The 57,344-nt window shown below is 77.0% G+C and carries 53 protein-coding genes and 1 tRNA gene (2 of these 54 running past the window's edge); 18 read left to right on the forward strand and 36 right to left on the reverse strand.

Annotated elements, in window-relative coordinates:
- On the forward strand, positions 1-1,122 hold the 3' portion of the coding sequence (locus tag ACI79Z_RS06530) for an APC family permease (RefSeq protein WP_456902100.1). Its footprint begins 231 nt before the window's first position; the window shows 1,122 of its 1,353 coding nt (coding positions 232-1,353); the start codon falls outside the window, past its left edge; it ends in the stop codon at positions 1,120-1,122.
- Positions 1,123-1,165: 43 nt separating this feature from the next.
- A complete protein-coding gene (locus ACI79Z_RS06535; protein WP_387988706.1) occupies positions 1,166-2,125 on the forward strand; it encodes a nucleoside hydrolase in 960 nt (319 codons plus the stop codon).
- A 24-nt stretch (positions 2,126-2,149) separates the two neighbouring features.
- Here ACI79Z_RS06535 and ACI79Z_RS06540 read toward each other — a convergent pair whose 3' ends face one another.
- Positions 2,150-2,839 (reverse strand): GAF and ANTAR domain-containing protein, encoded by a 690-nt coding sequence (locus tag ACI79Z_RS06540; RefSeq protein WP_456902101.1) that lies wholly within the window; start codon positions 2,837-2,839, stop codon positions 2,150-2,152.
- Between the two features lie 182 nt (positions 2,840-3,021).
- Here ACI79Z_RS06540 and ACI79Z_RS06545 point away from each other — a divergent pair, with 182 nt between their 5' ends.
- Complete coding sequence (locus ACI79Z_RS06545) at positions 3,022-3,480, forward strand: ATP-binding protein (protein WP_387988704.1); 459 nt, start codon at positions 3,022-3,024, stop codon at positions 3,478-3,480.
- Between the two features lie 10 nt (positions 3,481-3,490).
- On the opposite strand, the gene ACI79Z_RS06550 is transcribed toward ACI79Z_RS06545, so the two are convergent.
- The 7 genes from ACI79Z_RS06550 to ACI79Z_RS06580 form a co-directional block, all read right to left on the reverse strand.
- Positions 3,491-3,727: a hypothetical protein gene (locus ACI79Z_RS06550; RefSeq protein ID WP_387988703.1), complete on the reverse strand. Its 237-nt coding sequence runs from the start codon at positions 3,725-3,727 to the stop codon at positions 3,491-3,493.
- 44 nt (positions 3,728-3,771) lie between these two features.
- Positions 3,772-4,662 carry an NYN domain-containing protein gene (locus tag ACI79Z_RS06555; RefSeq protein ID WP_456902102.1) on the reverse strand — a complete coding sequence of 297 codons (891 nt, stop codon included), beginning with the start codon at positions 4,660-4,662 and terminating at the stop codon, positions 3,772-3,774.
- Between the two features lie 39 nt (positions 4,663-4,701).
- Positions 4,702-6,801, reverse strand: coding sequence for a putative bifunctional diguanylate cyclase/phosphodiesterase (locus tag ACI79Z_RS06560; protein ID WP_456902103.1), 2,100 nt, complete (start codon positions 6,799-6,801; stop codon positions 4,702-4,704).
- A 123-nt stretch (positions 6,802-6,924) separates the two neighbouring features.
- Entirely contained in the window at positions 6,925-8,553 is a 1,629-nt protein-coding gene (locus ACI79Z_RS06565) for an acyl-CoA dehydrogenase family protein (protein ID WP_456902104.1), read from the reverse strand.
- A gap of 87 nt (positions 8,554-8,640) precedes the next feature.
- Positions 8,641-10,143, reverse strand: a complete 1,503-nt coding sequence (locus ACI79Z_RS06570) for a DUF222 domain-containing protein (protein ID WP_456902105.1) — start codon at positions 10,141-10,143, stop codon at positions 8,641-8,643.
- Between the two features lie 40 nt (positions 10,144-10,183).
- A complete protein-coding gene (locus ACI79Z_RS06575; RefSeq protein ID WP_456902106.1) occupies positions 10,184-10,603 on the reverse strand; it encodes an SRPBCC family protein in 420 nt (139 codons plus the stop codon).
- 55 nt (positions 10,604-10,658) lie between these two features.
- Positions 10,659-11,942: a competence/damage-inducible protein A gene (locus ACI79Z_RS06580; RefSeq protein WP_387988698.1), complete on the reverse strand. Its 1,284-nt coding sequence runs from the start codon at positions 11,940-11,942 to the stop codon at positions 10,659-10,661.
- A 168-nt stretch (positions 11,943-12,110) separates the two neighbouring features.
- Here ACI79Z_RS06580 and ACI79Z_RS06585 point away from each other — a divergent pair, with 168 nt between their 5' ends.
- On the forward strand, positions 12,111-12,920 hold the full coding sequence (locus ACI79Z_RS06585; RefSeq protein ID WP_456902107.1) for a hypothetical protein: 810 nt from the start codon (positions 12,111-12,113) through the stop codon (positions 12,918-12,920).
- 15 nt (positions 12,921-12,935) lie between these two features.
- On the opposite strand, the gene ACI79Z_RS06590 is transcribed toward ACI79Z_RS06585, so the two are convergent.
- The 5 genes from ACI79Z_RS06590 to efeU form a co-directional block, all read right to left on the reverse strand.
- Complete coding sequence (locus tag ACI79Z_RS06590) at positions 12,936-14,543, reverse strand: serine/threonine protein kinase (RefSeq protein ID WP_456902108.1); 1,608 nt, start codon at positions 14,541-14,543, stop codon at positions 12,936-12,938.
- Between the two features lie 20 nt (positions 14,544-14,563).
- Positions 14,564-16,312 carry a serine/threonine protein kinase gene (locus ACI79Z_RS06595; protein ID WP_456902109.1) on the reverse strand — a complete coding sequence of 583 codons (1,749 nt, stop codon included), beginning with the start codon at positions 16,310-16,312 and terminating at the stop codon, positions 14,564-14,566.
- 205 nt (positions 16,313-16,517) lie between these two features.
- Positions 16,518-17,852: an iron uptake transporter deferrochelatase/peroxidase subunit gene (gene efeB, locus ACI79Z_RS06600; protein WP_456902110.1), complete on the reverse strand. Its 1,335-nt coding sequence runs from the start codon at positions 17,850-17,852 to the stop codon at positions 16,518-16,520.
- A gap of 82 nt (positions 17,853-17,934) precedes the next feature.
- Complete coding sequence (gene efeO, locus ACI79Z_RS06605) at positions 17,935-19,089, reverse strand: iron uptake system protein EfeO (RefSeq protein ID WP_456902111.1); 1,155 nt, start codon at positions 19,087-19,089, stop codon at positions 17,935-17,937.
- Positions 19,076-19,975: an iron uptake transporter permease EfeU gene (gene efeU, locus ACI79Z_RS06610; protein ID WP_456902112.1), complete on the reverse strand. Its 900-nt coding sequence runs from the start codon at positions 19,973-19,975 to the stop codon at positions 19,076-19,078. Before efeU ends, efeO begins: the two co-directional genes overlap by 14 nt.
- 141 nt (positions 19,976-20,116) lie before the next feature.
- Here efeU and ACI79Z_RS06615 point away from each other — a divergent pair, with 141 nt between their 5' ends.
- Complete coding sequence (locus ACI79Z_RS06615) at positions 20,117-20,908, forward strand: enoyl-CoA hydratase-related protein (protein WP_387988691.1); 792 nt, start codon at positions 20,117-20,119, stop codon at positions 20,906-20,908.
- A 619-nt stretch (positions 20,909-21,527) separates the two neighbouring features.
- Here ACI79Z_RS06615 and ACI79Z_RS06620 read toward each other — a convergent pair.
- From ACI79Z_RS06620 to ACI79Z_RS06630, 3 genes are all read right to left on the reverse strand, one after another.
- Positions 21,528-23,162 (reverse strand): dynamin family protein, encoded by a 1,635-nt coding sequence (locus tag ACI79Z_RS06620; RefSeq protein ID WP_456902113.1) that lies wholly within the window; start codon positions 23,160-23,162, stop codon positions 21,528-21,530.
- Positions 23,159-24,976, reverse strand: a complete 1,818-nt coding sequence (locus ACI79Z_RS06625; protein WP_456902114.1) for a dynamin family protein — start codon at positions 24,974-24,976, stop codon at positions 23,159-23,161. The genes ACI79Z_RS06620 and ACI79Z_RS06625 overlap by 4 nt, the downstream gene beginning before the upstream one ends.
- A gap of 103 nt (positions 24,977-25,079) precedes the next feature.
- Entirely contained in the window at positions 25,080-26,306 is a 1,227-nt protein-coding gene (locus tag ACI79Z_RS06630) for an IniB N-terminal domain-containing protein (RefSeq protein ID WP_456902115.1), read from the reverse strand.
- Between the two features lie 271 nt (positions 26,307-26,577).
- Between ACI79Z_RS06630 and ACI79Z_RS06635 the strand changes: the two genes are divergently transcribed.
- Entirely contained in the window at positions 26,578-28,599 is a 2,022-nt protein-coding gene (locus ACI79Z_RS06635) for an Hsp70 family protein (protein WP_456902116.1), read from the forward strand.
- The gene (locus ACI79Z_RS06640) at positions 28,596-31,187 is read left to right on the forward strand and encodes a LuxR C-terminal-related transcriptional regulator (protein ID WP_456902117.1); all 2,592 of its coding nucleotides are present in this window, start codon (positions 28,596-28,598) and stop codon (positions 31,185-31,187) included. Before ACI79Z_RS06635 ends, ACI79Z_RS06640 begins: the two co-directional genes overlap by 4 nt.
- Here the strand turns inward: ACI79Z_RS06640 and ACI79Z_RS06645 are convergent.
- Positions 31,184-31,441, reverse strand: coding sequence for a hypothetical protein (locus tag ACI79Z_RS06645; protein ID WP_456902118.1), 258 nt, complete (start codon positions 31,439-31,441; stop codon positions 31,184-31,186). The genes ACI79Z_RS06640 and ACI79Z_RS06645 overlap by 4 nt on opposite strands.
- A gap of 105 nt (positions 31,442-31,546) precedes the next feature.
- On the opposite strand from ACI79Z_RS06645, the gene ACI79Z_RS06650 reads away from it, so the two are divergent.
- Positions 31,547-32,185: an MBL fold metallo-hydrolase gene (locus ACI79Z_RS06650; protein WP_387988684.1), complete on the forward strand. Its 639-nt coding sequence runs from the start codon at positions 31,547-31,549 to the stop codon at positions 32,183-32,185.
- Positions 32,186-32,212: 27 nt separating this feature from the next.
- Here the strand turns inward: ACI79Z_RS06650 and ACI79Z_RS06655 are convergent, their stop codons facing one another.
- The 3 genes from ACI79Z_RS06655 to ACI79Z_RS06665 form a co-directional block, all read right to left on the reverse strand.
- Positions 32,213-32,479 carry a GlsB/YeaQ/YmgE family stress response membrane protein gene (locus ACI79Z_RS06655; protein ID WP_387988683.1) on the reverse strand — a complete coding sequence of 89 codons (267 nt, stop codon included), beginning with the start codon at positions 32,477-32,479 and terminating at the stop codon, positions 32,213-32,215.
- A 98-nt stretch (positions 32,480-32,577) separates the two neighbouring features.
- On the reverse strand, positions 32,578-33,042 hold the full coding sequence (locus tag ACI79Z_RS06660; RefSeq protein ID WP_387988682.1) for an SRPBCC family protein: 465 nt from the start codon (positions 33,040-33,042) through the stop codon (positions 32,578-32,580).
- The gene (locus ACI79Z_RS06665) at positions 33,039-33,503 is read right to left on the reverse strand and encodes a MarR family winged helix-turn-helix transcriptional regulator (RefSeq protein WP_387988681.1); all 465 of its coding nucleotides are present in this window, start codon (positions 33,501-33,503) and stop codon (positions 33,039-33,041) included. Before ACI79Z_RS06665 ends, ACI79Z_RS06660 begins: the two co-directional genes overlap by 4 nt.
- Before the next feature lie 173 nt (positions 33,504-33,676).
- Here ACI79Z_RS06665 and ACI79Z_RS06670 point away from each other — a divergent pair, with 173 nt between their 5' ends.
- Positions 33,677-34,810 carry a hypothetical protein gene (locus ACI79Z_RS06670; protein ID WP_456902119.1) on the forward strand — a complete coding sequence of 378 codons (1,134 nt, stop codon included), beginning with the start codon at positions 33,677-33,679 and terminating at the stop codon, positions 34,808-34,810.
- Between the two features lie 8 nt (positions 34,811-34,818).
- Here ACI79Z_RS06670 and ACI79Z_RS06675 read toward each other — a convergent pair whose 3' ends face one another.
- The 4 genes from ACI79Z_RS06675 to ACI79Z_RS06690 form a co-directional block, all read right to left on the reverse strand.
- Complete coding sequence (locus ACI79Z_RS06675) at positions 34,819-35,151, reverse strand: hypothetical protein (protein ID WP_456902120.1); 333 nt, start codon at positions 35,149-35,151, stop codon at positions 34,819-34,821.
- A gap of 65 nt (positions 35,152-35,216) precedes the next feature.
- Positions 35,217-35,957 (reverse strand): GntR family transcriptional regulator, encoded by a 741-nt coding sequence (locus ACI79Z_RS06680; protein ID WP_456902121.1) that lies wholly within the window; start codon positions 35,955-35,957, stop codon positions 35,217-35,219.
- A 79-nt stretch (positions 35,958-36,036) separates the two neighbouring features.
- On the reverse strand, positions 36,037-37,197 hold the full coding sequence (locus tag ACI79Z_RS06685; RefSeq protein ID WP_456902122.1) for a metallophosphoesterase: 1,161 nt from the start codon (positions 37,195-37,197) through the stop codon (positions 36,037-36,039).
- 231 nt (positions 37,198-37,428) lie between these two features.
- A complete protein-coding gene (locus tag ACI79Z_RS06690) occupies positions 37,429-39,072 on the reverse strand; it encodes a CYTH and CHAD domain-containing protein (RefSeq protein ID WP_456902123.1) in 1,644 nt (547 codons plus the stop codon).
- Positions 39,073-39,198: 126 nt separating this feature from the next.
- On the opposite strand from ACI79Z_RS06690, the gene ACI79Z_RS06695 reads away from it, so the two are divergent.
- A complete protein-coding gene (locus ACI79Z_RS06695) occupies positions 39,199-40,230 on the forward strand; it encodes a PRC and DUF2382 domain-containing protein (protein ID WP_456902124.1) in 1,032 nt (343 codons plus the stop codon).
- On the opposite strand, the gene ACI79Z_RS06700 is transcribed toward ACI79Z_RS06695, so the two are convergent.
- The 6 genes from ACI79Z_RS06700 to ACI79Z_RS06725 are packed head-to-tail and all read right to left on the reverse strand — an operon-like array spanning position 40,227 to position 45,573.
- Entirely contained in the window at positions 40,227-41,012 is a 786-nt protein-coding gene (locus ACI79Z_RS06700; RefSeq protein ID WP_387988674.1) for a nitrilase-related carbon-nitrogen hydrolase, read from the reverse strand. The two genes, ACI79Z_RS06695 and ACI79Z_RS06700, sit on opposite strands and share 4 nt — an antisense overlap.
- A 22-nt stretch (positions 41,013-41,034) precedes the next feature.
- Entirely contained in the window at positions 41,035-42,231 is a 1,197-nt protein-coding gene (locus ACI79Z_RS06705) for a pyridoxal phosphate-dependent aminotransferase (RefSeq protein ID WP_387988673.1), read from the reverse strand.
- Positions 42,228-43,724: an RNB domain-containing ribonuclease gene (locus tag ACI79Z_RS06710; RefSeq protein WP_456902125.1), complete on the reverse strand. Its 1,497-nt coding sequence runs from the start codon at positions 43,722-43,724 to the stop codon at positions 42,228-42,230. The genes ACI79Z_RS06705 and ACI79Z_RS06710 overlap by 4 nt, the downstream gene beginning before the upstream one ends.
- Positions 43,721-43,936, reverse strand: a complete 216-nt coding sequence (locus ACI79Z_RS06715) for an RNA-binding S4 domain-containing protein (RefSeq protein ID WP_387988671.1) — start codon at positions 43,934-43,936, stop codon at positions 43,721-43,723. The genes ACI79Z_RS06710 and ACI79Z_RS06715 overlap by 4 nt, the downstream gene beginning before the upstream one ends.
- A 16-nt stretch (positions 43,937-43,952) precedes the next feature.
- Complete coding sequence (locus tag ACI79Z_RS06720; protein WP_387988670.1) at positions 43,953-44,663, reverse strand: MOSC domain-containing protein; 711 nt, start codon at positions 44,661-44,663, stop codon at positions 43,953-43,955.
- Position 44,664: 1 nt separating this feature from the next.
- Positions 44,665-45,573 (reverse strand): aldose epimerase family protein, encoded by a 909-nt coding sequence (locus tag ACI79Z_RS06725; protein WP_456902126.1) that lies wholly within the window; start codon positions 45,571-45,573, stop codon positions 44,665-44,667.
- Positions 45,574-45,821: 248 nt separating this feature from the next.
- On the opposite strand from ACI79Z_RS06725, the gene ACI79Z_RS06730 reads away from it, so the two are divergent.
- The gene (locus ACI79Z_RS06730; protein ID WP_456902127.1) at positions 45,822-46,997 is read left to right on the forward strand and encodes a DUF222 domain-containing protein; all 1,176 of its coding nucleotides are present in this window, start codon (positions 45,822-45,824) and stop codon (positions 46,995-46,997) included.
- 65 nt (positions 46,998-47,062) lie between these two features.
- On the opposite strand, the gene ACI79Z_RS06735 is transcribed toward ACI79Z_RS06730, so the two are convergent.
- The 4 genes from ACI79Z_RS06735 to ACI79Z_RS06750 form a co-directional block, all read right to left on the reverse strand.
- On the reverse strand, positions 47,063-48,160 hold the full coding sequence (locus ACI79Z_RS06735; protein ID WP_456902128.1) for a hypothetical protein: 1,098 nt from the start codon (positions 48,158-48,160) through the stop codon (positions 47,063-47,065).
- Positions 48,157-48,798: an RNA polymerase sigma factor gene (locus ACI79Z_RS06740; protein WP_456902129.1), complete on the reverse strand. Its 642-nt coding sequence runs from the start codon at positions 48,796-48,798 to the stop codon at positions 48,157-48,159. The genes ACI79Z_RS06735 and ACI79Z_RS06740 overlap by 4 nt, the downstream gene beginning before the upstream one ends.
- Positions 48,799-49,034: 236 nt before the next feature.
- Positions 49,035-49,505 carry a GNAT family N-acetyltransferase gene (locus ACI79Z_RS06745; protein WP_456902130.1) on the reverse strand — a complete coding sequence of 157 codons (471 nt, stop codon included), beginning with the start codon at positions 49,503-49,505 and terminating at the stop codon, positions 49,035-49,037.
- Positions 49,502-50,089, reverse strand: a complete 588-nt coding sequence (locus ACI79Z_RS06750) for a TetR/AcrR family transcriptional regulator (RefSeq protein ID WP_387988664.1) — start codon at positions 50,087-50,089, stop codon at positions 49,502-49,504. The genes ACI79Z_RS06745 and ACI79Z_RS06750 overlap by 4 nt, the downstream gene beginning before the upstream one ends.
- Before the next feature lie 96 nt (positions 50,090-50,185).
- On the opposite strand from ACI79Z_RS06750, the gene ACI79Z_RS06755 reads away from it, so the two are divergent.
- From ACI79Z_RS06755 to ACI79Z_RS06765, 3 genes are all read left to right on the forward strand, one after another.
- The gene (locus ACI79Z_RS06755) at positions 50,186-51,349 is read left to right on the forward strand and encodes an acyl-CoA dehydrogenase family protein (RefSeq protein ID WP_456902131.1); all 1,164 of its coding nucleotides are present in this window, start codon (positions 50,186-50,188) and stop codon (positions 51,347-51,349) included.
- A 96-nt stretch (positions 51,350-51,445) separates the two neighbouring features.
- Positions 51,446-51,883: a DUF1707 SHOCT-like domain-containing protein gene (locus ACI79Z_RS06760; RefSeq protein ID WP_387988662.1), complete on the forward strand. Its 438-nt coding sequence runs from the start codon at positions 51,446-51,448 to the stop codon at positions 51,881-51,883.
- Between the two features lie 74 nt (positions 51,884-51,957).
- Entirely contained in the window at positions 51,958-52,353 is a 396-nt protein-coding gene (locus ACI79Z_RS06765; protein ID WP_387988661.1) for a nuclear transport factor 2 family protein, read from the forward strand.
- Positions 52,354-52,360: 7 nt separating this feature from the next.
- Here ACI79Z_RS06765 and ACI79Z_RS06770 read toward each other — a convergent pair whose 3' ends face one another.
- The gene (locus tag ACI79Z_RS06770; RefSeq protein ID WP_387988660.1) at positions 52,361-53,602 is read right to left on the reverse strand and encodes an EAL domain-containing protein; all 1,242 of its coding nucleotides are present in this window, start codon (positions 53,600-53,602) and stop codon (positions 52,361-52,363) included.
- Positions 53,603-53,842: 240 nt separating this feature from the next.
- Positions 53,843-53,925, reverse strand: a tRNA-Leu gene (locus tag ACI79Z_RS06775).
- Positions 53,926-54,101: 176 nt separating this feature from the next.
- Here ACI79Z_RS06775 and ACI79Z_RS06780 point away from each other — a divergent pair.
- From ACI79Z_RS06780 to ACI79Z_RS06795, 4 genes are all read left to right on the forward strand, one after another.
- Positions 54,102-54,923, forward strand: a complete 822-nt coding sequence (locus ACI79Z_RS06780; RefSeq protein WP_387988659.1) for an FhaA domain-containing protein — start codon at positions 54,102-54,104, stop codon at positions 54,921-54,923.
- 13 nt (positions 54,924-54,936) lie between these two features.
- On the forward strand, positions 54,937-55,398 hold the full coding sequence (locus tag ACI79Z_RS06785) for an FHA domain-containing protein FhaB/FipA (RefSeq protein ID WP_387988658.1): 462 nt from the start codon (positions 54,937-54,939) through the stop codon (positions 55,396-55,398).
- 67 nt (positions 55,399-55,465) lie between these two features.
- Positions 55,466-56,887 (forward strand): PP2C family protein-serine/threonine phosphatase, encoded by a 1,422-nt coding sequence (locus ACI79Z_RS06790; RefSeq protein WP_456902132.1) that lies wholly within the window; start codon positions 55,466-55,468, stop codon positions 56,885-56,887.
- Positions 56,887-57,344, forward strand: the 5' portion of a protein-coding gene (locus ACI79Z_RS06795; protein ID WP_387988656.1) for an FtsW/RodA/SpoVE family cell cycle protein. It continues 955 nt past the right edge of the window; 458 of the gene's 1,413 nt are visible here — the first part of the coding sequence; it begins with the start codon at positions 56,887-56,889; its stop codon lies beyond the right edge, outside the window. Before ACI79Z_RS06790 ends, ACI79Z_RS06795 begins: the two co-directional genes overlap by 1 nt.

The raw sequence follows: 57,344 nt of genomic DNA on the forward strand, positions 1-57,344 counted from the left end.
TCCTACGCCGAGCTGGTCACGAAGTACCCGCGGGCCGGCGGCTCGGCGGTGTTCGCGGAGCGGGCGTTCCGCTCCCCGGTGGTCGCCTTCCTCGTCGGCTTCTGCATGCTCGCCGCCGGCGTCACCAGCGCCGCGGGCCTGGCGGTGGCCTTCGCCGGTGACTACCTGACCGTCTTCCTCGACGTGCCCGCCGCCCCGGCCGCCCTGGTGTTCCTGCTGGTGGTGGCGCTGCTCAACGCCCGCGGCATCCGGGAGTCCCTGCGCGCCAACCTGGTCATGACGCTGGTGGAGACCTCGGGCCTGGTCCTCGTCGTCGTCCTCGGGGCGGTGGTCCTCGGGCGCGGCGACGGCGACCCGGGCCGGGTCGTGGAGTTCCCGCCCGGGGTGTCGGCGGCGACGGCGGTGCTGTCGGCGGCGCTGCTCGCCTACTACTCGTTCGTCGGGTTCGAGACGTCGGCCAACGTCGCCGAGGAGGTCCGCGACGTGCGGCGGGTCTACCCGCGGGCGCTGTTCGGGGCGCTGCTCACCGCGGGCGTCGTCTACGTGCTGGTCGGGCTGGCCGCCGCGGTCGTCCTCCCGCCCGCGGAGCTCGCCGGCTCCACCGGGCCGCTGCTCGAGGTGGTCCGCGCCGCCGACGCCGGCATCCCCGACGAGCTGTTCAGCGTCGTCGCCCTGGTCGCCGTCGCCAACGGCGCCCTGCTCACGATGATCATGGCCAGCCGGATGGCCTACGGGCTGGCCGAGCAGCGCCTGCTGCCGGCGGTCCTCGGCCGGGTGCTGCCGCGCCGCCGGACGCCGTGGGTGGCCATCGCCGTCACCACGCTGGTGGCCATGGGCTTGAGCCTGGCCGGGGACCTGGCCACGCTGGCCAACACGGTGGTGCTCCTGCTGCTGTTCGTCTTCGTCAGCACCAACGCCGCGGTGCTCGTGCTGCGCCGCGACCGGGTCGACGCCCCGCACTTCCGGGTGCCGCTGGTGGTGCCGGTGCTCGGCATCGCCTCGTGCCTGGTGCTGCTGTGGCGCCAGGAGGCCCGGACCTGGGCGTTCGCCGGCGTCCTGCTCGCCGTCGGGGTGGTGCTGTACCTGGTGACCGCGCTGCCGCGGCGCCGGGCCGGGAGCTGACCGCGGCGCAGGCGCACCCGGGCCCGGTTGCGAGGATGGCCGGGTGGCTCCTCCCGCACCGCGGCCCCTGGTGATCGACACCGACCCCGGCATCGACGACGCGCTGGCGATCCTGCTGGCGCTGGCCAGCCCCGAGGTCGACCTCCGCCTGGTCACCACCACGCACGGCAACGTGTCCCTCGCGCAGACCACCGAGAACGCGCTGCGGGTGCTGCACCTGGCCGGCCGCTCCGACGTCCCCGTGGCCGCGGGCGCCACCGACTCGCTGGTGTTCCCCCAGCCCGAGCGCGCCGGGCACGTCCACGGCGCCACGGGCCTCGGCGGCGTCGACCTCCCGCCCTCCCCGGCCGCCGTCGACCCCCGCCCGGCCGTCGTCGCGCTCGCCGAGCTGCTCCTGGCGTCGGAGGAGCCGGTGACGGTGGCCGCGATCGGGCCGTGGACCAACGTCGCGCTGCTGCTGGCCACCTACCCCGAGGCGGCGGAGCGGATCGACCGGCTGGTGCTCATGGGCGGCTCGGCCGCCCGCGGCGGCAACGTCACCGCCGCCGCGGAGTTCAACGTGTGGTCCGACCCGGAGGCCGCGGCGCGGGTGCTCGGCTCGACGGTGCCCACCGTGCTCGTCGGCCTCGACGTCACGCTGCCCACGGTCCTCGACGAGGACGGCGTCGCCCGGTTCGCTTCGGCCGGGCCGGTCGGGAAGACGGCGGCGGCGATCCTGCAGCAGTACCTGGACCACGCCCGCACCTCCTACGGCACGACCGGCGTGGTGGTGCACGACGCGCTGGCGCTCACCGAGGCGATCGTGCCGGGCACGCTGGGCACCGTCCGCCGCGACGTCGTCGTCGACACCACCCTGGGGCCGGCCCGCGGGCAGACGCTGGTCGACCGCAGGACGGTGTCGGACTCCCCCACCGCGGTCGACGTCGCCGAGACCGTGGACAGCCCGGCCGCCGTGGAGTTCCTGGTCAGCCGGCTGGCCGACCTGGCGACGCGGGTGGGCTGAGCCGCGCCGGCGGGCCGGTCCGCCTCAGCGCCGGTCCTGCGTGGAGGCCACGATCCCGGTGGCTATGTCGCGCAGCTTGCGGTTGTAGCGCTGGGACGCCTCGCGCAGCAGCTCGAAGGCGGCGTCGGCGTCGACGTGCCGCTGCGCCATGAGCACGCCCTTGGCCTGCTCGATGACCGCGCGGGACTGCATCGCCAGCTCCATGTTGCGGGCGTGCTCGCCGAGCTGGGCGTGCGCGTCGGCGTTGGCGACGGCGACGGCGACCGCCTCCGCGACCTGGCGGGCCGCCTCGACGGACCCGTCGGAGGCGAACGCGGCGGGCTGCGTCGAGTAGATGTTCAGCGCCCCGATCGTGGTGGCCTGGTAGGGCAGCGGCATCGACAGCGAGCTGCGGACCCCGACCTCCACCACCCGGGCCACGTACTCCGGCCAGCGCGTCTCGGTGCGGGTGTCGTCGATCCGCAGGACGACCCCGGCGCGCCCGGCGTCCATGCACGGGCCGTAGCCCCGCTCGTACTGCAGCTCGTCGGCAGCCAGCGCCATGTCGCCGTGGTGGGCGGCGGTGGTGGCCACGTCCCCGCGGATCAGCGTGATCGACGTCGACTCGGCGCCGGGGACGTTCTCGGCGGCGATCCGGGTGACCTCGTCGAGCGCGTCGTCCAGGGCCCGGTCGGCGAGCCGCAGTCGGCTCAGCGCGCGCCAGAGGTCCTCCACGGGGCCCATCCTGCCCGCAACGGCCGCTGCCGGGGACCCGGCCGATCACCGTGGGCGGGGACCGTACGGGTCCGCCGCTGCGGGCCAGGGCGCTTTCGGTCAGGATGGACGCCGGTCGGCGGAGCAGACGCGAGGGGTGGGACATGGGCCAGGAGGCGTGGCCGTGCACTCCGGTGCCCTCCGTGGCCGGCGACGTCTGGCACTGGCAGCTGGAGGCCATGCACGTCGTCTCCCGGGTGCGCGCGGACCTGCGGGCCCGGATCGCCCACCCGTCGGTGAGCACGTCGTCGACCGAGGACGCCCGCGACGGGCTGCTGCTGGTGTTCGAGGAGCTGGCCTCCAACGCCCTGCGGCACGGCGGCGGCGACGTCCGCGCGCTGGTGGTGGCCAGCCCCGCCGGCTGGCTGCTCGACCTCAGCGACGAGGCGCCCGAGCGCCCGCCGGTGCCCGCCGTCGACCGCGACCCGTCCCTGGGCGGGATGGGCCTGCACCTGGTGGCGCAGCTGTCGGTCGACTACGGCTGGGAGAGGCGCCCCGGCCGCAAGCACGTGTGGGCGCGGCTGCCCTCCGGGCTGGAGCCGGTCGAGGGGTTCGGCAGCCAGGTGCCCGAGCCGCGCGCGCCGGAGATCCCGCGGGACTGAGCCCGGGGGTTCAGGCCGAGTCGGCCACCGCCGCGCCGTCGTGCTCGGCGCGGGCGCAGTGCGCGCAGCAGTAGAACTGCCCCTCCACGACGACGCCGTGGCCCACCACCTTGACGCCGCAGTGCTCGCAGATGGGCGCCATGCGGTGGATGGCGCACTCGAAGCTGTCGAAGGTGTGCCGGGCCCCCTGGGCCACCACCTCGAAGCTCATGTCGTAGTCGTTGCCGCAGACCTCGCAGACCGCCATGGCCCCTCCCTTCCCCGGACGGGGCCGGGGGACACGAGGGTGGCTCAGCTGCTGCGGCGGGCGGTCCAGTTCGAGACGAAGTCCCGCAGGCTGCGGGTGGGCCGCAGCCACGCGCCGTCCGGCGGCAGGGCGTCGAGCCGGACGCGGTCCAGCGGCGCGGCGAAGGCGCCGGGGACGTCCTCGATGTCGATGAACTCCAGCAGGTCCGAACCGATGGCGTAGCCCGCGACCTCGCTGAACGCCACGACGACGACCTGGGTGCCGGTCCGCGCGAGCTCCTCGAGCGGCTCGGCGAAGTTGCGCCCGTCGCCGGAGAACACGACCAGCCGCCGCAGCCGGTGGCTGTGCGCGCGGACCTCGATGTGGTCGAGCATCGCCTGGTCGATGTCGTCGTCGGGCTGGCTCTTGGGCCGGGCGAAGACGGCGTAGCCGAAGCCGCGCAGCGCCTCCACCCAGCGCTGCAGCGAGCCGACGACCGGCGGGATGTTGGCGAAGACGCAGGCCTCGACCTCGGGCGCGTCCGGCGCGGCGGGGTCGCCGGCGCCGTCGACGAACCAGGCGGCGATCGCGTCGAAGCGCGGCCGGGAGGCGGCGGTGGGGCGGGCGCCGATGACCGTCGACAGGGTCATGTCGATGTTCGGCGCGTCCCAGATGAGCAGGTCCAGCGCGGGCCGCCCCCGGCCGCCGTCGGCCCGGGGCTCGGCGAGGGGCGTCTCTTCGCTGGTCGCGGTCACGGGGGCAGTCTGCCCGGTCGCCGCCGCGTCCGTGCCGGTGCCGTCCGGGGTGTCCGGGGTGTCCGGGGTGTCCGGGGTGTCCGGGGTGTCCGGCACCGGCGGGACGACGACGGGCGGGACGGCGGGCGGTGCGACGACCGGCGGCGGGCCGGCCGGGGCGGTCGCCCGGCGGACGGCGCGCCGGCGGACGGGACCGGTCACCGCCGGTCCCCTCCCCCCTGTCCGCTCAGGGCAGCCCCCTCAGCGCAGCCGGCCGGCGAGGGCCAGCGCGCAGGAGTCGCCGCCGCCGGCCCGCACCCGGTCCGCCCAGCGCTCGACGTCCTCGGCGCTCATGGGGTGGGCGAGCAGGTAGCCCTGGGCGGAGTCGCAGCCGGCCTCGCGGACCATCCGCAGGTGCTCGGCGGTCTCCACGCCCTCGGCCACCGACCGGATGCCCAGGGTGTGCGCGAGCTCGACGATCGCCCCGAGGACCGCGCCGGTGCCGCCGGAGGCCAGCCGCTCGGCGGCGGTGATCAGCGACCGGTCGATCTTGAGCGTCCCGATGGGCAGCGCCATGAGCTGGGCCAGCGAGGACCAGCCGGTCCCGAAGTCGTCGATGGCCACCCGCACGCCGAAGCCGCGCAGGACGGCGAGCTGGTCCTCGGCGCGGGTGGGGTCCTCGGCGACGCTGGTCTCGGTCAGCTCGAGCATCAGCTGCTCGGGCGCCAGGCCCGACTCGTGCAGCGCCGTCCGGACGTCGCGGACCAGCGTCTCGGCGGAGAAGTGGCGGGCGCTGATGTTGACCGCCATCCGCAGCGACAGGCCCTGCGCGGCCCACTCGGCGGCCTGGCGGGTGGTCTCGTGCAGCAGCCACCGGGTGATCGGGATCAGCTGCCCGGTCTCCTCGGCCACGGAGAGGAAGGCGTCGGGCGAGAGCAGGCCGCGCTCGGGGTGCTGCCAGCGCAGCAGCGCCTCGACGCCCTCGACCTCGCCGGTGTCCAGGCGCACCACCGGTTGGTAGTGGACGACGAACTGGTCGAGCGCGCCGTCGCGCAGCCGGGTGGCGACGTCCATGCGCCAGCGGGCGGCGTCGCGCAGCCCCGGGGAGAACAGGTGGACGCGGTCGCGGCCGGCCGCCTTCGCGGCGTAGCTCGCGGCGTCGGCGTCGCTGAGCAGCTGGTGGGCGTGCCGCAGCCCGGGCTGGGCGACGGCGACCCCGATGCTGGCCGACACCGGCACCGAGACCCCCAGCGCGATGAACGGGCGGGCGAAGGAGCGCTGCAGCCGGAAGGCCAGCGACGCCGCCTCCGGGGTGTCGCAGGAGCGGGCCAGGACGACGAACTGGTCCCCACCCAGGCGGCCGACGGCGTCGCCGGGACGGATCTGGGCGGCCAGCCGGGCGCCCACCTGGCGCAGCAGCTCGTCGCCGACCTCGGAGCCGAGCGAGTCGTTGATGGTCTTGAAGCCGTCGATGTCGAGGAACAGCAGGGCGGTGCGGGTGCGCTCGTCGGCCAGCGCCTCGCCCACGAGCTCGAGCAGCCGGGCGCGGTTGGCCAGGCCGGTGAGGTCGTCGTGGTGGGCCTGCCAGGCCAGCCGCTCCTGGTCGCGGACCCGCTCGGTGATGTCGATGTGGGTGGCGACGAGCTGGCCGTCCTCCTCCACCCGCGCCGCCTGCATGCGCCACCAGGTGCGACCGCTGGAGGACTCGATGGAGTACTCGCAGGAGAAGGTGCGCGTCGGTCCCCCGGGCGGCGCCGCCCGCAGCTCGGCGAGCCCGCCGGCGATGCGGGCCAGGTCGTCCGGGGTCAGGCCCTGACCTATCCGCGCGAGGTAGTCGTCGCCCACCTCGGCGGGCTCCCAGCCCCCTGCGCGCACGACGTCCGCGGTGTCGGCCCAGCTGCGGTTGACGCTGCGGACCCGGCCGCCGCGGTCGACGAGCACGGTCGGGGTGGGGTACGCGTCGAGGACGGCGGTGGTCTGCCGGAGGGCGTGCGCCTGGGCGGCGTGCGCGCGGTGGCGCGAGTCGACGTCGCGGATGAACACGACCAGGCCGGTGCTGTCGGCGGAGGCGCGGACCTCGAACCAGCGGTCCCGCGGCCTGTGCAGGTACTCGAACACGCGGGGGTGGCCGTCGTCGAGGGCGCCCCTGAGCTCCGCCACGAACTCGGTGTCGCGCAGGTCCGGGATGCAGTCGAGGACCTTCTGGCCCAGCAGGGTGTCGGCCGGCCGCCCGAGCAGGTCCTCCAGGGCGGCGTTGAGCCAGGTGAAGCGCCACTCCCGGTCGATGTGGCAGACCGCGTCGGGGACGCTGGCCAGCAGGTTCGGCGGTGCCGCCGCGCCCGCACGGTCGGATGGGTGCACGCGTTCTCTCTCCCCCTGCCGCACGCCGGACCCCGTCGAGCGGGTCACCGGTACCGGACCGGGACAGGATGGGAAGTCGGTCCGTGCGCGACGCGTACCCGAGGGTAGTGGAGCCGCGGGCTCTCAGGCAGGGGCAACGGTCGACCGCTCCACGATGCGCGCGGCGGGCACGGCGGACGGCAGCGTGCCCAGCACCGACCCCCAGTCCCCGCCGAGGCGGGTGGCGCAGAACGCGTCGGCGACCTCGGGCGGGGCGTACCGCAGCAGCAGCGAGCCCTGCAGGCACTGGGCGAGCAGGCCGGCGATCCGGCGGGCGCGCAGCGGCAGCGCGTCCGGGTCGCCGAGCTCGGCGGCCAGCCGCTTCACGGCGTCGTCGAAGCGGGCGTCGGCGCCGCGGGCGAGCTCGATCTCGTCGGTGACGGCGGCCAGCGACTCGCTGCTGCGGCCCAGGGCCCGCAGCACGTCGAGCGCGATGACGTTGCCGGAGCCCTCCCAGATGCTGTTGAGCGGCGCCTGCCGGTAGAGCCGGGGCATGCCCGACTCCTCGACGTAGCCGTTGCCGCCGAGCACCTCGAGCGCCTCGCCGACGACGCCCGGCGTCCGCTTGCAGACGAGGAACTTGGCGGCGGCACCGGCCAGCCGCAGGAACGCCTTCTCGCCGGCGTCGACCGCGGCGGCCAGCCGGATCGCCAGCGCGGTGGCTGCCTCGCTCTCGACGGCGAGGTCGGCCAGCACGTTCTGCATGAGCGGCTGGTCGACCAGGAGCGCGCCGAAGGCGGAGCGGTGCCGGGCGTGGTGGACCGCCTGGGTGAGCGCCGCCCGCACCGTCGCGGCCGACCCGATGACGCAGTCCAGCCGGGTCGTGTTGACCATCTCGATGATCGTCGGGACGCCGCGGCCGGGGGCGCCGACCAGCCAGCCGGTGGTGCCGTCGAACTCGACCTCGCTGGAGGCGTTGGCGCGGTCGCCGAGCTTGTCCTTGAGGCGCTGCAGGCGGAAGACGTTGCGGCTGCCGTCCGGGAGCACCCGCGGGACGAGGAAGCAGGACACGCCCTCGTCGAGCTGGGCCAGCACGAGGAACAGGTCGCTCATCGGGGCGCTCGTGAACCACTTGTGCCCGGTGAGCGCGTAGCTGCCGTCGGCGTTCGCGACCGCACGCGTGGTGTTGGCCCGGACGTCGGAGCCGCCCTGCTTCTCGGTCATGCCCATGCCCGCGACCAGGCCCGGCTTGGCGACGGGGTCGGTCAGGCCGAACCGGTAGCCGGTCGCGGTCAGGCCGGGCTCGTAGCGGGCGGCGAGGTCGGGCGCCGCCCGCAGCGCCGGCACGGCCGCGTAGGTCATGGTGACGGGGCAGCCGTGGCCGGCCTCGACCTGCGTCCAGCCGAGGTAGCCGACGGCGCGGCGCACGTGGGCGTGCCGGTAACCGGCGTCGGCCGCGGCCCACGGCGCGCCGGCCAGACCGTGCTCGAACGCCGTCCGCATGAGCTCGTGCCAGGCCGGGTGGAACTCCACCTCGTCGACGCGGTGGCCGTACCGGTCGTGGGTGCGCAGCACCGGGCGGTTCTCGTCGGCCAGCCGGCCCCACTCGCGGGCCTGCTCGCTGCCGGCCAGCGCGCCGAGCTCGGCCAGCGAGGCGAGCGTCGCCTCGTCGGCGTGCCGGAGACAGGCCTCCCGCAGGGCCGCGTCCCCGGCGATCGGGTCGTACCCGACCAGCGGCGGGGCCTGGTTCAGGACCTCGTGCGTCGCAGCCACGCCGCGCACCGTACGACCTCGCTGTCACCGCGGTCACACCCCTGGTCCGCCGGCCGGGTTCCACGTGGAACGACGGGACGGCGGCACTCAGAAGGGCGGCGGGTCGTCGGCCGGGTCGGCCGGTGACGGTGGTCCGGGATGGTCCGGCGGCGGGTCTGGTTCGGCCGGTGGTGGCCGCACCCCCGGTGGCCGGGTCGTGCGGGTGATCCCGGACGGCGTGGTGACGGTGAGGGTCCCGTCGGCGCTCATGTGGAAGCGCCAGCCACGGGCGAAGGTCTTGAGGCGGTGGTGGCTGCGGCACAGGCAGCACAGGTTGGCGCAGTCGGTGGCGCCGCCGGTGGCGTGGGGGACGACGTGGTCGGTGTCGGCCCAGCCGACGCGCTGGCCGCAGGTGGGGAAGCGGCAGGTGCGGTCGCGGGTGTGCACGAACCGCTGCAGCGGCGCGGAGGGTGCGTAGGCGTCCGTCGCGGCCGGTCGCTCGAGCAGCGCACAGTCGCAGTCAGTGTCCGGGTGGTCGGCGCAGCCGCGGCGGGCGAGGCGACGCAACTGGTCGAGGGTGGTGGTGGCGCGCAGCGTGCCGTCGTCGTCGACCAGCGCCAGGGTCACCGAGCCGCCCTCCGGGGTGCGCAGTCCCAGGGCGTCCAGTTGCTGCAGGAGTTCCCGGAGGTGGGCGGCGGTGATCGGCAGGCCGTTCACCGCACCCGCCTCGTCGCTGCGGCCGGTCAGCGCATTGAGGGTGGCGATGACCTGCAGGTGGGCGCTCACCGGCGGGCGGCCGGTCTCCCTCGGGCGCTGCAGCAGATCGGCGAGGACCAGCGTGCGCAGCTGCCCGATCGGCCGCTCGTCCCCGTCGGCCTTCAGCATCCGGGCGAGTGCGTCCACCAGCGCATGACTGGCGGCGGCGAGGTCGGCGGGGAGGTCGGCGGCGAGGGTGGCCATGCCGTCGAAGGGGCAGTCGTACAGCCGCACGTCGGCGTGCCGCTGCGCAGTCGCCCTTCGGTGGTCGATCGCCTGGGCGTCGGCGTCGAGCAGCAGCGCCAGCGCCCGGTCCTTGAGCTTGCGCACCGTCAGGGACATGGCCTCCGGCAGCAGCCGGGCCTCGATCGTCCGGGCGGTCGCCGCGCTCGTGTGCTCCAGCACGTCGACCAGCGCCTTGGCACGGGCCTCGTCCAGCGCGCCGGCGGCCAGCGCCGCCCAGGTGCCGGGCAGGTGCGAGCGGTACGTCCACGCCCGGTGGGCCAGGTGGGAGGCGGTGCCCCGGCCGACGTTGAGCACCAGTGCCAGCTCGGCGGGGAAGAACTCCGACACCCCGGGCAGCTCCGCATCCGGCGCCCACGACCCCCGGCGGGCGCCCGGGGTGCCCGGCGCGGGATCGGTGTCGGCGGGGCGGGCCTCGGCCAGGCGGAGCACCAGCTCGGCCTCGTAGGCGGCCTCCATCGCCTTGCGCGCCTGCACCCGCTGCAACTCGGCGGCCGCCTGCTCGTCCGACAGCAGCGCCACCGGCAACCGGGGGATCGACACCGGCTGCTCCAGCAGCCAGCCGGCGAGCGCGCGCTCCAGCGGCGACACGTGGCCGGCGACCTCCTGCACACCCCGCACGCTACGGCCGGGGTACGACAGTTCCCGCAGGTCAGACCGGTTGTCCGGCACTCCGCTGGTCGAGCAGACGGACCAACCGGCCGATCGCCAGCTGCGCCAGCGGGGCGTAGCCGACCACGACCGGCGCCGGGCCGGAGATGCGCAGGCCGGTGGTGCTGCCGCCGTCGGGACCGTCGGCGACCCAGTGCAGCAGGTGCAGCCGGACCGGGCCGGCGCTCACCGTCCACGCCCACTGCCGTGCCGCCTCGTCCACCGACTCGACGACGAACGGGAGCGTCACCCCCACCGGCCCGCGCACCCGCCCGCTCACCCCGGCGGCGAGCCGGGGCCCCGGCACCTCGACGCCGGTGATCTGCGGCGCCCACTGCGGCCACCGGGCGGGCCGGGCGTAGCGCTCCCACGCCTCCGCGGGTGACACCGGGCCGGTGGCGTGCAGGGTCACGGTCGTCATGCCGCCCTCCCTGCCCGCGACGGACCCGCCGCACGCACCGCGGACGGCGGCACGGTCAGGCCGGCGGGCCGCCGAGCAGCAGCTGGCGCAGCATGTGCATCGCGAGGACGACGGAGCGCTCGCGCACCGCCGTCCGCGAGCCGCGCAGCCGCACCGACCGCGCCTGCTGGCCCACCGGGCCGACGGCGCACAGGTGCACGGTGCCCACGGGCTTGTCCGGCGTCCCGCCGCCGGGCCCGGCGATGCCGGTGACCCCGACGCCGACGTCGGCCCCGAACCGTGCCCGCGCCCCCTCGGCCAGCGCCAGCGCCACCTGCGGGCTCACCGCGCCGTACTCGGCGAGCACCTCCCCCGGCACCCCGACCAGCTGCTCCTTCGCCGAGTTCGCGTACGAGGTGATCCCGCCGAGCACGTAGGCCGAGGACCCGGCCCGCTCGATGAGCCGGGCGACCAGCAGCCCGCCGGTGCAGGACTCGGCGGTGGCGATCGTCAGGCCCTGGTCGGCGAGCGCACCGGCCACCAGCTCGTCGAGGGTGGGCCCGGTCGAGAACAGCGTCGCGGCGAACGTCTCGGTCAGCACGGCGGCCAGCCGGTCGTACGCGGGCTGCGCCTCGGGCGCGAAGCGCGTGACGATCTCCAGCTCGCCCTCGCGCAGGCAGGTGGTGACCTCCAGCCCGCCGAGCTCGTGCTCGTGCTCCCGGAGGGTGGCGGCCAGCTGCGCCTCCAGCGTCCCCCAGAGCCGGATCGTCTCCTGGCGGAGCTCCCTCGCCCCGGCCAGCACCTCCTGCACCGGCCCGGCCGCCAGCGCCGCCGGCCACATCCCCTGCAGCTCCGACGGCGGCCCGGGCAGGACGACGACGACCGGCCCGGTGCGGCCGTCGGCGGGCGGGACGACGAGGCCCGGCGCCGTCCCCACCGGCTCCAGCACGGTGGCGCCGGCGGGCACCATCGCCTGCTTGCGGACGCCGGCCGCGGTCGCCTCGGGGTCCGACCGCCAGCCGCGGCGGGCCATCAGCCGCTCGACGACGGCGGCGACGCGCTGCTCCAGCTCCGGGTCGACGTCCAGCGGCCTGCCCTGCACCTCGCCCACGACCGCGGCGGTGAGGTCGTCGGCGGTGGGCCCGAGGCCGCCCGTCGTGATCACCAGCTCGACGCCGGAGGAGGCGAACCAGGCCAGCGCGCCGCGCACGTCGTCGGGCCGGTCGCCCACGACGAGGACCGAGCCCACGTCGACGCCGGCCTGCCGCAGCTGCTCGGCGAGCCACGGCCCGTTGCGGTCGGCGACCCGGCCGGTCAGGACCTCGGTGCCGGTGACGACGATGCCCGCGCGCGTGCCCACCCGCCCGACCCTAGGAGGACGACGTCCTCCCCGCCGGGTGCGAGGCGGACCGCCGGACCCGCCGTCGCACCTCCCCGGGCCGGGCGCGGACCGCCGCTAGCGTGCGGGGAGGACCGGTCCCACCCCGTGCGGGACCGGTCGCCCGCGTCCCAGGAGGAGAGAGCACCCGTGACCACCTCGCCCCCGCCGGCCGGCCCGCGCACGCAGCAGATCCCCACCACCGGGGAGGGTGCGACGGCCGCGGGTCTCGCCGGACACCCGGGCGCGCCCGCCGTGCCGCCGTCGGTCCTGCCGGCGCCCGCGTACCCGGTGACCACGCCCCAGCCGGCAGCGACGCCGGAGCCCGCCCACCACCAGCCGTCCCACCACGCGCCGCTCCACCACGAGCCGGTGCACCACACACCGGCCCACCACGAGCCCGTCCACCACGAGCCCATCCACCACGAGCCCGTCCACCACGCGCCCGCCGGCTACCAGCCGACCGGGCCGCAGCCCACGGGCCCCCTGGACTCGCTGCTCGGCGCCCCGCCGGTGCCCCCGCCGGCGGCCGCCGGCCCGCAGGGGGCCCCGGCCGCCCGGCCCGGGAAGCCGGCGCGCCCCCGGGCGCCGCGCCGGTCCCGCGACCGCGCCGCGCTGGTCGGCGCCGGCCTGGCGGGGCTCGGCCTCGCGCTGCTCGAGCTCGGGCTCGCGCTCCGCCTGGACGGCCCGCCGCTGTGGGGTCAGGTCCCGGCGTGGGCGGCGTTCGCCACCGTCTGCGCGCTGCTCGGCGGCGCGGCCGCGCTGTCGCGGCTGGTGCCGGCGCTGCGGCTGGGCCCCCTCGCCGCGGAGCGGCTGGCGCTCGGCGGGGCCGCCGGCCTGGCGGTGTTCTGGGTGCTCGTCGTCCTCCCCCACGCCGACACCGACCGCGGCTTCCTGCTCACCGCCGCACTGGGGGCCGTGGCCCTCGCCGCCTGGCTGGTGCCCGGCCGCCGTCGCTGACCGGACGCCGGCGGCTCAGCGGACGCGGCCCCGTCCGTTGCCCCGTCCGTTGCCGCCGGCGTTCCCGTTCCCCCCGCCGTCGCCGTCCACCTCGCCGTCGCCGTCCCCCTCGCCGGGGTCCTGGGCGTCCGCCTCGTCCCCGGCCGCCGGCGGCGGGACGGGGTCCGGCTCCGGCGCGGCGGGCGTCACCGGCTCGGCCACCTCCGTGACCGGGGCGGAGTCCACCGCCCAGGACGGCACGGAGGGCCACGGCGACGAGGGCGGCGGCGACGGCGGCGACGACGACGGTGGCGACGACGACGGTGGCGGGGACCACGGCCCGGACTCGGGCCGGGACACCGCCGCGGCCACCGTCAGCGTGACCGTCTCCCCCGGCGTCAGCCGCCCGACCGGGGTCGCCCCGGTGACGACGCCCGGGGCCGCGTCGGCGGTCTCCACCACCACCCGGCGCACCCTCAGCCCGGCCGCGACCAGCTGCTCCTCCACCTCGTCGGCGGACCGGCCGACCAGGTCCACCCGCCGCACGTCGGTGCCCGCGTCCGCCGGGGACCCCGCCTCGGCCGCCGGCACCGGCGAGGACCCCGGCGCGGTCACCTCCAGCACGCCGACCCCGAGGGCGGCGCCGACCGCGAGGGTCGCCATGCCGGTGAGGACCCGCCCGGCCCTGCGGCGCGGTGCGGGAGCGGCGGCCACGGCCGGCGGGGACACGGCCGGCGGGGACACGGCCCGCGGGGACACCACGGGCGGCAGCGGCGCGGTGACCGGTGGCGGCGCCGGCGGCAGCGGGCGGCCGGCGCGGACGGTCTCCACCGCCCGGCACACCGCCGCGCCGTCGGCGAGCCGGCCGGCGGGGTCCTTGGCCAGCATCCGCGCCACCAGCTCCCGCACCGGCTCCGGCACGTCACGGGGCAGCGGGTCCGGCTCGTCGCGGATCTGCCGCAGCGCGATCTGCACCGGGTGCTCGCCGTCGAAGGCCCGCCGCCCGGCCAGGCACTCGTAGGCGACCATCCCGAGCGCGTAGACGTCGCTGGTGGGCCCCGCCTTGCCGCCGGCCGCCTGCTCGGGCGAGAGGTAGTGGGCGGTGCCGACCACCTGGCCGGTGCGCGTCAGCGGGGCGCTGCCCGCCGACCAGGCGATGCCGAAGTCGGTGATCCGGACCACGCCGTCGTAGCCGACCAGCACGTTGCCCGGCTTGACGTCGCGGTGCACCACGCCGGCGGCGTGCGCGGCGGCCAGGGCGGCGGCGGTCTGCCCCACCAGGTCCAGCACCCGCTCCGCCGGCAGCCGCCCCTCGCGGGCGAGCAGCGCCGACAGCGGCTCGCCGTCGACGAGCTCCATCACCAGGTGGGCGCAGACCTCGCCGTCCTCGGTCACCACCTCGCCGTAGTCGTGCAGCGCGGCGATGTTGCGGTGCAGCAGCCGGCCGGCCAGGCGCGCCTCGGTGCGGAACCGGGTGCGGACGGTCTCGTCCTCGACGTACTCGCTGCGCAGCAGCTTGACCGCGACCGGCCGGTCCAGCAGGGCGTCCCGGGCGCGCCAGACCTGGCCCATGCCGCCGGTGGCGAGGAGGCCCAGCAGCTCGTAGCGGCCGGCGACGACGCGACGTGCAGGCCTGCCGTGCATCGCACCTCCTCGGTTCCGGATCAGCGGCTGGTGGAGTCTCCCGCGGCGGAGGTGGTCCCGCTCGTCGTCCCGGCGGTGCCGGTCACCGGCGACGACGACGTCGGGGTGCTCGAGCTCGTGGCGGTGGTGCCGGTGGGCGTCGCCGGCGTGGTGGTCGTCGTGTCCGACGGGGAGCCGGTCGCGGACGAGCCGGGCGCGGTGGTCGTGGTCGGGGTCGCGGCCTCGGTCGGCTCCGGGACCGCCGTCCCCGGAGCCGGGTCCGTCGCGGGCGGGACCGGCTCGACCACCGTGCCGGGCGTGCTGTCGCCGGTCACGGCCGAGACGCCGCCGTCGCCACCCTGCCCCGTGGGCGCCGGCCGGGAGCCGCGGCCACCGGCCGGCGCGACGGCGAAGGTGACGACGACGTCGTCGCCGGGCTCGAGGCGCACGCCCTCGGGCGAGACGCCGAGCACCCGGCCCGGGACCGCGGACCCGGTCACCTGCTCGCGCCGCTCCACGCCCAGGCCCAGCGCGGACAGCTGGGTGGCGACGTCGTCGATCGGCCGGCCGACGTAGTCACCGGCCTCGAGCACCACGCCGTCCTCGCTGTCGCGGGTCTGCGCGGCGACGACGGTCGGGGAGCCGGGGTCGTCGCCCAGGGCGGTGAAGACGACGCCGGCCAGCCCGGCGCCCAGCAGCAGCGCCAGCAGCGGGACCAGGACCGCCGCGACGCGGTGGCGGGGCGGTGGCGGGGGGCTGCTGCGCCGCGGCCCGCCCGGGCCGGGGAGCACGCCGGACGGGCCGGGGGCGGCCTGGGTGGGCGGGCCGGCGTCGACGGCGACCGGGACGGCGGCGACCGGGACGGCGGCGACCGCCACTCCGGCCGGCGCGGCGGCCGGGACGGGCGCGAGCGCCGGTGCCGGTGGCTCGAGGTCCGGCAGCCGCCCGGCGCGGGCGTCCTCGACCGCGGCGACGAACGCGGCGCCGTCGGGCATGCGGGCGGCCGGGTCCTTGGCCAGCGCGCGGCGGATGAGGGTGCGGACGTCGCGGGGCAGCGTGTCCGGCAGCGGCTCGGGGTCCGAGCGCAGCTGCTTGAGCGCGATGGTGACCGCGTTGTCGCCGTCGAAGGCGGGGTGCCCGGTGAGGCACTCGTAACCGACCAGGCCGAGGGCGTAGACGTCGCTGGCCGGGGTGGCCAGGTGCCCCTCGGCCTGCTCCGGCGAGAGGTACTGCGGCGTGCCGATGACCTGGCCGGTCTGGGTGAGCGGGACGCTGCCGGCCGACCAGGCGATGCCGAAGTCGGTGATCTTCACGCTGCCGTCGGCGCGGACGAGGATGTTGCCGGGCTTGACGTCGCGGTGCACCAGCCCGGCGCGGTGCGCCTCGGACAGCGCGGCGGCGGTCTGGCCGAGCACCGACAGGGTGGTGGAGGTGTCCAGCCGGCCCTCGCGGCGCAGCAGCGCCGACAGCGGCTGACCCTCGACCAGCTCCATGACCAGGTAGGCGAGTGTCTCGCCGGTGTCCCCGGCCGTGTCCCGTGCCGTGGTCTCGCCGTAGTCGTAGACCGCCGCGATGTTCGGGTGGTTCAGCGCCGCGGCGTGCTGGGCCTCGGCGCGGAAGCGGGCGAGGAACGTCGGGTCGCCGGTGTACTCGCTGCGCAGGACCTTGACCGCGACCGGGCGGTGCAGCAGCACGTCGGTGCCGCGCCAGACCTGGCCCATGCCACCGGCGGCGATGAGCCGGGAGAGTTCGTAGCGGTCACCGAGCATCCGGCGACCCGGTTCCACCACGGGACCTCTCCCATCCCTGCCGGCCCTGCTGCCGACGCCGTCCGTCCCGGCGTACCGGTCCTCGTCCGCGGAGGTGCCCGGTCCTTCCGAGACCACACATCCTCCCAGCAGTCCCACCCGTCCGGGGAGTCCCGTGCGTCACGGCTCGGCATCGACACGGCGACGCGCCGACGACGCCCCGGTGACACGCCGGTGGCCGGCCGGCTCAGGCGGACTCGAAGAGGGCGCGGCCCCACCAGTCGGCGTCGTCGCGGACGCCGGGCGGGCAGGCGAACACCGCCGACGACGTGTGCCGGACGTACTCGTTCATCGCGTCCGTCCGCAGGTTGCGCTGCACCTGCACGAAGCCGGTCTCCGGGTTCCGCTGGAAGGCGATGAAGAACAGCCCGGCGTCGAGCCGGCCCAGGCCGTCGGAGCCGTCGACGAAGCTGTAGCCGCGCCGCAGGATCGCCGTCCCGGAGTTGGTCGGGTGGGCGAGGAAGACGTGGCTGGTCTCGGGGATCGCGAACTCGCCGTCGACCTGCTCGGTGAAGTCGACCGGGTCGAACTCCGCGCGCTGGCCGAGCGGTGCCCCGCTGCCCTTGGTGCGGCCGATGGTGCGCTGCTGCTCGTCCAGCGAGGAGCTGTCCCACGGCTCGACCAGCATCCGGATCCGCCGCGTGACCAGGTAGGAGCCGCCGCGCAGCCAGTCCGCCCGGCCCCCCTCGCCGTCGTCGTCGCCGACCCACACGAACCGGTCCAGCGCGCTGCCGTTCTCGGCCTTGAGGTTGGCGGTGCCGTCCTTGAAGCCGAACAGGTTGCGCGGGGTGGCCTGGCCGGTGCTGGTCGACGACGTCCGGCCGAAGCCCAGCTGCGACCAGCGCACGCTGACCACCCCGGCGCCGATGCGCACCAGGTTGCGGACGGCGTGGACGGCGACCTGCGGGTCGTTGGCGCAGGCCTGGAGGCACAGGTCACCGCCGCTGATCGCGGGGTCGACCTGGTCGCCGGTGAACGACGGCAGCTCGACCAGCGGCGCGGGCCGGCGGGCGGCGAGGCCGAAGCGGTCGCGGCCGTCGGCGGTGGTGAACAGCGTGGGCCCGAAGCCGACGGTGATCGTCAGCCCGGACGGCGGCAGGCCGATCGCCTCGCCGGTGTCGTCCGGCGGGGCGTACCGCTCGCCGTCGACGGCGCCGACCGGTCCGGCGTCCCGGCCCGCGGTCATGCGCCGCGCGGCCTCGGTCCAGTCCCGCAGCAGCGCGACGAGGTCGTCGCGGCTGTCGGTGGTGACGTCGAGGGCGACGAAGTGCAGCCGGTCCTGGGCGGGCGTGACGATCCCCGCCTGGTGCTCGCCGTGGAAGGGCACCGCGTCGGTCGGGGCCGGTCCGGCCGCCTGGGCTCCGCCCGCCGGGCCCTCGGCGGTCGCCCGGCCGACGACGCCGCCGGCCGCGCCCGCGGCGAGGACACCGGCGGTGCCGACGCCGAGGGTGCCCAGCAGGCGGCGGCGGGACAGACCCGGCCGCTGCGGCGCGGCCGGCTGGTCGGCGGTGGGCTCCGTCATGGCTTCCTCGGGACGGGGACGGTCTCGCAGGGCGCAACGTCCCGCGCACACCGGCGCGTCCCCGGCGCCGGTGTGCCGCGGGTCACTGGTCCGCGACGACCGCCGCGACCTGGCTGACCGACTCCGACAGCGCGGTGATGCTGTCGGACAGGCCGCGGAGCTGCTCCTCGGTGAGCTGGTCGTGCAGCGTCCAGCCGCCCTCGGTGCGGTACTGCCCGAGCTCGGCCTCGGTGGCGGCGAACCGCTCGTCGATCTCCGCGACCAGGTCGGGGTCGGCCTCCTCGAGGTAGGGGCGCAGCGCCTGGACGGCGGCCTCGGAGCCCTCGAGGTTGGCGGCGAAGTCCCACAGGTCGGTGTGCGAGTAGCGGTCCTCCTCGCCGGTGATCTTGCCGGTGGCGATCTCGTCGAGGAGGGCCTTGGCGCCGTTGGCCAGCTGCAGCGGCTCCAGCGTCGTGTCGTCGGCGAGCTCGACGACCTCCTGCACGTTCGCGAGCAGCTGGTCGGCGTAGGGGGTCATGCCCTCGGTCGTGCCGCCGACCCACAGCGCCTGCTCGATGCGGTGGAAGCCGGTGAAGTCCTCGCCCTCGGCCTGGTCGCCCTCGCGGCCGTCGATGAGCGGGTCGAGGTCGCCGAAGACCTCGGCCACCGGCTCGATCCGCTCCCAGTAGGTGCGCGCGACCGGGTACAGCGCCTTGGCGCCCTCGACGTCGCCCGCCTCCACCGCGTCCACGAAGGCGGTGGTCTGCTCGAGCAGCGCGCCGGTCTGGCTCTGCACGTAGCGCTGGTAGTCCGCGCTCGCCTGGGCGAGGGTCTCGTCCTCCGACAGCGACCGGGCCTCGCCGGTGACGGTGAGGTCGCCGCGGATGCCGTCGCCGACCATGCCCGGCTTGCAGGCGGTCTCGTAGCTGCCGGCGGGCAGCTCGACGAGCAGCTCGCGGGTCAGGCCCGGCGCGATGTTCTCCACCTCGCCCATGACCCGGTCGCCCTCGGCGTAGACGTAGAACTCGGTCACCTGGTCGCCGGAGTTGGTCACCGCGAAGCTGTGCGTCCCGGCCGGCAGCTCGCTGCTGGCGACGTCGCAGGCGTCGTCGGTGGCGGCGACGGCGACGGTGTCGGCCGCCTGCCCGCCGGCGGACGCGGCGCCGGAGCCGCCGTCGGCCGACGAGCAGGCGGCGGTGGTCAGCGCGGCCAGCAGGCCGGCGGTGAGCAGGGGGAGGCGGCGGTCACGCACGGACATGCTGGGTGGTCTCCGACGGCTGGGTGGGGGTCCGGGCCGGGTCGGCGCCGGAGGGCTTCGGGGCGGCCGGCGTGCGGGCCGGCCAGAGGAAGGCGACGAGCACCGGCACCAGGTAGGCGACGTACGCGACCGTCTCGAGCACCGTGGGGGCCGCGGTGACGTTGAAGATCCCGGCGATCGCCGCGCCGTACCAGCTGTTCGGGTCCAGGACGCCCGAGATGTCGAAGGCGAGCACGTCCAGGCCCGGGAGCACCCCGGCCTCCTGGAAGTCGTGGACCCCGTACTTGAGGATCCCGGCCGCGACGAGGACCAGCAGCACCCCGCTGACGGTGAAGAACCGCGACAGGTCGATCCGGATGGCGCCCGCGTACAGGCCGATCCCGACGACGACGGCGGTGAGCACGCCCGCGGAGATGGCCACCAGCGGGGTCGCCGACGTCGTCGCGCCCTGGGCGGCCGCGTAGAACAGCAGCGTCGTCTCCAGGCCCTCGCGGACGACGGACAGGAAGGCGACGCCGGCGACGGCGAGCGTGCCCGTGCCCAGCGCGTGCTCGAGCTGCCCGGTGAGCTCCCCCTTGAGCTTCCGGGCGGTCCGGCGCATCCAGAAGACCATCCAGGTGACCAGCGCGACCGCCAGCACCGAGGTGATCGCCTCGAACAGCTCGCGGGAGCGGTAGTCGGCCAGCAGCGTCGTCCGCGTGTAGGTGAGCAGCGCGCCGAACAGGACCGACAGGGCGACGGCCGCGGCCACGCCCGCCCACAGCGGCAGCAGCTGGCGGCGGCGGCCGCTCTTGACCAGGTACGCGACGAGGATGCTGACCACCAGGGTGGCCTCGAGGCCCTCGCGGAGGCCGATGAGGTAGCTGGCGACGAACGCCTGGCCCATGGCTGACCCATCTGTCGGGGGTGGGGTGTCCCCCGTCACCGGACTGAGGGCAGGCACACCTTACTCGTCGTGCACGATCGTTCCGGCCCCCGTCCGCGGGAGGCCCCCTCGGCCGGGGGCGGGCGTGGCAGGGTGACCGGCATGTCGGAGACCACCGCCACCACGACCGTGACCCGCGAGGACGCCGGCGGCGTCGCGACCGTCACGCTGCAGCGGCCGGGGATCTCCCGGGCGATGCGGCGGGAGCTGCTCGAGGTGGTGCAGGGGATCGCCGGCGACGGGTCGGTGCGGGCGGTGCTGGTCACCGGCACCGGCCGGGCGTTCTGCGTGGGCCAGGACCTCGCCGAGCACGTCGAGTCGCTGCGCGGGGACGCCGGGAGCTCGCTGTCGGTCGTCGAGGACGAGTACAACCCGCTGGTCCTGGCGCTGGCCGGGCTGCGGGTGCCGGTCGTCGTCGGGATCAACGGCGCCTGCGCCGGCGCGGGGCTGGGGCTCGCGATGGCCGGCGACCTGCGGGTGGCCGCCGCGGGCGCGAAGTTCACGACCGCGTTCACCGGCATCGGGCTGTCCAGCGACTCGGCCCTGGCCGCGCGGCTGGTGCACAGCGTGGGCGTCGCCCGCGCCACCGAGCTGCTGCTGCTCCCCGACGCCTTCCCCGCCGAGACGGCGCTGCAGTGGGGTCTGGTGCACCGGGTCGTCGAGGCCGACCGCGTGGCGGACGAGGCCAGGGCGCTGGCCGAGCGGCTGGCCACGGGGCCGACGGCGGCCTACCGGGCGGTCAAGACGGTGCTGGCGAGCGCGCCCACCGACTCGCTGGAGGAGACGCTGGCGCTGGAGGCGCGGCTGCAGACCGAGCTCGGCGGCACTGCCGACCACGCCGAGGCGGTCGAGGCGTTCCTGGCCAAGCGCCCGCCGCGGTTCACCGGGCGCTGAGCCCCGCGGGCGGGCCGACGGCATCGCGGGGCCCGTCCCCGTTCACGGAGGGCTGCAGTGGGATCGCTGCGGGTACAGACACGGTGGGTCCCGTCCCGCCCGGCCGTTGCGGGACCCGGCGGTACCGCTGTGCGGTGACACCCTCCCCCCACGCGACGGGGAGGGGCAGCTCGTGGACGGGGCACGGACGGCGGGGACGACGGAGGCGGCTCCGGGGGAACGACCGCTCCCCCGCAGGCACGCCGGGGTCCCGCAGGGACGTCCGCTCCCCCCACGCCCTCCGCTCACGAGCTCGGTCGCGCTCCCGCTGACCCCGACCGTGCCGCCGCGCCCGCGCGCCGTCCGGGTCTCCGGCCTGCTGTGCTGGGCCGCGGCGCTGGCCGCCGTCGCCGGCGTGCTGGCGATGCTCCTCGACCGCGCGGCGCTCGACGCGCGGCTGACCGGGACCGCGGCCGCCGGTGACCCGGCCGCGTCGGCCGGGGAGGTCGCCGACGCCGTCGCGGCGACGATTGCGACGGTGGTCGGCGCCACCGGGCTGGTCACCGCCGTCATGGCGGCCGGGACGGCGCTCGCGCTGCGGCGCCGGGCGTGGGCCCGCTGGCTGCTGCTGGCGGCCCTGCTACCGACCCTGCTGGTCCTCGACGTGGCGCAGAGCACCGCGGCGGGGGACGCCGACCTCGACCGGGTCGCGCTGATCGCGGCGGCCGGGCTGTTCCTGCTGGTCCCGGTCCCGCTGTTCACCCGCTCCGCCCGGGCCTGGTCCCGCGCCCGCTGAGCCGGGCGCCGCGTCGAGGGCGGCCAGCACCCCCTCGACGGACCGGACGACGACGTCGGCGGCGTCCGCGGCCGCCCGGTCGGCCAGCGGGTCGGCCGCCGCCTCCCGCCAGCGCCGCAGCGCCTGCAGGGCCGCGGTGCGCAGCGCCGCCGGGGGCGTGTCCGCGGGCAGCCCGAGCCGCGCGGCCGGTGTGGTGTCCGTGGCGCCGAGCAGCCGCTCGCCCTCGGCGGCCAGCGCGGCCGGCAGGGGACCGCCGGGTGCGCGGGTGCGGGCCAGCAACGCCAGCTCCGCGAGGTCGTCCCCGGCCAGGCGGATCCGCTCGACCTCCGCGCGCACGGCCTCCGCCCCGTCCACCGGGTGCTCCTCGAGCAGCGACTCGACCAGCCGCAGCGCGGCGGCGGCCCGCACCGGCCCACCGCGGGCGGTGAAGTGCACGTGCAGCAGCCGCTGCAGCTCGACCAGGCCGCTGCGGCGCAGCAGCTCGGCGGCCAGCGCGTCGGCGTCGCCGATGCCGGCGCGGACCAGGGCGACCGACAGGCGGACCCCGAACAGCCCCAGCCGGTCGAGCAGGCCGGCCCGGACCTCCGCCGACAGCGGCACGGGCGTCTCCGGCCGCGAGAACCGGTCGGCGGTGAGCAGCATGCCGGTGACCGCGGCCGGGTCGGCGGCGGCCAGCGACCGCAGGGCGACCAGGTCACCGTGCCGCAGGGTCCGCCCGGCCAGCGCGAGCCGGCCGGCGACCGGCACGACCGCCGAGCTGACCACCCGCAGCGCCGGGTCCGCGGACATCCGGCGGGCCGCCGCCTCGGCCGCGTGCAGCGCGTCGATGCGCCCCGCCCCGAGCTCGTCGGCCCGGGACAGCACGGTGATCGTCGTCGTCAGGGTCCCGGTGGCACCCGTGGCGGCCTGGAAGGCGCTGAGGACGGCCAGGTCGTCGGGCTGCGGCCGGCGGGTCAGGTGGACGATCGCGTCGGCGCCGGCGAGGCCCGCGTCGGTGCCGAGGAAGGCGTGCGTGCGGTCGCTGGTGCCCGTCGACAGCGACCCGGTGCCGGGGGTGTCGACGAGCGTGGCGGCCAGCAGGTCCGGCGACGGCCAGTCGACGACGAGCGTCGCGACGTCCTCGGGCGCGGTACCGGCCAGGTCCAGCCGCAGCCCCCCACCGTCCCGGCGCACCGGCAGGTCGCGGGCCGCGCCGTCCCGGCCGCGCAGCACGACGCGGGGCGTGGCGCCGTGCCGGTACTCGGTGACCACCCGGGTGCACTCGCCGGCGTCGGTCGGGGCCACCCGGGCACCCACGAGGGCGTTGAGCAGGGTCGACTTGCCGGCCTTGACCCGGCCGACGATCGCCACCCGCAGGGGCTCGTCGAGGCGCCGGCGGGCGGCGGCCAGGCGGCCGGCGGCGTCGGGCACGCCGCCCCAGCGGGTCAGCGCGTCGTCCAGGAGCGCCCGGACGTCGTCGAGGGCGGCGGGCCCCGTCACGGGGTGGGCACCGGGGTGCGGTCCAGCCGGGCGACCTCGCCGGCCAGCCGGTCCAGCCGGTCGAGGCGGGCGCGCAGGAGGCGGACGCGGGTGTCGTGGTCCGCGGTGGCCTCCTTGGCCGACCGCTGGGCGGCCCTGACCGCGTCGGCGAGGGTCCGGGCGGTCTCGTCGGTGGTGTCGGTGACTAGGTCCCGCAGCGTCCGCTGCACGGTGCGCAGCCGGTCCTTGAGGTGCTTGCCGACCTGGAAGACCACCTCGTCGAGGTGCCGCCGCACCACGGTCCGCGCCTCGGTCTCGCGCCGCTGCCGCCGCTGCCTGGCGTCGTCGTTGTACGCCTTGCGGCCCAGCACGACGCCGGCGGCCAGGGAGATCGGGTTGATGATGGCGAGCCCGGCCAGGCTGGTGACCAGGCCGGTCATGAGCACCCCGGTGTAGGAGCCGCGCAGCCCGATCAGCGTCCGCTCGCGCAGGGTCATGGAGCCGTCGTCGATGCCCGGGACGGCGACGAGGGCGTCCAGCGCGTCGCCCGCGGCGCCGACCTCCAGGGCCGGGACGGCACCGCCGCCGTCACGGGTCACCTGGTCCACCACCTGCTCGGCGAGCCACCGGGAGCGCTGCTCGGCCCAGACGTAGCTGTCGGCCACCGCCGCGGCGATCCGCTCGTCGAGCCACGCGGTGATCTCCGGCCAGGCCGGACCCGGGTCGCGGGCGGCGATGACCTCCTCCGCCTCGCGGACGACGACCCGGGAGCGGTCCCGCAGGTCGTGGTCGATGTCCGCCATGAGGTCGGTGACGCCGTCGTTGAGCACCTGCTGCCAGCGCGACGAGCGGCGCCGCTGCTCGTCGACCGCGGTGCGGGCCTCCTCCAGCTCGGCCAGCAGCGCCTCCCGCGACGCCGGGTCCTCCAGGCTGCGCAGCTCGCTCCGCAGGGCCAGGGACAGGTGGCCGGTCACCGCGGTGAGGTCGTGCACGAGGGAGCGGCGGGCCAGCGTCGCGGCCCGACCGGCCACCTCGTCCTGCAGGTGGCCGACCAGGGCGGCGATGCCGGACTCCTCGTGCAGCTCGCGGTCCCGGTGCTGCACCGCGAGCTGGGCCAGCGACGAGGAGACGGCGAACAGCGGCGCGTCGCACCCCCGGGCGGCGAGGTGCCCGCGGTCGATCTCGGCGATCCGCCGCCAGTCGGGGCAGGCGTCGGTCTTGGTCAGGATGCAGACGACCGTCGGGCACAGCGCGGAGGCCTGCTCGAGCAGGGCCATCTCCGGCGCGGTGAACTCCTGGCTGGCGTCGGAGACGAACAGGACGGCGTCGGCGGTGGGCAGCAGGTCGAGGGTGGTCAGCGCGTGCGCCACCACCCCGAGGCCGCCGACGCCGGCGGTGTCGACCAGCTCGAGACCGCCGGCGAGCAGTCGCCGGGGCAGCTCGACCTCGGCCTGGAGGATCCGCTCGGCACCGGGCCCGGTGACCCGCGCGGCGACGGTCTCGACCGGGACGGGCACCCGCTCGGTGACGACCTCGGCGCCCGGGGCGGGAGCCGGCCCCACCGCCCGCACCAGCGTGGCCCGCGGGGCGGCCCCGTTGCGCACGACCGTGGGGACGACGGTGGCGACGTCGTCGGCGACGGGACAGACCGGCACCCCGGTCAGCGCGTTCACCAGCGAGCTCTTGCCCTGCTTGGGCTCCCCCAGGACCAGGACGCGCACGCCTGGCGAGGCGTGCCTCCCCCGCGCCTGGGTGAGCCGCCGCTGCAGGTCGGGCCGCCCGCACTCCTCGGCGAGCGCCAGCACCCGGTCGACGAGCTGCTCTGGTGTGACCACTGCCACCTCCTCCGGAGCCCCGGTGATACCACTGCGGGCCCGACTGCGGACGGAAGGCAGCCCGGCCCCGGCGCGCTGGACGCCGGGGCCGGGCGCGTCCGGGTCAGTGACCGCCGGCGTCGACCTCGGCGACGACCACGACGTCGTCGTTGTCCTCGACGGTGTCGTTCAGCGAGCCGTTGAACGACCCGTTCCCGTCGTTGTCCTCGGAGAAGACGTCGTTGTCCTCGGAGTAGTCGTTGCCGACGTCGTCCAGGTCGACCGAGTTGTCCTCGGAGTAGTCGTTGCCCACGTCGTCCAGGTCGACCGAGGTCTCCTCGGAGTGGTCGTTGCCGACGTTCTCCAGGTCCACCGAGTTGTCGGTCTCGGAGTAGTCGTTGCCGACGTTGTCGAGGTCCACCGAGACGTCGTCCCCGACCTGGCCACCGTCGTTGGCGGTGGTGTTCGTGCCGCCGGAGTTCTCGCTGCCGACCTGGTCACCGCCGACGACGCTGCCGTCCCCGGTCTCGACCCCGGCCGAGTCCTCGACGATCGGGCTGTCGTCCCCGACGGTGACGTCGTTGCCGTTGAACGACCCGTTCACCGAGTCGTCCACGTGCACCGACTCGTCGGAGTTGTCGGTCGTGTTGCCGTGGCCGACGGAGTTGCCGTCACCGGAGACGTCGTAGCTGTTGCCGGAGTCGGAGACGTCGACGGTGGTCTCGCTGTTGTCGACCTCGACGTCCTCGACGTCGTCGCCGGCCGCCACGCCGTCGCCACCGACCACCACGTTGTCGTCACCGAAGATCGCCTGCGCGTCGCCGCTGACCCAGATGCTGTGCGAGGCGTCGATCTCGACGTCCACGTCGGTGTAGGTGACCGAGATGTTCTGCAGGTGCGTGATGACGACCGTCTCGCTGCCGGCGGCCGGGGCCGGCGCCGGGGCGTGCCCGCCGCCGCCCTGCCAGCCGCCGTGGTCCTCGTCGGTGTCGCAGGCGGCCTCGTCGTGGTCGTGGTCGCGGGCCGGGGCGGGGCTCGGCCGGTCGTCGTCGCCGCCGTGCGCCGGGGCGGGGCCCGGCTTGTCGTCGTCGCACCCGCCGGACCGGCCGTGGTGTGCGTCGTGGGAGTGGCCGTAGCCGTCGTCGTCGTGCCCGCGGCCGCCGTGACCTCCCCAGCTGACCGGCGCGTAGCCGGCCACCATCGGCATGAGGTCGTCGACCTCGGCCGGGGTGGCGTCGACGCCCGCGGCGGCGAGCGCGCCCGTCGGGTCGGCCGCGTAGGCCTCGGCGGCCTCGGGGTCGCGGAAGAGGTCGAGGATGAAGTCGAGCAGCGAACTGGCGACGTTCGTCATGGCAGGTCCTCCGGGTCCGTGAGCCGCCCGTCGTCGGCCGGCTGGCGACGGCAGTTCAGCCGCCCCCTCCGCGCCCGGGCAGCGGGTGGCGTCCCCCCACTTCCGACTCCGCGTTGGGGGGTGCGCGCTGACTCCCCGTTAGGGGACTCGGGGTGTCGCCCCCTACTTGCCGCCCGCCGGCACCACACGCGGGAGGAAGCAGGGACAGGCGTGACGCAGGCGACATACGGTCCTGCGGCGTACCGGCTCAGGGAGCGGGCCGGCGGGCAGGGTGACGGGGGGACCTGTGCGCGACGGCGAGTACGGGCTGGGCATCGACATCGGCGACGGCACGGTCGCCGCGGCGGTCTGCGCCGAGGGCGCGGGAGCCGCCGAGCCCCTGCCCCTGGGGGGACCGGGGGACCCCCCGGTCGCACTCGCGGTCGACGACGACGGCGTCCGGCTCGGCGACCCCGTCCCCGGGCGGGCGGCGGGCGTCCTGGCGCGGGTGGGCGCCGCGACGCCGCTGCACCTGGGCTCCGGCCCGGTCCCCGCCGCCGCCGTGGTGGCCGGGGCGGTGCAGCTGGTCCGGGCCGCGGCCGCGGAGCGGCTGGGCCGGCCGGACGCCTGGACGGTCGTCACCGTGCCGCCGTCGTGGGCCGGCCACCGCCGGGCAGCGCTCGCCGCGGCCTTGCAGGAGGCGGGCGTCCCCCGCTTCACGCTGGTCTCCGCCGCGGTCGCCGCCGTCGCCCGCCACACCGGCACCGGTGAGCTGCCGGAGCGGCCGACCGTCGCCGTGTACGACCTCGGCGCCGCCACCGTGGACCTCGCCGTCGTGGGCCCCGACCCGGGGGATCCCGACGCCGGCCTGCCGCGGCACCTCGCGCCGCCGCCCGCGCCGCTCGGGTGGGGTGGCCGGGACGTCGACGACCTGCTGGTCGGCCACGTCCGCGGGTCCTCGGCCGGCGCCCCGGACCCGGAGGCGGCCGCGGCGCTGCGGCGCGCGTGCGTCGCGGCCAAGGAGGCGCTCTCGGAGGAGACCGCCACCCGGGTGGAGGTGGGTCCCGAGGCGGTCCGGCTCACCCGCGAGGAGCTCGACGAGCTGCTCGACGGCCCGGTCCGGGAGTCGGCCGCGCGGCTGCGGGCCGCCGTCGAGGCCGCCGGCGTGGACCCGGCCGCCCTGGACGCGGTCGTGCTCACCGGCGGCGGGGCCCGGATGCCGCTGGTCGCGGAGGTGCTCTCCGGGGAGCTCGGCCGGCCGCTGGCCCTGGGGCCCGCACCGGAGCTCACCGCGGCCCTGGGCGCGGCGGGCCTGGCCGCGGAGGCCCTGGCCACGGAGGCGCTGGCCATGGAGGCGCTGGCCACGGAGGACCCGGCCGCAGGGGGGACGGCCGCCGACGGCGTCCCCACCCCCGCCGCCGTCGCCCTCCACGCGGCGCCGCCCCCGGCCGTCCCGGCCGGGGCCCGGCGTCCCGTGCCCGGCGCCCCGCCGCGGGGGCCGGGCGGGAGCCGGCACCCCGCAGCCGGGCCGGAGCGGACCCGCGCCCGGGCCCGTCGGGCACAGCGCGGTGTGCTCGTCGGCGTCCTGCTGCTGTGCCTGCTCGTGCTGCCGCCCGCCGTGGCGGGCCTCCTCGGCACCAGCGGCACCGCCGCGCCGGGGGGCGAGGTCCCGGTGGCGCAGGCCGAGGACGGCGCCGCGCCCACCGGCGGGTCGCCCGGCGTCGCCGCACCGGGTGCCGCCCGACCGGCCGGCGCCGCTGCCCCCGCAGGCACGGCCCGGTCCGCGGGAGGCGTGCGGGCGACCGACGACCCGGCCGCGTCGGCCGGCGCCGTCACCGCGGTCCCGGCGGTCGACCCCCGGACGCCGGGGTCGACCGGCGCGGCGGGGAGCTCGACCGCCCCTCGCTCTCCGGCGGGGACGCCGGTCGCGGGCACCCCGACCGGCGGCACCACGGGCGGGGCCCCCACCGGGGGCACGGCGTCGGGCGGCGACCCGACCCCGGGGACCACCGCGCCACCGGCCGCCACCCCGTCGGGGACCGCCGGTCCCCCGTCCGGACCACCTCCGTCGGGGACACCGGACGAGACCCCCTCGGGGACCCCGTCGGAGACCCCGGACGAGACGCCCACCGAGGACCCCACCGAGACCCCGACCGAGACGCCGGGTGAGACCCCCACCGAGGACCCGGGGACCGGGGGACCGGCTCCGGACACCACGACGCCACCCGCCGAGGGGACGACGACGACCGACGATCCCGAGACGCCCGCCGCTGACACCACCGGCCCGGCCGCGCCGTCCCCGGGTACCCCGTGACCGCCGTCGCCCATCCCCCCGTCGTGCACACCGCCGCCTCCCCCGCGGCCCGCGTCCCCGGACCCCGCCCCGCCCGGCTGGCCGGCAACATGGCGGACGGCCCGGTGGCGCGGGCGGCGGCGGCACGTGCCGTCGTGGTCTGCGGTCCGGCGGGGACCGGCAAGACGCACCTGCTCGACGAGGTCGCCGCGCTGCACCGGCGCGCGGGACTGACGGTGCTCAACGCGCGCACCGAGGACCCCGACGCGGTGACCGGGCCGTTCGTCCTCGTCGTCGACGACGCGCACCGCGCCACCGCGGAGGTCGCCGACCGGGTGCGCCGCGCGCTGCGGTCCCCCCACGCCCGGGTCGTCCTGGCCTCCCGGCCCTGGCCGCGCCCGGCCGCCCTCACCGCCCTGCTCGCCGACGTGGCCGCCGAGGTCCCCGACGACCGGCACTCCGTGGTGCTCGGCCACGTCGACCGGGCCCGGGTCGAGGAGTGGGCGCGGGCCTGCCTGGGACCGGCCGCCACGCCCGCGCTCGCGGACGCCGTCCACGCCCGGACCGGCGGCCTCCCCGCGCTGGTGCACGGCCTGCTGTCCGCCCTCGCGCGGCGGCCGGGCCGGGTGGACCTCCGCGTCGTCCCCGAGAAGATGCGGGCGCAGCTGAGCGCCGACCTCGACGCCCTCGACGAGCGGACCCGGGCGCTGGTGCACGCCGTCGCGGCCGGCGCCCCGCTGGACGACGACGTCCTCGGCGGGCTGCTCGACGTCCCCCTGGAGCAGGTGGCCGACCTCATCGCCGCGGCGCGGGCGACCGGCCTGGTGCTGGCCGACGGGCGGGTGGTCCCGGTGGCGCAGGAGGTGCTGCTCGCGACGACCCCCGCCGACGTCACCCGGCGCACCCGGCGCCGGCTGCTCGGCCTGCTGGTCGAGCGCGGCGAGGAACCGGTGGGGCTGGCCCGCGGCCTGGCCGCGGACCGGGTGCGCGACCCGCGGGCCGCCGCGCTGCTGGAGCGGCACGCCGACGCCGCTCTCGGTGCGGACCCGGCGCTGGCCGGGGAGCTGCTGAGCGCGGCCGTCGACACCGGGGCGCCGGTCGCCTGCCTGTCGGCCCGGCGGGCCCAGGCCGCCGCCCTGACCGGCGACCTCGACGGCGCGGTGCGCTGGGCCGACGCCGCCCTCGCCGACCCCCTCGCCCCCGACCGGGCCCGGGCCGCCGGGGTGCTCGCGGCGGTGCTGGCCCGGCGCGGGCTGCTCGGCCGCGCCGCGGAGCTCTGCCGGTTGGCCGGCCCGGAGCACGCGGGCTCGGCGGCGCTGGCCCTGCTGGCCACCGGACACCCGGACGAGGCCGCCCGGCTGGTGGCGGCGGCGCGGGCCGGGACCTCCGGGGCGCCGACGATGCTGTCGGTCAGCGAGGACCTGATGGCGGAGGGCATCACGTGCTCGCTGCGGTCGGGGACGGACGCCGCCGACCCGGTGCCCGCGGCGCTGTCCACGCTCACCCGCGCCGCCGCGCTGCTGGAGCCGGTCGGCCGGACCGCGCTGCTCGTGGACACCCCCGCGGCGCTGTCGGCGCTGGTGGCGCTGCAGTGCGGTGAGCTGACCGTCGCCGAGTCGGTGCTGCAGCGAGCGGTCGACACCGACCTGGGCGGCCGACCGGCGCGTCCCCGGCACCTGCTGCTGCTGGCGTGGATCGCCATGCTGGCCGGCCGGATGGCCCGGGCCCGGGAGCTGATGGCGGAGGCGCAGGCCGTCGAGGGCGGCGCCCTCGAGCCGCGCGACGAGCTCTTCCTGCAGGCGCTGGAGGTGGGCCTGGCCCGCCGCAGCAGCGACGTCCCGGCGCTGGTGCGCGCGTGGGTGCGGGCGCGCGAGGCCGTCGTCCGGCACCCCGTGGACCTGTTCACCCTGCTGCCGCTCGGGGAGCTGGTCGTCGCCGCGGCGCGGCTGCGCGACGGTGACCGGCTGCGCTCCCACCTGACCGAGGCGCAGGCGCTGCTCGCCCGGCTGGGGGACCCGCAGCTGTGGGCGACGCCGCTGCACTGGAGCGGCGCGCAGGCGGCGATCATCACCGACGACCCCGCGGCGCTGCGGCCGCACGCGGCAGCGCTGGTGGCCGCGGCACGGACCAGCCCGCACGCCGCGACGCTGGCCGAGGCCGGGCGGACCTGGCTGCACGTCCTCACCGACGAGATCGACCCACCGGCGGTGGTGGCCGCGGCGGAGGCGCTCGGGGCGGCCGGGCTCGGCTGGGACGGCTCCCGGCTGGCGGGGCAGGCCGCGGCCCGGGTCACCGACGCACGGGCCCGCTCGATCCTGCTGGCCTGCGCGCGCACGCTGGTCGACCCCACCGACGGGGACACGCCCGGCGAGTCCGGGGAGGACGCCCCGCCGGCCGCCCCGGTGGCGACGGGCACGCTCAGCGAGCGGGAGCGGCAGGTGGCGCGGCTGGTGGTGGAGGGGCGGACCTACCGGGAGATCGGCGGGCGGCTGTACATCTCGGCGAAGACGGTGGAGCACCACGTCTCGCGCATGCGCCAGCGGCTGGGCGCCGGCACGCGGTCGGACCTGCTGGCGCGGCTGCGCGCGGAGCTCGCGGAGGGCGCCTAGCGGCCGGAGCCGGCCAGGGCGGCGCAGGGGACGCAGACGTCGCGGGCCGACGTCGGCCAGTCCTCGTCGAGGGTGACGCGGGCGAGCGTGCCGCAGAGGGTGAGCTCGCAGGCGCCGTCGACCTCGGGGGCCGGGCGGTGCAGCTCGACGGCGTGCCACAGGGCGGCGGTCGGGCCGTGGGCGCGGCTGCGGGCGGCGACGTAGGCGGTCGCGGCGAACGCGGTGGGGGCGGTCGAGGCGGCGGTGGGGGCCATGCAGGGAGGGTCGACAGGCTGCCCGGCCTCCGGGAGGCGGGCCGCCGCGGTGTCACCCACCCGGGTGAGACGGCGGGCCGGCGGGGGCGGCGGCAGGATGTCCCCGTGGAGCTGACCAAGCACGGGCACGCCTGCGTCGTGATCAGTGACGGCGACCGGCGGCTGGTCGTCGACCCCGGCGCCTGGACCGACCCCGCGGCGCTGGAGGGTGCGAGCGCGGTCCTGGTCACGCACGAGCACCCCGACCACTTCGTCGGCGACCGGCTGCGCGCGGCGCTGGAGGCCGACCCGGCGCTGGAGGTGTGGACGAACCCGTCCGTCGCGGAGCAGCTGGACGGGCCGGGGAGCCGGGTGCACGCGGTGGGCGACGGCGACGCGCTGACCGTCGCGGGCTTCGACGTGCAGGTCCACGGCGAGTGGCACGCGGTGGTCCACCCCGAGCTGCCCCGGGTGCGCAACGTCGGCTTCCTGGTCGGGGGCCAGGTGTTCCACCCCGGCGACGCGTTCACCGTGCCGGGGACCCCGGTGGCCACGCTGCTGGTGCCCCTGCACGCGCCGTGGTCGAAGGCGGCCGAGGTGATCGACTACGTGCGGGCGGTGGACGCCGACCAGGCCTTCGCCGTGCACGACGGCCTGCTCAACGACACCGGGCTGGGCCTGATGGCCGGCCTGCTGGGCGAGCGCGGCCCGGGCACACCCACCCCCTACGGCCGGCTGACCCCGGGGGAGGCGGTCGAGCTCTGAGGCCCGCCCCCTCCCCCGGGCGCGAGGTCAGCGGCGGACGGTGCGGCGGTTGCGTCCCGCGACGCTCTCGGCGACGCCGATCAGCAGGACGGCGGCGACGACGGCGAGCACGAAGCCCAGGACGTTGAGCTCCCAGATGCTGCCGGTGCCGAAGAACTGGGCGATGAGCCCGCCGATGAGGGAGCCGACCAGGCCCAGGGCCAGGGTGGCGAGGATGCCCAGGTGCTGCTTGCCCGGGACGATCAGGCGGGCCAGGGCCCCGATGATCAAACCGGCCACGAGGAAACCGATCACGACGAGTCCTCCGGGTGGGTGCGTGGCGCCCGGCCGGTCGCCGGGCGCGCCTGGGGCTCATCTACCCGCATGATCACCGCGCACACCCGGGCCGTTCGTCACTGGTCCGCGGGGACCTGCTCCACGTGCGCCGGGAGCTTGTCCAGCTCGTCGTCGACGGTGCGCTGCACGAACTGCTGCACGGCGCGGCGGGCCAGCCGGTCGGCCAGCCGGGGACGGCGCGGCTCGTGGGTGAGCGTGACGGTCACCCGGGTGGCGCCGTCGGCGGCGTCGTCGAGCTCGATGCGCGTCGTCCACGTCTCGGGGGTGAGCTCGAGCCGGGTGGTGACCACCCGCCCGGGCTCCCACTCGACGATCTCCCCGCGCGGGGCCCCCTCGCGCGGGGTCCGGTCGGCGGCGAGGCGGCCGGGGACGCAGACGAACCGGGCGCCCTTCCCGGACCGGCCCCCCTCGACGACGTAGGAGACGTCGCAGACGGCGCAGTAGGGCTCCAGCACGGCCAGCGCCCGCCACACCCGGCTGCGCGGGGCGGCCACCTCCCGGGTCCCGCTGGCCGTGGTCACGTCCCGACGGTAGACGGGGGCCCGCCCGGTCCCGGGGCGAGGTCGGCGAGCACGGCCCGGGCGACGGCCCAGCGCTCCTCCCCCACCCGGCGCGCCCAGTCCCGCTCGACGGCGGCCAGGCGCCGGCGCACCGCCTCGTCGACCTCCCGGCCCCGGTCGGTGAGCCGGACCAGCCGCGCCCGCCCGTCGGAGGGGTCGGGCAGCACCTCGACGTACCCGCCGGCCTGCAGCGGCGCGAGCGCCTGGGCCAGGGCCTGCTTGGTGTGCCCGCTGTCGGCGGCCAGCCGGCTCAGCCGCTCCCCCTGGGCCGGCAGCATCGCCAGCAGCCGGTAGTGCCGCATGCGCAGGCCCGGGTAGCGCGCGTCGCTGAGCGCGTAGAGGTCGTCCCGGATCAGGGTCATCGCCTGCTCGAGCAACGCGGTGACCAGGACGGGGCGTTCTCTGTTGACGGGATCGGACAAGCGGCTTCACCATCCATGCACCGTCAGACAAGCGGCTTGACCATCCTCCCACGGGAGCTCGTGATGACGACCCCTCCGTGCCTGGCGCTCTTCCGCCCCCTGCGCCCGCACCTCCCCCTCCGGCCCGCCCCGGTGCAGCCCGACCCCCCGTCCCCCGGGACGGCGGCCCCCCGGTGAGCGCACTGCCCGGCGGGACGACCGTCGCCGAGCTGCTCCCCGCCCTGCGCCGCTGGACCGGCCGTCCCGGGCTGACCGTCGACGCCGTCACCACCACGCCGGTCCCGCACCGCATCTCCGCGCCGACCACCCGCGCGCTCACCCGGGTGGCGGTCACCGCACGGGACGCCACCGGTCCGGTACGGCTCCCGCTGGTCGTCAAGGAGCTGCAGCGGGCGCGCGAGGGCCTGCCCCCGGAGATCCCCCCGCCGGTCCGCGAGTACATCGACTCGCAGATCCCGTGGCGCACGGAGGCGGACGTCTACGCCTCCGGCGTCCGGGACCGGCTGCCGCCGGGGCTGCGGGTGCCCGGGCTGGTGCTGGCGACGGAGGGTCCCGGTGACCGGGTCACGCTGTGGCTGGAGGACGTGGCCACGACCGAGCGGCCCTGGACCGCCGGCGACATCCGGGCGGCGGCCACCGCGCTCGGCCGCGCGGCGGCGCGCCGGCGGGAGGAGCCGCGGGTCCCGGTGCCCTGCGACACCTTCCTCGGCAACTACGTCGCCAACCGGCTGGGCCGCTACGCGCTGCCGCTGCTGGCCGCCGACGACACCTGGGCCCACCCGGCGATGCGGGCGCCCGAGGTCGCCGCGCTCCGCCCGGACCTCGGCGAGCTGGCCGGCCGGGTGCCCGCGCTCTGGGACGAGCTCGGCTGCGTGCCGGAGCTGCCCGCCCACGGGGACGCCACGCCCGCGAACCTGCTGCGCCCCCCGGACGAGCCGGGCACGTTCGTGCTGCTGGACTGGGGGACGGCCACACCGGCGCCGGCCGGGTTCGACGTCGTCCCGCTCGTCTTCGGCCGGGCCGAGGCCGGCACCGCGCCCGCCGGTGAGGTGCCCGCGCTGCTCGACGTCGCCGTGGCCGCCTACGCCGCGGGGCTGGCCGCCGAGGGGCTCGAGGTGCCGGCCGACCGGCTGTACCGGGCCGCGGTCGCCGCGGCCCTCATCCGGTACCCGTGCACCAGCCTGCCGCTGGACCACCTGGGCGCACCGGTCGGCGACGACCTCCTGGCGCACGCTGTCGAGCGCGCCGGGTTCGTGCGGATGGTGCTCGACCTGCAGCACCGGCCGGCCGCGCTCAGCGGCCGCTGACGGCGCCCTCAGAGCTGCAGGGTCGCCGCGGCCAGCAGGTAGGCTGCGGACACCGCCCCGGGGTCGTGCAGGTCCCCCGGGTCCTCCGCCGCGGCCCGGGAACGCGCGCGCACAGCGGCGCCGGGATCGTCGGTGACGAGGGCGAGGGACAGCCCGGCGACGACGGCGAGGGCGTCGTGCTCGTCCAGGTCGTCGAGGACGAGGCCGTCGTGGAGGAGGGTCGCCGCCTCGAGGAACACCTCGCGGGCCGTCCCGGCGTCCACCTCGGGCCGTGCCCGCGCGACCTCCTCCGCGGTCGCCAGGAACCGGTCGCGCAGCGCACCTGCGACGTCGAGCGGCACGCCGGGAGCGTCCCAGCGGGCCCGTCCTCTGGTCGAGCGGGTTCGGCGGCCCGCCGTCCGCCCGGTCAGCGGCCGGTGACCGACACCTCGAACTCGACCTGGCTCACGTCCGGCCGCAGCCGGGAGAAGCTGTGCACCAGCGGGTGCCCGGCGCTGTCGCGCACGGTGGTGCGGACGACCAGCAGCGGCGAGCCGGCGGCGATCCGCAGCAGGTCGGCCTCGTCCGGGGCGGCGGTGCCGACGTCGACGACGATGCGGGCGTGCGCGAGGTCGGCGCCGTACTCGCGGCGCAGGAAGTCGTACAGCGAGCCCTCGCTGAAGTCCTCCTCCGCGGCCCGCGGGTAGAGCGCGGCGGGCAGGAAGCTGTGCGCCACGTGGTTGGGCGCGCCGTCGACGCTGCGCAGCCGCTCCAGCTCGACGACGTCCTCGGCGACGTCGAGGGCGAGCTCGGCGGCCACCGGCGACGGCGCGGGCACGACCCGCTGGGTGAGCACCGTCGTCCCCACCTGGGCGCCCTGCTCGGCCATCACCGAGCTCCAGCCGGCGATGCGGTGGACGAAGCTCTCGCGGTACTCGTGCCGGATCGCCGGGCGGGTGACGTAGGTGCCCCGGCCCTGCTCGCGCACGAGGTGCCCGTCGGCGACCAGCCCGTCGACGGCGCGGCGCAGGGTGATCCGGCTGACGCCGTACTCGGCGCACAGCGTGGGCTCCGGGGGCAGCAGGGCCCCCTCGGGCATCGCGGCGACCCGGCGCCGCAGGTGCTCACGGACCGAGAGGTACTTCGGTCCCGCCGTCGCCACTGTCACGGACGCCAGACTATGCGGGAGAAGACGTCTGAGGACGTCATGTCGTATGAGACGTCTCTCGCTCGGGTGACGTCCACCTCTACGGTGCCCGGAGTTCGACCACGGTCACCTCGGGCCGCGCACCGATCCGCATGGGCGGTCCCCAGTAGCCGGCGCCGGTCGTGACGTACAGCTGCGTGTCGCCGTGCCGGGACCAGCCCTCGACCGCGGGCTGGTCGAGGCGGATGGCGTAGTCGAAGGGCCACAGCTGCCCGCCGTGCGTGTGCCCGGCCAGCTGCAGGTCCACGCCGGCGGCCCGGGCCTGGTCGACCATGTACGGCTGGTGGGCGAGCAGCACGACCGGCGTCGCGTCGTCCCGGCCGTCGAGGGCGGCGTCGAGGTCCGCGCCGTGCCCGGGGACGCCGGAGCGGGCCGCGGTGCGGTCGTCGATGCCGGCCAGGTCGAACGACGCGCCGCCGCGGGTGATCGGCACCCGCTCGTTGCGCAGCACCTCGACGCCGAGGGTGGGCAGGTGCCGCAGCCAGGCCGTGGTGTCGACGAAGTACTCGTGGTTGCCGGTGACGAAGTACACGCCCTGCTCGCTGACCAGGTCGGCCAGCGGCGCGACCTCCTCGCGCAGCTCGTCGACCTCGCCGTCGACCAGGTCGCCGACGATGGCCACGACGTCGGGCCGCTGGGAGTTGACGATCTCGACCAGCCGCTCGAAGCGCCGTCCGCCGTAGGTGGCCGACAGGTGGCCGTCGGAGAAGGTGACGATCCGCAGGCCGTCGAGCGCCGGGTCCAGCCGCGGCAGGGTGACCGGCACCCGGCGGACGACGGGCGCGGAGTTGGCGAGGTACACGCCCGTGCCGGCGGTGCCCAGCGCCACCGCACCGGCGGTGACGGCGAGTGAGCGCGCGAGGAACAGCCGGCGGGAGGGATCCGCGACGACCGCGCGGTCCTCCGGCCGCGACTCCGGCTCCGGGCCCGACTCCGGCTCCGGGCCCGGCTCCGGGTCGGGGCCGACGGCGGGCACCGGTGCCGGCGTGGCCGGGACGGCGGCGGGGGCGGTGGCGGTGGCGGGCCGGCGGGTCCAGCGGCGCAGCACCAGGCGGACCGGCTCGAGGACGAGCAGCGCGAGGAACGCGTAGAAGGCGACGCCGAGCCAGGTGTAGGCGACCCAGTCCAGCGGGGCGGCGGCGTCCAGGGGGAGCGTGCGGCGCAGCAGCACCGCGGTCGCGGGCAGCAGGGCGAGCACCACGGTGAGGGCGGTGAGCCGCCGCCGCGCCCGGCCGGGCCGGGTGGTGCTCCTGACCAGGCGCCACCAGAGGTAGCCGTGCAGGAGGAGCAGGGCGACGAGGACGACCGTCCCGAAGCCGAGCAGACCGATCAGGGACAGGACGGACCTCGCTTCGGCTGTGCGGGAGACACCACGGCAGGAGACGTGCGGGCGGCCCGGGACGTTCCCGTCCCGGGCCGCCGGTACGCGCGGTCAGGCCCTCGCGGCCGCCTTCACCGCGGCGCGCAGGGTGGGCTCGAGTGCCCAGAACCGCTGGTCGGCGTGCTCGGCGCGCAGCTCCTCCAGGGCGTGCAGCCGGCCGTAGGTGAAGGTGTCCTCCCCCGCCCCGACGGCGGCCGCGGCCAGCCGCAGGCACCACTGCCGGGCGACGACGGTGTCCTGGGCCTCGCCGAGCACGTCCTGCACCTCCTTCATGCAGGCGACCAGGGCCTCGGCGGGCGCCCCGAGCACCGGCGCGGCGACCTCCGCGGTGTAGCGGACCCGCTTGGCCGCCTTGCGCACCTCGTGGAGGGCGTGCTCGGTCTCGTCCTCGTGCGCGCCCGGGTCCCGGGCCTCGCGCTCGCGCGCCTCGGCGGTGCGGGCCCGCAGCCGTTTGCCCGTGCGCTTGACCGCGTCGGTGAGGACGGCGTGCGCGGGCTCGCCGGCCGCCTCGGCCAGCGGCGGGTCGGTGAGCAGCGCGTCGAGGGCGTCAAGCAGCGCCAGGTGCCGCCGGTCCGACAGCGCCCGGACCGCCGCCTTGCGCCCCCGCTCGACGTCGGCCACCTCGGTGGACCGCAGCCGGGCGGCCACCGGGCCGCGGACCAGCTCGACCGGCTGCGCCGCGACGACGGACCTGAGGTGCTCGAGGGCCACCTCGCCGTCGCGGGCGCCGGAGAGCGCGGCGCCGATCCACTGGAGCTCGTCGCGGACCGGGTCGGTGGCGGTGCGGTCGAGCACCGGCCGGAACGCGGCCAGGATGCTGCGCAGCCGGCGGCAGGCCACGCGCAGGTCGTGCACGCCCTCGGGGTCGCCGGTGCGGACGCCGATGTCGGCGGTCTGCAGCGCCTGGACCTGGGTCCGCAGCGCGCCCAGCACCACCTCGGCCGCCGTCGGCCCGTCCTCCTTCCGCGCCTTCTTCTTCGCCTTCCTCCCGTCGCCCCTCCCGTCGCCCCTCCCGTCGCCCTTCGCGTCGCCACCGTCCCCGTCGCCGGACGCCGTGCGCGGCGGGGCGAGCGCCGCGAGCCGGTCGGCCAGCACGCGGGAGAGCTTGGACGGCAGGTCGGACGGCTCGATGCCCGCCGCGCCGAGCGCCGCGGTGACGCCGTCGAGCAGCGCCTGGTCGCCCTCGACCAGCTCCACCTCCAGCTCGCGCCAGGTCGTGACGGTCGCCGGGCTCTCGGGGTCGGGGGCCAGCGCGGTGCCGGTGACGGTGTCGGCGGCGACCTCGGCGAGCACGCGGCCGTCGTCGGCGAGCAGGTGCGTGACCTGCCGCGTCGTCTGCAGGGTGGCGACCGGTCCGAGCCTGGCGCCGCGGAGGACGGCGGTCACCGGCTCGGTCACCGCCCGCGGCACGACCGTGCGGCGGGTGCCCAGCGGGGCGTGCACCTCCCGGCGGGAGCCCGCGACGGCGGTGGGCAGCTTGAGGTGCCAGCCGGCGTCGGTGCCGCCGGTCCGCCGGCGCAGCGTGACCCGCGCGCGGGCCAGCCGCAGGTCCGGGGTGTCGAAGTAGGTGGCGTCCAGGTCGTGGGTGACCGGGTCCCCCATCGCCGCGACGCCGTCCACGGTCGTCAGGTCGGGGAGGACGACGTCCGGCCCCGTCTCGAACTTGCGCTCGACCTCGAGCTGTCCGCTGCCCACGTCGTCCTCCTCCTGGGTTCCCGTCGCACCCGACCGTAGGCGCAGGCGGGTGTCGGAACACACCCGTGCGGGCACTCCCCCGCGGAAACGACGCCAGCCGGGGTGTCGACGGAGGAGGCGAGCACCGTGTTGAGCGAGCGAGACCTGTCCGCGGCGATCGGGAGCACGGTGCAGGGCCCCGACGGCGAGAAGATCGGCACCGTCGAGAGCTTCTTCGTCGACGACCGCACCGGCGCGCCCACCTGGGTGGCCGTGAGCACCGGCCTGTTCGGCACCCGGCACTCGATCGTCCCGGCCACCCAGGCGACCTTCGACGACGGCGTGCTGAGCGTGCCCGTGCACAAGGACGCCGTCCGGTCCGCCCCGCACCTGGGCGGCGACCACCTCGGCCCGGAGGAGGAGGCCGCGCTGCGGCAGCACTACGGGCTGACGGCCGGCGCGGCGCCCGGCGTCGCGGCCGGGCAGCCCGCGCCCGGCGTCGCGGCCGGGCAGCCCGGGGCGCCGTCGGGGACCGGCCCGGCCCCCGTGGGGGCCGGGCCCGCGACCGACGTGCCGGCTCCCGGCGGGACGGTCGCGGACACCCCCACCCGGCCGGTCCCCCCGCCGGCCACCGCGACGCGGACCACCACCGAGCAGGCCGCCCCGCCCGCGCCGGCGGAGCCCGCCGCCCGGCACGCCGCGCCGCCCACCGACGGCGCGATGACCCGCAGCGAGGAGCAGCTGCGCGTGGGCACCGAGCAGGTGGCGGCCACGCGGGTGCGGCTGGTCAAGTACGTGGTCACCGAGGAGGTGCAGGTGACCGTGCCGATCCGGCGCGAGGAGATCCGCGTCGAGCACGTGCCCCTCGACGCCCCCGACCTCCCCGGCGAGTCGCTGCAGCCCGCCGACGGGACGGCGCCCGTCACCGGCGCGCCGTCGGCCGGCACCGGCACCGGCACCGGGGGCCTGCCCGGGGAGATCGTGCTGCACGCCGAGCGGCCGGTCGTGTCGGTCGAGGTCGTGCCGGTCGAGCGGGTCCGGCTGACCACCGAGGTGGTGCAGGGCCAGGAGCGGGTCAGCGAGCAGGTGCGGCGGGAGCAGATCGTCGTCGACCAGACGCGCTCGCCGCAGCCGGGACGTGCCGGGACGGCCCCGCTGCAGGGGCCCGCCGCGAGCTAGCCGGCGGTGGGGGGCAGCGGGGTCCTCCCACGGTCGGCGAGGAAGGCGAACCGCTTGCGGGTGGCGGTGACCTCGGCGGGGTCGACGTCGGCCAGCACGAGGGTCTCGCCACCCGCGGCGGCGGCCAGCACCTCGCCCATCGGGTCCACGACCCGGCTGTCCCCGGCGTGGTGCAGGCCGTCCCCGCCGGTGCCCACCCGGTTGCAGGCGACCACGTAGGCCTGGTTCTCGATGGCGCGCGCCTGCAGCAGCGTCGTCCAGTGGTGCCGGCGGGCCGAGGGCCAGTTCGCCGTCACGAGGTAGACGTCGGTGGTCTCGGCGGCGGCCCAGAACACGTCCGCGAAGCGCAGGTCGTAGCAGACGAACGGCGTGATCCGCAGGTCGCCGACGGTCACCGTCACCGGGCCGTCGCCGGCGCGGTAGCGCTCGGCCTCGCCGCCGTGGGTGAACGGGTGCAGCTTGCGGTAGCGGTGCACCGTGCCGTCGGGACCGGCCAGGACGAACGAGTTGTAGGGGAGGTCCGCGCCCGGGGCGACCTCCGGGCAGGTGCCGGCCACCCAGACGCCGTGCTCGGCGGCCTGCGCGCGCAGGAAGGACGCCGACGGCCCGTCCTCGGGCTCGCCGATGCCCGGCGTCATCGAGAAGCCGGTGGAGAACGTCTCGCCGAGCAGCACGAACTCCGCCCCGGCGGCCGCCGCGCGGGCGACCTGCGGCGCCAGCCGGGCGTAGTTGGCCTCCCGGTCCTCCCACACGATGTCGTGCTGGACGATCCCGAACCTCACGCTGCGCCTCCCCGGCCGGACCTCATGCGGACATCCTCGTCAGGCGCGCAACCGCCTCGTCGAGGACCTCGTCGCGCTTGCAGAAGGCGAACCGCACGAGGTGGCGGCCGAGGTCGGCGTGGCCCGCCGTCCAGAAGACGCCGGCGGGCACCGCCACCACCCCCGCCCGCTCCGGCAGGGCGCGGCAGAAGGCCAGGCCGTCGCCGTCGGGCTGCACGCCGCGGACGTCGACCATCGCGAAGTAGGTGGCCTGCGGGCTGATCGTGGGTAGACCGGCGGCGCGCAGCCCGGCGACCAGGACGTCGCGGCGGCGCTGCAGGTCCCGGGCGATGCCGGTGAAGTAGGCGTCGGGCAGCGCGAGCCCGGCGGCGACCGCGGGCTGGAAGGGCCCGGCGTTGACGTAGGTCAGGAACTGCTTGGCGGTGCGGACGGCGGCCACCAGCGGCGCCGGCCCGCAGGCCCAGCCCACCTTCCAGCCGGTCGTGCTGAACGTCTTGCCGCCGCTGCCGACCACCAGCGTCCGCTCGCGCAGCCCCGGGAGGGTCGCCGCGGGGACGTGCTCGGCGCCGTCGAACACCAGGTGCTCGTAGACCTCGTCGGTGACCAGCAGCAGGCCCGCCTCGAGGACCACCTCGGCGACCAGGTCCAGCTCCGCCCGGCTGAACACCTTGCCGGTGGGGTTGTGCGGGGTGTTGAGCAGCAGCAGCCTCGCCCGCGGGGTGACGGCGGCGCGCAGGTCGGCGGGGTCGAACGTCCAGACGCCGCCCTCGGTGTCGGCCGGCGGCGGGCTCAGCGGCACCGGGCGCAGCACGCCGCCGGCCATGGCCACCGCCGCGGCGTAGCTGTCGTAGACCGGCTCGAACAGGACCACCTCGTCGCCGGGCTCGACCAGCGCCAGCATGGCGGCGGTGAGGGCCTCCGTGGCGCCGGCGGTGACCAGCACCTCGGTGTCGGGGTCGAAGGCGAGCCCGCGGAAGCGCCGCACGTGCGCGGCGATCGCCGTCCGCAGCTCCGGGGTGCCGGGGCCGGGCGGGTACTGGTCGGCCATGGTGCCGATGGCGGCGCGGGCGACGTCGAGGACCTCCGCGGGGCCGGGGGTGTCGGGGAAGCCCTGGCCGAGGTTGATCGACCCGGTGGCGACGGCGAGCGCGCTCATCTCGGCGAACACCGTCGTCCCGAAGCCCTGCAGCCGGTCGGCGAGGTACGGCTCGCGGCTCATGCGGCCACCTCGAAGCGGACCGAGCGGCGGGCGACGTCGGCCTCGGCGAGCCGCACCCGCACCCGGGAGCCGGCGGCCGGGCCGGTGCCGGTGCAGCGGGCCCGGATCGCGGGCTCGGCGAGGACGACGGTGCCGCGGTCGCCGTCGGTGTCGACCACGACGGCGTCGAACAGCGCGCCCTCGCGGCCGGCGAGCAGCCAGGCCTCGGTGGCGTCGACGGCGGCCCGCTCGACCGCCCGGGTGCGCCGGTCGGAGGCGGCCATGAGGCCGGGCAGCTCCGGCAGGGCGGCGCGCACCGCGGGGTCGGGTTCGCGGCCGGCGGCCAGCGCGAGGCAGACCTCGGTGGCGAACCGGTCGACCAGCCGGCGCAGCGGGGCGGTGACGTGCGCGTACGGTGCGCCGACGCCGGCGTGGCCGGTCTGCCCGGGCGGGTCGCCGTCGAAGGGCGTGTAGGCCGCGCCGCGCAGCAGGGCGGCCGCCTCCTCGAGGAAGGCCGCGTGCCGGGGGTCGGCGACGTGGAGCCCGGCGAGGACCTCTCCCGGCCCGGCGCCGTCCGGCCACCGCACGCCGAGCGCGGGGGCCAGCCGGCGCAGGCGCTCGACGTCCTCCGGCCGGGCGGGCGGCAGGGTGCGCAGCACGCCCACGCCGCCGTCGAGCATGAGCCGGGCCGCGACCCGGCCGGTGAGCAGCGAGACCTGCGCGTTCCAGCCCTCGACCGGCAGGTCCGCGCGGGCGACCAGCGTCCAGCCGCCGTCGGGACCGCGCACCACCTGCTGCTCCGGGGTGCCGAGCTCGACGGCGCCGCGGTCGGCCGCGCGCCGCTCGAGCAGCCGGCCGACCTCGGGCAGCAGCGCGATCGGGTCGGGGAGGGTGCCGGCGTCGGCCTGCGCCTGGACGCCGGGGTAGGCCAGCTGCGCGCGGCTGCGGACGCGGGCCCGCCGCAGGTCGACGCCACGCACCTCGCCGTCGGCGTCGAGCCGGACGGTCCACAGCGCGGCGGGGCGGTCCTGCCCTGGCAGGAGGCTGGCCGCGCCCTCGCTGAGCACCGGCGGGTGCAGCGGGGTGCGCCGGTCGGGGCTGTAGAGGGTCTGGCCGCGGCGCCGCGCCTCGGCGTCGAGCGCGCTGCCGGGGGGCACCACCGAGCCGACGTCGGCGATGGCGTAGCGGACGACGTAGCCGCCGTCCTCCCGCGCCAGGTGCACCGCCTGGTCGAGGTCGCGGCTGCCCGGCGGGTCGACGGTCACCAGCGGGAGGGCGGTGGCGTCCTCGTCCGGCAGCGGGAGGGCCGCCGCGACCCGCTCGGCCTCGGCGAGCACGTCGGCCGGGAAGGACTCGGGGACGTCGTGCTCCGCGCGGATCGCGGCGAAGTCCGGCCCGGCGGGCGCGGCCTCCGGCCACCGCGGCAGGGCGAGGGGGAACCGGTCCCTGGTCGCGGGGAACCCGGCAGCCGGAGGTGCGTCGTCGTTCCACGTGGAACCCGCGTCGGGGCTCACGCGACGCGCACGTCCTCGGCGCCCTCGATCGAGACGACGTCGCCCCGGCGCACCTGCCGGCCGCGGCGCTCCTCGGGCTCGCCGTTCACCCGCACCGCGCCGGTGACCAGCACGTCCTTGACCTGCGCGCCGGTCGGCACGGCGTCGACGAGCTTGAGCAGCTGACCGAGGCGGATGGAGTCCTCACCGGGACGCAGTTCGACGGTGCGCACGACGTCGATCGTGCCCTCAGGCGGGGACGAGCGCGTCACCGACGGCCACCCGGCCCGCCACCGGCACCAGCGCGCCGACCGCCAGCGTGCCGCCGCGCTCGCGGTGCACGGTCTTGAGGACGCCGGTGTCGCGGCCGATGCCGCCCGGCTGCGGCCGGGTCACCATGACGCAGCGGCTGACCGGCTTGAGCACGTCGAGCACCGCGGTGCCCAGCCGCACCGTCGACCCGACCAGGTCGTCCTCGCCCGCGCCGTCGAGCAGCACGTTGGCGCGGAACCGCCGCCGGTCCCAGGTGCCGAGCGTGCCGGTGGAGACCAGGGAGACGCGGATCCGCGAGCTGTCGTGGAAGGCGCCGGACGCGCCCTCCCAGGCGTCCCACGGTCCGCCGTCCTCGTCGTCGACCGGGTCCTCGTACTGCCGCGGGCCGCGGACGGCCTCCGCCGCGCGCAGCGCCACCGGCTTCCCGAGCCAGGCGGAGAGGACGGCGTCGTCGCCGGTGACCGTGCCGTCGGGGAGGACCACCTCGACGCCGCCGTCGGCCCGCAGCCGGCCCGAGGCGAACAGCAGGTCGGGGACGCGGCGGGCGGTGAGGCCGAAGCCGGTGGACCGGTCGAACAGCGCCCACCGGCGGTCCCCGGCCAGCCCCTCGGGGCCGACGTCGACGGCGTCGAGCCGCTCGCCCTGCAGCGACTTCACCGGGTAGCGCCAGAGCTCCTGCACCCGCACGTCAGGCCGCCGTCCAGGTGAGGGTCCACGTGCCCGACCAGGTCTCCCCCGGGTCGAGGACGACGAGGTCGGCGTCGTCGGCCAGCGCGTTCGGCGGGCACGTCATCGGCTCGACGGCGAGGCTGCGCCGCCGCTGGCCCTCGGGCAGCGTGTCGCCGCTGTAGACCTGCAGCCACGGCCAGGACCGGTCGACGGCGAGCTCGAGCGCGCCGGCGGCGCCGCGCAGCCGCACCCGCGCCCACCCGTCGTCGTCGCGGTCGAGGTCGGTGACGGCGTCGTCGAGGGCGCGGTCGCCGATCCGGCCGACGGCGCCGTCGAAGGGCCGGCGGGTGCCGGTGGGCAGACCGCCGTCGAGGTCGAGGGCGGTTCGCGCGGGGACGGTGAGCTCGGCGTCACCGATGCCGCCGTCGGCGTCCGCCCCGACCGACAGGTAGGGGTGCATGCCGACGCCGAACGGCGCGGGCCGGTCCCCGGCGTTGCGGACCCGGACGGTGACGGTGAGCCGGTCCTCGCCGAGGAGGTGGTCGACGGCGGCCGCGAGGCGGAACGGGTACCCGGGGCGGGCCTCGACGACGGTGCCGACGGTGACCGCGTCGGAGTGGCGGGCCAGCACCTCCCACCGCTGCCAGGTGACCAGGCCGTGCGCGGCGGGCTTGCCGGGCGCCGCGACGTCGAGCTGGAGCCGCTGCCCCTCCCACGTCCACCGCCCGTCGCGCAGCCGGTTCGGCCACGGCAGCAGGACGCCGCCGCGCCGCCCGGCGGGCACCGTGCCCGCGGGATAGCCGTCGAGGACGTCCCAGCCGCCGGCGGTCAGGGCGCGCAGCCCGCCACCGCGCAGGTCGACGGCGAGGCGGGTGGCCCCGCGGACGAGCTCCACCTCCGCCGGCTCGGTCTGCGGCCAGGCGGTCATCGGCGGCACGCTCACCGGCTCACCCCACCACACCGGCGCCGCGCGGGCCCAGCCCGTGATCGAGCGGGAGGACGACGCCGTCCGCCTCGTGGGCCAGCTCGACGGTGCCGCGGCCCGGCCAGGTCGCCGGCCGAGGCTGCTCATGTCCCCGCTCCCCCGCCTGTCGAGGTCCTCCCGGGATCTGTGGACACGGCTCTGAGCTGCGGATTCACGTCGCGCCGGGGTCTCTGATCGACTATTCCTCGATCATGTGTTCGGGTGAGCCGGGGAGCGGGGACGTCCTCGACGACGTCGCCGCGCTGGTCGCCGAGCGCCACCGGATCGACGCCCGCCTCGCCCGTCGGGTCCGGGCCGCCGGACTCGAGCAGGCACCCGAGCGGGACGGCCTGAGGTCGATGGCCTCCTGGCTGCGTGGGCACTGCCGGCTGTCGGCCGCCGAGGCCGCCCGGCTCGTACGCAACGGGCGGGCGCTGGAGCACCTGCCCGCGCTCGCCGAGGCGCACGACGCCGGTCTCGTGTCCGCCGAGCAGGTCGCCGTCGCGGCGCGGGCGGTGACCCCCGAGCGGCTGGCCTCGGCCGCCGACCAGCGTGTGGACCTGGCGGTGGTCGACGCGGTGCTCACCGGCGTCGCGATCGAGCAGCCGCACGCCGACCTCGTCGCGGTGGTGCAGCACTACTGCAACGCCCTCGATCCCGACGGCCCGGAACCGGACCCCACCGAGGGCCGGTCGTTGACGCTGTCCCGGCACGCCGACGGGTCGCTGTCCTTCCGCGGCCACCTGGACGCGGTCGGCGGGGAGAGGCTGCAGACCGCACTCGAGGCCCATGTGCAGGCCGACCGCCCCGCCGGCGACGGGCGCAGCCGCGCCCAGCGCCTGGGAGACGCGCTGGTGCAGCTCGCCGACAACGCCCTCGCCGCCGGCTCGCTGCCGCAGCTGCGCGGGCACAAGCCGCAGCTCGCCGTCGTCATCGACCTCGACGACCTGGTCGACCCGCACGAGCGTCCCAACGCCGGGCGGATGGGCTTCGGCGCCACCATCTCCGCCGCGAGAGCCCGCTGGCTGGCCTGCGACGGCGCCGTCTCCCGCGTGGTGCTCGGCCCCGACGGCGCACCACTGGACCTCGGCCGCGAGCAGCGGCTGATGAGCCGCCACCTCCGCACGGCGGCCGAACTCCGCGACGGCGGGTGCGTGTTCGCCGGCTGCGGCGCACCGACCTGGTGGTGCGACGTCCACCACCTGGTCCACTGGATCGACGGCGGCGACACCAGCCTCGACAACGCAGCCCTGCTGTGCGAGCGCCACCACACCAAGGTCCACCACGGGTTCCGGGTCGAGCGACGACCGGACGGCCGATGGCGCACCCACCGGCCCGACGGCACCGAGATCACCACCCCCGCGCCGCTGCTCGCCCCCGCCGCCTGACCGCGCCCGCACGCGTGCACGGCCGCCCGCTCCCCCAGCGGACGGCCGTGCACGCGTGCTCGCGGTCAGGATGCGGCGGTCACCTGCTCACCGATCTGCAGCAGCTGCTCGCGGGTCAGCTCCTGCGGTGCCAGGAGTTGGAAGAACCGCCCGTCAGGGAGCTGGCCGAGGAGCGTCCAGGAGGGCGGGGTCCCGACGTCACCGGTCAGGAGCGCCAGGCGCCCCGGCCGGCCCTGGACCGTCACCGTCTCCGCCGGGGCGGCCGTCGGCATCCCGTCGAGGAGCCCGTCGATGGTCCCGGTGTACTGGGCACCCGTCGCGCTGAGCCGCAGCGACTGCAGCGGATCGGCGTCGCTGACCAGGTCGAGGCTCCGGCTCTCCTCGTAGCCGCCCACCGACCAGCCGGCCGGCGCCAACCCGAACTGGAGCCCCACCGGCTGCGGCCGGTCGACGATCGACTCCCCCACCGCGACCAGCGCCTCGGCGCGGGCCTGGGCGCCCTCGCCCGCCAGCCACACCCACTGCCCGTCCGGGCGCTCCCACAGCAGGCTGACCGTGCCGTCCTCCGTCCAGACGGAGGCCTCGGCGCCGTCGACGGTCGCCGTCCCGGTCGGCTCGCCCTCCGGCCAGAACCCGTACTCCTCCGAGGACCGGGGGTCCTCCGGATAGAGGCCGAGCAGGACCCGGCCCGGGTCGCCCGACGCCGGTTCGGTGGCACCGGGGCCGCCGGAGACCAGGTACGCGGGCTCGTAGGCGGCGACGAAGTACGGCGGCGTGCTCCCGTACCGGGGCATGCCACCGCGCCGGCTGTGGAGCGGCGCCAGCCCCTCGGGCACCGGGTCGAGGGCGACCGGGAAGGTGACGGCCTCGGCCGCGACCAGCGTGATCCCGCCCGGCGCCGGCGCGGCGGCCGACGGGGCGGGGGACTGCGGCACGGCGTCCTCGGGCGCGACCACGACCGCCGTCGTCCAGGCGGCGGCGACGGCGACCAGCGCGGTGCCGATGCGCAGCGACACCCGCCGCCCGGGCAGCCGCGACCGCCACCGGCGGGTCCCGGCTGCCGCGATCTCCTCCAGCAGGGCGGCGCGGGCGGCCGCGCGCGCGGCGGGCGTCAGTGCCGGCGCCTCGGGCCCGGCCTCGCGGAGCAGGGTCGTCTCGTTCATCGGGTCTCCTCCGACAGCAGGTCGGACAGGGTGGGCGCCTCGAGCACGGCACGGGTCTGGCGGCGGGCGCGGTGCAGGCGGGAACGGACGGTGCCCACCGGGACGCCGAGCACCGTGGCGACCTCCTCGTAGGACAGGTCGCCCCAGGCCACGAGCAGCAGGACGTCGCGGTCGGGGGCCTTGAGCCCGGCGAGCGCAGCCGCCAGCGGGCCGCGCAGCGCCTCGGCGTCGAGCCGGTCGTGCGGGTCGTCGTCGGGGCGGGCGTCCGGCTCGGCCGCCGCCCGGGCCAGCACCCGGTAGCGGCGCCGCTCGGCCCGCGCGGCGCCGTGCACCAGGTTGGTCGCGATGCCGATCAGCCAGGGCCGCACGTCCAGGCGCTCCGGCCGGTAGTCGGCCCGTCGGCGGAAGGCGACGAGGAACGTCTCGCTGAGCAGGTCGTCGGCCAGCTCACCGACCCGCCGGCCCAGGTAGCGGTGCACCGCGGCGGCGTGCCGGTCGAACAGCGTCGCGAACACCTCCGGTTCGGCGAGCGACCCGGCGAGCACCTCGGCGTCGGTCGGCAGCGACGACGGCAGCGCGCGCAGCGGGACGGCGCCCGGCGGCGGGTCCGCCGCCCGGTTCTCAGGGAGCGCTGTCACGGGTGGTGATGATCCAGCCGCGGGAGGTGAGGTCGTCACACCTCTTCATGTCCGGTCGCCCGGATCCGGTTCGCGGGGCGGCATCGCCCTCGCCGCCGGCACCCGGCACACCGCCCTGACCCTCTGCCTCGGCTTCCTGCCGTGGCTGGCCTCCGGTCTGCTGCTTCACCGGCACCCGGCGTGGACGCTGCCCGACGAGGCCGACGACCTCCTGCCGGCCTGACCCCCGAGCCCGGTCAGGCCGGGCCGAGGTCCCGCTCGTAGTACAGCGAGCACCCGGCGTCCGGGGCGTCGACGTAGGCGCCGAACGCGGGGATCGGACGGTAGCCCGCCCCCTCGTACAGCGCGATCGCCTCGGGCTGGCGCGGGCCGGTCTCCAGCCGCAGCGTCGTCCAGCCGCGCTCGCGCGCCGCGGCCTCCAGCCCCGCGAGCACCAGCTTGGACACGCCCCGGCCGCGGGCCTCCGGCGCCACGTACATGCGCTTGACCTCGGCCACGCCGTCGCCCAGGGCGCGCAGCGCACCGCAGCCGACCGCCGTCCCGTCCGGGTCCCGTGCGACCAGGACGACGCTGACGTCCGCGGCCGACGGCGGCGTCCCCGGCTCGCCGTCGCCGTCGTAGCGGGCCCGCAGCTCGGCCTGCTGGGCGGTGGTCAGCCGCCGCACCTCGTCGTCGTCCCAGGCGGCGGGCTCGAGCAGGACCGTCACCGGCTGATCCCGTGCAGCAGCAGCGCGGCGAGCTCGCGGTAGGCGGCGGCGTCGTCCAGGCCGGTGGCGCGGGCGGTGTCGCCCCGGCCGATGCGCGACATCAGCGTGGTGACGGTGTCGGCCACCAGGGCCGGGTGCACCTCGCGGAACCGGCCGGCCGCGACGCCGTCGGCGATCATCGCGGTCACCCGCTCGGCGGCGGCGGCGGTGTTGTGCTCGTACACCGCCCGTCCCGGCGGGAACGCCTCCAGGTCGCGGTAGAACGCCCGCGACGCCGGGGTCAGCTCCCCCGCCACGGCCTCCAGGTACGCGGTGACCCGCCGCGCCGGGTCGGTCTCCCCGGCGGTCCGCGCCTCGACGGCGGCCGTCGCCCGGCGGAAGAAGTGCCGCACCACCCGGACGGCGAGTTGCTCCTTGCTGTCGGCGAGCGCGTACAGCGTCGTCTTGGAGCAGCGCAGCCGGACGGCGAGGTCCTCGAGGGTGAACCCGGCGAAGCCCTCGGCGAGGAACACCTCGGTGAGCTGGTCGAGCAGCTGCGCCTGGCGCGCGGTCAGCCGCCGCTCGCCGGTGTCGGTCGTCGTCACGGCACCTCCTCCGGGCGGACAGCATGCCCCTGGACGACGGACAGTACTGCCGTACTGTTGCCGGTACTGCCGCTGATCCGCGACGAGGGGGACCCCGTGGCCGTCGACCGTGAGCTGCCCACCCAGGAGGCCGCCGACCTCATCGCGCTCACCCGCGAGATCGCCGACGCCGAACTGGCGCCGCGGGCCGGGGAGTACGAGCGCGAGGAGCGCTTCCCGCGGGAGGTGTTCACCCTGCTCGGCGAGGCGGGCCTGCTGGGCCTGCCCTTCGGCGAGGACGTCGGCGGCGGCGGGCAGCCCTACGCGGTCTACCTGCAGGTGGTCGAGGAGCTGGCCATGCGCTGGGCCAGCGTCGCGCTGGGGGTGAGCGTGCACACCCTCGCCTGCGGCCCGGTCGACCGGTTCGGCACCCCCGAGCAGCGCGAGCGGTGGCTGCCGGAGATGGTCGGCGGCCGGCTGCTCGGCGCCTACTGCCTGTCCGAGGCGCACGCCGGCTCCGACCCCGCGGCCATGCGCGCCGCCGCCAAGACCACCGAGGACGGCTGGGTGGCCACCGGCGAGAAGGCCTGGGTCACCCACGGCGGGCAGGCCGACTTCTACACGACCTTCCTGCGCACCCCCGACGACGGCGAGCGGGCCATCTCCTGCTTCCACCTCACCCCCGACCTGCCCGGCTTCTCCGCCGCGCCGCCCGAGCAGAAGATGGGCCTCACCGGCTCCACCACCGCCGCCATCCGGCTCGACGACGTCGCGGTGCCCGCCGACCGGATGGTCGGCGAGCGCGGCCGCGGCCTGGCCATCGCCCTCGGCGCGCTGGACTCCGGCCGGCTCGGGGTCAGCGCCGTCGCCGTCGGGCTGGCGCAGTCCGCGCTCGACGTCGCGGTCGCCTACGCGCTCGAGCGGGAGGCGTTCGGCCGGCGCATCGTCGACCACCAGGGCGTGGCGTTCCTGCTGGCCGACATGGCCGCCGCCGTCGAGTCCGCCCGCGCCACCTACCTGGTCGCCGCCCGCCGCAAGGACGCCGGCAAGCCCTACGCCCGGCAGGCCAGCATCGCCAAGCTGGTCGCCACCGACGCCGCCATGAAGGTCACCACCGACGCCGTGCAGGTGCTCGGCGGGGCCGGCTACACCCGCGACCACCCCGCCGAGCGGTACATGCGCGAGGCGAAGGTCATGCAGATCTTCGAGGGCACCAACCAGATCCAGCGGATGGTCATCGGCAAGCACCTGGCCAGGGAGGCCGTGCCCGCGAACGGCTGACCGTGCAGGACGCACGGCCGACTCGTGACGTCTGTCAATGGTGACCGCCGTCGCGGCGGGAAAGACTCGGGTCACCCGCCGACGAGGAGCCCCGAGATGCCCGAGCCGCACCTGCGCGCCGCCGACGCCGACCGCGCCGCCGTCGTCACCCGCCTCGACGAGTCGCTGGCCGACGGCCGGCTGACCCTGGCCGAGTACGAGGACCGGTCGGCCCGCGCGCACACCGCCCGGACCTACGGCGAGCTGGCCGAACTCACCGCGGACCTGCCCCACCCCGCCCGCCCGGCGCCCCACCCTGCCGCCGCGGCCGCGTACGGCGGCGCCTGGCACGGCGCGTGGGGGAACGACCTGCGCGCGGCCTGGACGAGCTGGCTGGTGACCGGCGTGATCGTCGTCGGCATCTGGCTGGTGTCGATGCTCGGCAGCGGTGACCTCGTCTACCCGTGGCCGGTGTGGGTCGTCGGCCCGTGGGGCGTCGTCCTGCTCGCCCGCACCCTCGGCGAGCGGCGCGGTGGACGGCGGCCGGCCGCCTGAACCGGTGCGGGTCCGTCCCGCATCCGCCGGGTAGCCCTCCGGGGGACCGCAGCCGAGAGCCCCGGAGGACCACCGTGCACACGCTCACCGAGCGCTTCGCCGACGCCCTGCACCACCTCGACGCCGAGCGCGACCCGCAGCCGCTGGTCGACCTCACCGGCGACGACGCCGAGCTGATGAAGCTCAACCAGGACCACGAGGCGCGCGGCCGCGACGGCGCCCGGCGCTTCTGGGAGGACTACCGCAACGTCTTCGGCGACCTGGAGACGACGTTCACGTCGCGGTCCGTCGGGGAGAACACGGCCGCGCTGGAGTGGGAGTCGCGCGGCACGCTGCGCAACGGGAAGCCGTTCACCTACCGCGGCGTCACCGTGATCGAGGGCGACGGGTCCGACGACGGCCTGCTGACCGGCGTCCGCACCTACTACGACTCCGCCGCCTTCCTGCAGGAGACCGCCGGCACCGCGTAGTCCGCCGTCACCGGCCGGACCGCCCGGCCTCCCGCGTGCGGACGGCGGCGCCGGCCCGCTCCTCGAACGCCGCGCCGGGGGCGGGAGGGCCCAGGTGGAAGCCCTGGCCGTAGCGGACGCCCACGCCCTCCAGGGCGGCCCGCTCGGACTCGCTCTCGATCCCCTCGGCGACCAGGTCGGCGCCGATGCGGTCGGCGAAGAGGACGAGGCTGACCGCCAGGGACGCCCGGGCGGGGTCGGTGTCGACGTCCCGCACCAGGGCCCGGTCGAGCTTGATGACGTCGGGGGCGAGCTCGAGGATGTGCTGCAGGGAGGCGAACCCCGAGCCGGCGTCGTCGACCGCGAGCCGCACCCCGGCCCGCCGCAGCCGGCCCAGCGGCTCGGTCAACCGGCCGTAGTCGGCGACCGGGTCGTGCTCCGTCATCTCCAGCACCAGCCGCTCCGCAGGGGCCGCCGTGAGCAGCTCGACCAGCTCCGGGGAGCCGATCGCGGCCGGCGTCGCGTTCACCGACAGGTAGACGTCGGGGGGCAGCCGGTCGAGGGTGGCGAGCGCGCGCTCGACCGCGGCCAGCTCGAGCTGCACCCCCAGCCCCACGGCGGCGGCGTCGGCGAACCAGACGTCGGGTGGGTGACCGAACTGCCCGGGGAAGCGGGCGAGCGCCTCCACGCCGACCGTCCGCCCGGTGGCCAGCTCGACGATGGGCTGGACGACGACGCGCGGACCGCCGTCCTCCAGCACCTGCCGGACCCGTCGGGTGCGCTCCCGCGCGGCCTGCCGCTCGACGAGGGCGGCCGCGTGCTGCTCGGTGACGTCGCGGATGGAGGAGACGACGTACTCGACCTCTCCGGAGGGGTGCGTCACCGGGTCGGTGTTCACCGACAGCCACCGCAGCTCGCCGTCGTCGAGGTGGATCCCGACGACCTGACCACGGACGCCGGTCGCGGTGCGCACCGTCGAGCGGGTGGGTCGCTCGTCGGTCGACCAGCTGCCGCCGTCGGAGTGCAGCGCCGAGCGGAGCCGGTTCAGTTGCTGGCCGTGCAGCCGCTCGGCGCTGAGCCCGAGGATGCGACGGGCTGCCGGGTTGCTCGCCATCACCCGTCCGCTGGGGTCCTGGAGCAGCACGCCCTCGACGATGTTGTCCAGGAGGGTGGCCTGGAGGCGTTCCAGCCGGGCGGTCTCCACCAGCAGCCGCCGCAGCTGGTCCGCGTCGGCATCCGCCTCCCGCCGCCCCGGGCGGAACCCCCTCACCGCGTCCCCCGGGGGGGCCGGCGCCCTCGTCCCGCGACCGTCCGCCGCACCGTGCACGTCCTCGACCTCGCCAACCCGCAGAGGTGACCCGCGATCACCGACGACCCGCCGCTGCGGCGCCGCGGCCCGCACGGACCACCACACGGCCGGGCCCCGTGGCGCCCGTCTGCCGCTGCCCGGTGCGGCCGCCCCGGACACGCGGACGGCCCCCGGGGGATCCCCGGGGGCCGTCAGCCTGGGTGGGCAAGGGGGGAGTTGAACCCCCACGTCCTTCCGGACACACGGACCTGAACCGTGCGCGTCTGCCATTCCGCCACTTGCCCTGGCGAGGAACGACAGTAGCAGCCCGCCGGTGGGACCCGGCGGAGGGGTCCCGCTCCCGGGCCCGGCGGCGCCGGCCGGGCCCGGGGGTGTCACGCGCTCCTGGCCGGTCACGACGCAACCACCCGGCTACGATCAGTCGAGGATCACCTGTACGGGCGAGCGTGGGGGAGCGACTGTGGGCGTGCTGCAGCGCTTCGAGCGACGGCTCGAGGGGATGGTCGGCTTCGCCTTCGCCCGGATCTTCAAGGGCAAGGTCCACCCCGCCGAGATCGCCAAGGCGCTGCAGCGGGAGGCCGACGAGCAGAAGTCGGTCATGGGCGAGGGCCGGGTGCTCGCGCCCAACGTCTACGACGTCCGCCTGGGCCCCACCGACTACGACAACCTCGCCGAGTGGTCCGGGCAGCTCGCCTCCGAGCTCGCCGACATGGTGTCCGAGCACATCGAGGACGAGGGCTGGCAGGTCTTCGGCGAGGTCCAGGTCCGCCTCGAGCGCGACGACGACCTGCCGACCGGCGTGTTCGAGGTCAGCTCGCACGTCGCCGACCCCGCCCGCCCCGGCTCGCGCGCCGACTCCCCCGCCGTCCCGCCGGCGCCGCCGCTGCACGGCTCCGGCGCGGTCCCCCCGCTCCCGCCGCTGCACGGCCGCGTGGCCACCGACACCGGGCGGCAGCACCCCTCGGTGGTCGGCCGCGCGGGTTCCCGCCCCGGCGTCACCCACGTGCTCGTCGTCGACGGGCCCGGCACCCGGCACGAGCTCACCACCGGCCGCAACGTCATCGGCCGCGGCACCGACGCCGACATCCGGCTGCCCGACACCGGCGTCAGCCGCAAGCACGCCGACTGCGTCCTGGAGAACGGGACCGCCGTCGTCGAGGACCTCGGGTCGACCAACGGCACGCTGGTCAACGGCCGCCGGGTCAGCCGGCAGGCGCTGTCCGACGGCGACGTCATCCGCATCGGCCACTCGGTGCTGGTGTACCGGCAGGACGGCGCGTGAACGGGAGCCGGCCGTGACCGCCGAGATCGTGCTGCAGGTCTTCCGCTTCGGGTTCCTGCTGCTGCTCTGGCTGTTCATCTTCGCCGCGTTCCGCGTCGTCCGCGCCGACCTGTTCGGCGGCCGCACGGGGCGGGTCGCCTCGGTCCCGCCCCGCGCCGCGGCGACCCCCGCCCGCAAGCGCGGACGCGGCCCCCGCACACTCGTGGTGACCGCCGGTCCGCTGACCGGGACGAAGATCACGCTCGGGGAGCAGCCCATCCTCATCGGCCGCGCCGACGACTCGACGCTCGTCCTCACCGACGACTTCGCCAGCTCGCGGCACGCCCGCCTGACCAACCGCAGCGGGCAGTGGTACGTCGAGGACCTCGGCTCGACCAACGGCACCTACCTCGACCAGCAGCGGGTGCAGGGGCCGCTGCTCGTGGCTCCCGGCCAGCCGATCCGCATCGGTCAGACCGCCCTGGAGCTGCGCTGATGGGCACCTTCCGGACGAGCACGCAGACGACCACGGGGAGCGGCAGACCAGACGTGAGCAGGTCCCGATGAGCCTCGCGCTGCGCTACGCCGCCCGCTCCGACCGCGGTCTGGTCCGCGGCAACAACCAGGACTCGGTCTACGCCGGGCCCCGGCTGCTGGCCGTGGCCGACGGCATGGGCGGGCACGCCGCGGGCGACGTCGCCAGCAAGGTGGTCATCGCCGCGCTCGAGCACCTCGACGACGACGCGCCCAGCGGCGACATGCTGCAGGCGCTGCGCGAGGCGGTCTTCGACGGCAGCGAGCACCTGCGCGAGGTCATCCGCGAGTCGCCGCAGCTGGAGGGCATGGGCACCACGCTCACCGCCGTCCTGTTCGCCGGCGGCCGGCTGGCGCTGTGCCACGTCGGCGACTCCCGCGCCTACCTGCTGCGCGACGGCGTCCTCACCCAGATCACGCACGACGACACGTTCGTGCAGACCCTCATCGACGACGGGCGGATCACGCCCGAGGAGGCCAACCACCACCCGCAGCGCTCGCTGCTGCTGCGGGCGCTCAACGGCCAGGACGTCGACCCCGACCTGTCGATGCGCGAGGCCCGCGCCGGCGACCGCTACCTGCTGTGCTCCGACGGCCTGTCCGGCGTGGTCAGCGAGGAGACGCTGGCCGAGGCGCTCAAGGACCCCGACCCGCAGTCGACCGCCGACCGGCTCGTCGAGCTGGCGCTGCGCAGCGGCGGCCCGGACAACATCACCGTGATCGTCGCCGACGTCGTCGAGGACTCCGGCACGGGCACCTCCATGGAGCCGGTGGTCGACGGCGCGGCCGGGGACAACCGCGGCCAGCGCGAGGTCGACCCCCGCTCGGCGGCCGGCCGGGCGGCGCTCGCCGACCCCCCGCCCCCGCCGCCCCCACCACCGACGAACAGCTCCACGGCCGCCGCTCCCCCCGACCGCCGCCGCCCTCGGCGGCGGCTGTTCGTCGCTGTGGGGGCGGTGCTGGTCCTGGCGGTCGGCGCGATCGCCACCTGGCTGTGGGTGCTCACCCACTGGTTCGTCGGCGTCGCGGCCGCCGACGGCGGCGACCGGGTCGCGGTCTACCGCGGCTTCGACACCGCCCTGCTCGGCCTGGACCTCTACCGGGTCGACGACGTCACCGACATCGCGCTCGACGACCTGTCCTCCTACGACCAGAACAGCGTGCGGCAGGGCATCGAGGCCAGCGACGCCGACGACGCGCAGCGCATCGTGCGCGACCTGCACGACGCGACCCTCCCGCCGTGCGACCCCGAACCCTCCACCACCTCGGACGACGCTCCCCCGTCGGCCGAGGCCTCGCTGTCGCCGCTCCCTGACGGCGCGCTGCCCTCCCCGGACGCCGGGGCGCTGCCCTCCGGGTCGGGCGCGGGCGGCAGCACCGAGGCCGCGCCGACGTCGGGCTCCCCGTCGTCGTCGCCCGAGCCGGGGGTGGACTGCCGGGAGGCGGAGTGATGGGCGGCCCCTCGACCGACCCGCGCGCCCCCGCGCCGGGGACGGTCCCGCCCCGGCGGCGCAACACCGAGCTCGCGCTGCTCGGGTTCGCCGTCCTCATCACCCTCGCGGCGCAGTGCATCGTCGACGTCACGGTCACCGGCTCGCTGCGCGCGGACCTGCTGACCTTCGGCGGCTGGTTCACCGCCCTCTGGCTGGTCGTGCACCTCGTCGTCCGCCGGTTCGCCCCCTACGCCGACCCGCTGCTGCTGCCCGCGGTGGCGGTGCTGACCGGCCTCGGGCTGACGATGATCCACCGGCTCGACCTCGCCGGGCTGCAGGACGGCGAGGCCACCCGCGAGGACGCCCCGGTCCAGCTGCTGTGGGCGACCCTGGGCGTGGCGCTGTTCGTCGCTGTCGTCGTCGTGCTGCGCGACCACCGGCTGCTGTCCCGCTTCGCCTACACCCTGGGCCTGGT

The organism is Geodermatophilus sp. SYSU D00663 (genome assembly GCF_054050655.1).

Bases quoted from the DNA above. Each gene is read 5' to 3' on its own strand.
- ACI79Z_RS06550 (WP_387988703.1), bottom strand. From the start codon at position 3,727: ATGGCGGTCTGCGAGGTCTGCGGCAACGACTACGACATGAGCTTCGAG.
- ACI79Z_RS06575 (WP_456902106.1), bottom strand. From the start codon at position 10,603: ATGACGACCGTGACCCTGCACGCCACCGGCCCGGTGTCACCCGCGGAG.
- ACI79Z_RS06590 (WP_456902108.1), bottom strand. From the start codon at position 14,543: ATGCACGGCAGGCCTGCACGTCGCGTCGTCGCCGGCCGCTACGAGCTG.
- efeB (WP_456902110.1), bottom strand. From the start codon at position 17,852: ATGACGGAGCCCACCGCCGACCAGCCGGCCGCGCCGCAGCGGCCGGGT.
- efeO (WP_456902111.1), bottom strand. From the start codon at position 19,089: ATGTCCGTGCGTGACCGCCGCCTCCCCCTGCTCACCGCCGGCCTGCTG.
- efeU (WP_456902112.1), bottom strand. From the start codon at position 19,975: ATGGGCCAGGCGTTCGTCGCCAGCTACCTCATCGGCCTCCGCGAGGGC.
- ACI79Z_RS06615 (WP_387988691.1), top strand. From the start codon at position 20,117: ATGTCGGAGACCACCGCCACCACGACCGTGACCCGCGAGGACGCCGGC.
- ACI79Z_RS06630 (WP_456902115.1), bottom strand. From the start codon at position 26,306: ATGACGAACGTCGCCAGTTCGCTGCTCGACTTCATCCTCGACCTCTTC.
- ACI79Z_RS06645 (WP_456902118.1), bottom strand. From the start codon at position 31,441: ATGGCCCCCACCGCCGCCTCGACCGCCCCCACCGCGTTCGCCGCGACC.
- ACI79Z_RS06705 (WP_387988673.1), bottom strand. From the start codon at position 42,231: ATGAGCCGCGAGCCGTACCTCGCCGACCGGCTGCAGGGCTTCGGGACG.
- ACI79Z_RS06725 (WP_456902126.1), bottom strand. From the start codon at position 45,573: ATGACCGCCTGGCCGCAGACCGAGCCGGCGGAGGTGGAGCTCGTCCGC.
- ACI79Z_RS06730 (WP_456902127.1), top strand. From the start codon at position 45,822: ATGTGTTCGGGTGAGCCGGGGAGCGGGGACGTCCTCGACGACGTCGCC.
- ACI79Z_RS06735 (WP_456902128.1), bottom strand. From the start codon at position 48,160: ATGAACGAGACGACCCTGCTCCGCGAGGCCGGGCCCGAGGCGCCGGCA.
- ACI79Z_RS06760 (WP_387988662.1), top strand. From the start codon at position 51,446: ATGCCCGAGCCGCACCTGCGCGCCGCCGACGCCGACCGCGCCGCCGTC.
- ACI79Z_RS06790 (WP_456902132.1), top strand. From the start codon at position 55,466: ATGAGCCTCGCGCTGCGCTACGCCGCCCGCTCCGACCGCGGTCTGGTC.